56 protein-coding genes, 1 pseudogene and 1 other annotated feature (2 of these 58 cut by a window edge) are annotated in these 57671 nt (G+C 51.5%); of the genes and pseudogenes, 31 read left to right on the forward strand and 26 right to left on the reverse strand.

The genetic code is table 11. The features are described from left to right. From HV237_RS11205 to HV237_RS26185, 3 genes and pseudogenes are all read right to left on the reverse strand, one after another. Nucleotides 1–497, reverse strand: partial view of a septation protein A gene (locus HV237_RS11205; protein ID WP_016153265.1) — the 5' portion only. Its footprint begins 43 nt before the window's first position; the window shows 497 of its 540 coding nt (coding positions 1–497); its start codon is at nt 495–497; the stop codon falls past the left edge of the window. A gap of 54 nt (nt 498–551) precedes the next feature. After that, the gene (locus HV237_RS11210; RefSeq protein WP_016153264.1) at nt 552–1295 is read right to left on the reverse strand and encodes a YciC family protein; all 744 of its coding nucleotides are present in this window, start codon (nt 1293–1295) and stop codon (nt 552–554) included. A 28-nt stretch (nt 1296–1323) separates the two neighbouring features. Further along, nucleotides 1324–1410 (reverse strand): annotated as a pseudogene (locus tag HV237_RS26185) (YkgJ family cysteine cluster protein); the annotation flags it as partial. 283 nt (nt 1411–1693) lie between these two features. Between HV237_RS26185 and ompW the strand changes: the two are divergent. The 3 genes from ompW (at nt 1694) to HV237_RS11225 (ending at nt 4398) form a co-directional block, all read left to right on the forward strand. Beyond that, complete coding sequence (gene ompW, locus HV237_RS11215; protein WP_016153263.1) at nt 1694–2332, forward strand: outer membrane protein OmpW; 639 nt, start codon at nt 1694–1696, stop codon at nt 2330–2332. A gap of 132 nt (nt 2333–2464) precedes the next feature. Further along, nucleotides 2465–2740 (forward strand): hypothetical protein, encoded by a 276-nt coding sequence (locus tag HV237_RS11220; protein ID WP_047358084.1) that lies wholly within the window; start codon nt 2465–2467, stop codon nt 2738–2740. A 185-nt stretch (nt 2741–2925) separates the two neighbouring features. Beyond that, nucleotides 2926–4398 carry a GGDEF domain-containing protein gene (locus HV237_RS11225; RefSeq protein WP_047358085.1) on the forward strand — a complete coding sequence of 491 codons (1473 nt, stop codon included), beginning with the start codon at nt 2926–2928 and terminating at the stop codon, nt 4396–4398. Between the two features lie 32 nt (nt 4399–4430). Here the strand turns inward: HV237_RS11225 and trpA are convergent, their stop codons facing one another. From trpA to trpL, 6 genes are all read right to left on the reverse strand, one after another. Further along, nucleotides 4431–5237, reverse strand: a complete 807-nt coding sequence (trpA, locus tag HV237_RS11230) for a tryptophan synthase subunit alpha (protein WP_016156657.1) — start codon at nt 5235–5237, stop codon at nt 4431–4433. After that, a complete protein-coding gene (trpB, locus tag HV237_RS11235) occupies nt 5237–6430 on the reverse strand; it encodes a tryptophan synthase subunit beta (RefSeq protein ID WP_003020645.1) in 1194 nt (397 codons plus the stop codon). Before trpB ends, trpA begins: the two co-directional genes overlap by 1 nt. Nucleotides 6431–6440: 10 nt before the next feature. Beyond that, nucleotides 6441–7799 (reverse strand): bifunctional indole-3-glycerol-phosphate synthase TrpC/phosphoribosylanthranilate isomerase TrpF, encoded by a 1359-nt coding sequence (gene trpCF / locus HV237_RS11240; protein ID WP_047358150.1) that lies wholly within the window; start codon nt 7797–7799, stop codon nt 6441–6443. A gap of 3 nt (nt 7800–7802) precedes the next feature. After that, nucleotides 7803–9398, reverse strand: a complete 1596-nt coding sequence (gene trpD / locus HV237_RS11245; RefSeq protein ID WP_003020639.1) for a bifunctional anthranilate synthase glutamate amidotransferase component TrpG/anthranilate phosphoribosyltransferase TrpD — start codon at nt 9396–9398, stop codon at nt 7803–7805. Further along, the gene (locus HV237_RS11250; protein ID WP_047358086.1) at nt 9398–10960 is read right to left on the reverse strand and encodes an anthranilate synthase component 1; all 1563 of its coding nucleotides are present in this window, start codon (nt 10958–10960) and stop codon (nt 9398–9400) included. The genes trpD and HV237_RS11250 overlap by 1 nt, the downstream gene beginning before the upstream one ends. A 23-nt stretch (nt 10961–10983) precedes the next feature. Next, nucleotides 10984–11078, reverse strand: a sequence feature (Trp leader region). Next, nucleotides 11055–11099 carry a trp operon leader peptide gene (gene trpL / locus HV237_RS11255; protein ID WP_012905981.1) on the reverse strand — a complete coding sequence of 15 codons (45 nt, stop codon included), beginning with the start codon at nt 11097–11099 and terminating at the stop codon, nt 11055–11057. Its footprint overlaps the feature before it by 24 nt. A 135-nt stretch (nt 11100–11234) precedes the next feature. On the opposite strand from trpL, the gene rnm reads away from it, so the two are divergent. The 3 genes from rnm to rluB all read left to right on the forward strand — a co-directional run bounded on the left by rnm (nt 11235) and on the right by rluB (nt 13706). Next, nucleotides 11235–12113 carry an RNase AM gene (gene rnm, locus HV237_RS11260; protein ID WP_029139558.1) on the forward strand — a complete coding sequence of 293 codons (879 nt, stop codon included), beginning with the start codon at nt 11235–11237 and terminating at the stop codon, nt 12111–12113. Beyond that, entirely contained in the window at nt 12110–12730 is a 621-nt protein-coding gene (locus HV237_RS11265) for an L-threonylcarbamoyladenylate synthase (RefSeq protein WP_016153256.1), read from the forward strand. The genes rnm and HV237_RS11265 overlap by 4 nt, the downstream gene beginning before the upstream one ends. Before the next feature lie 100 nt (nt 12731–12830). Then, nucleotides 12831–13706: a 23S rRNA pseudouridine(2605) synthase RluB gene (gene rluB / locus HV237_RS11270; RefSeq protein WP_047358087.1), complete on the forward strand. Its 876-nt coding sequence runs from the start codon at nt 12831–12833 to the stop codon at nt 13704–13706. 83 nt (nt 13707–13789) lie between these two features. Here rluB and cobO read toward each other — a convergent pair whose 3' ends face one another. Both cobO and HV237_RS11280 read right to left on the reverse strand, forming a co-directional pair. After that, nucleotides 13790–14380: a cob(I)yrinic acid a,c-diamide adenosyltransferase gene (cobO, locus tag HV237_RS11275; protein ID WP_016156652.1), complete on the reverse strand. Its 591-nt coding sequence runs from the start codon at nt 14378–14380 to the stop codon at nt 13790–13792. Continuing rightward, nucleotides 14377–15138 (reverse strand): YciK family oxidoreductase, encoded by a 762-nt coding sequence (locus HV237_RS11280; RefSeq protein ID WP_016156651.1) that lies wholly within the window; start codon nt 15136–15138, stop codon nt 14377–14379. The genes cobO and HV237_RS11280 overlap by 4 nt, the downstream gene beginning before the upstream one ends. A 210-nt stretch (nt 15139–15348) precedes the next feature. On the opposite strand from HV237_RS11280, the gene sohB reads away from it, so the two are divergent. Continuing rightward, complete coding sequence (gene sohB, locus HV237_RS11285) at nt 15349–16395, forward strand: protease SohB (RefSeq protein ID WP_016153253.1); 1047 nt, start codon at nt 15349–15351, stop codon at nt 16393–16395. A 53-nt stretch (nt 16396–16448) separates the two neighbouring features. Here the strand turns inward: sohB and HV237_RS11290 are convergent, their stop codons facing one another. Further along, nucleotides 16449–16700, reverse strand: a complete 252-nt coding sequence (locus tag HV237_RS11290) for a YciN family protein (RefSeq protein WP_003020616.1) — start codon at nt 16698–16700, stop codon at nt 16449–16451. A 397-nt stretch (nt 16701–17097) separates the two neighbouring features. Between HV237_RS11290 and topA the strand changes: the two genes are divergently transcribed. From topA to acnA, 5 genes are all read left to right on the forward strand, one after another. Continuing rightward, nucleotides 17098–19695: a type I DNA topoisomerase gene (gene topA / locus HV237_RS11295; protein ID WP_016153252.1), complete on the forward strand. Its 2598-nt coding sequence runs from the start codon at nt 17098–17100 to the stop codon at nt 19693–19695. A gap of 208 nt (nt 19696–19903) precedes the next feature. Next, on the forward strand, nt 19904–20878 hold the full coding sequence (gene cysB / locus HV237_RS11300; RefSeq protein WP_016153251.1) for an HTH-type transcriptional regulator CysB: 975 nt from the start codon (nt 19904–19906) through the stop codon (nt 20876–20878). A 314-nt stretch (nt 20879–21192) separates the two neighbouring features. After that, complete coding sequence (locus HV237_RS11305; RefSeq protein ID WP_213238933.1) at nt 21193–21333, forward strand: YmiA family putative membrane protein; 141 nt, start codon at nt 21193–21195, stop codon at nt 21331–21333. Nucleotides 21334–21336: 3 nt separating this feature from the next. Continuing rightward, nucleotides 21337–21507, forward strand: a complete 171-nt coding sequence (locus HV237_RS11310; RefSeq protein WP_167593140.1) for a hypothetical protein — start codon at nt 21337–21339, stop codon at nt 21505–21507. A gap of 267 nt (nt 21508–21774) precedes the next feature. Beyond that, entirely contained in the window at nt 21775–24450 is a 2676-nt protein-coding gene (gene acnA, locus HV237_RS11315; RefSeq protein ID WP_047358088.1) for an aconitate hydratase AcnA, read from the forward strand. 50 nt (nt 24451–24500) lie between these two features. Here acnA and ribA read toward each other — a convergent pair whose 3' ends face one another. Then, nucleotides 24501–25091, reverse strand: coding sequence for a GTP cyclohydrolase II (ribA, locus tag HV237_RS11320; RefSeq protein WP_016153247.1), 591 nt, complete (start codon nt 25089–25091; stop codon nt 24501–24503). 202 nt (nt 25092–25293) lie between these two features. Here ribA and pgpB point away from each other — a divergent pair, with 202 nt between their 5' ends. The 5 genes from pgpB (at nt 25294) to yciH (ending at nt 28947) form a co-directional block, all read left to right on the forward strand. Then, nucleotides 25294–26058, forward strand: a complete 765-nt coding sequence (pgpB, locus tag HV237_RS11325; protein WP_047358089.1) for a phosphatidylglycerophosphatase B — start codon at nt 25294–25296, stop codon at nt 26056–26058. 149 nt (nt 26059–26207) lie between these two features. Continuing rightward, nucleotides 26208–26516: a LapA family protein gene (locus HV237_RS11330; protein WP_006684318.1), complete on the forward strand. Its 309-nt coding sequence runs from the start codon at nt 26208–26210 to the stop codon at nt 26514–26516. 6 nt (nt 26517–26522) lie between these two features. Continuing rightward, a complete protein-coding gene (gene lapB / locus HV237_RS11335; RefSeq protein WP_016153245.1) occupies nt 26523–27692 on the forward strand; it encodes a lipopolysaccharide assembly protein LapB in 1170 nt (389 codons plus the stop codon). 190 nt (nt 27693–27882) lie between these two features. Further along, a complete protein-coding gene (pyrF, locus tag HV237_RS11340) occupies nt 27883–28620 on the forward strand; it encodes an orotidine-5'-phosphate decarboxylase (protein WP_131405208.1) in 738 nt (245 codons plus the stop codon). Further along, nucleotides 28621–28947 carry a stress response translation initiation inhibitor YciH gene (yciH, locus tag HV237_RS11345; RefSeq protein ID WP_016153243.1) on the forward strand — a complete coding sequence of 109 codons (327 nt, stop codon included), beginning with the start codon at nt 28621–28623 and terminating at the stop codon, nt 28945–28947. It abuts the gene before it with no gap. A 90-nt stretch (nt 28948–29037) separates the two neighbouring features. Here yciH and osmB read toward each other — a convergent pair whose 3' ends face one another. The 7 genes from osmB to fabI form a co-directional block, all read right to left on the reverse strand. Continuing rightward, nucleotides 29038–29256, reverse strand: a complete 219-nt coding sequence (gene osmB, locus HV237_RS11350) for an osmotically-inducible lipoprotein OsmB (protein WP_003020583.1) — start codon at nt 29254–29256, stop codon at nt 29038–29040. 268 nt (nt 29257–29524) lie between these two features. Further along, complete coding sequence (locus tag HV237_RS11355) at nt 29525–30277, reverse strand: DNA-binding transcriptional regulator YciT (RefSeq protein WP_016153242.1); 753 nt, start codon at nt 30275–30277, stop codon at nt 29525–29527. 94 nt (nt 30278–30371) lie between these two features. Next, nucleotides 30372–30563: a hypothetical protein gene (locus HV237_RS11360; RefSeq protein WP_161623181.1), complete on the reverse strand. Its 192-nt coding sequence runs from the start codon at nt 30561–30563 to the stop codon at nt 30372–30374. A gap of 173 nt (nt 30564–30736) precedes the next feature. Continuing rightward, nucleotides 30737–32728: a cyclic di-GMP phosphodiesterase gene (gene pdeR / locus HV237_RS11365; protein WP_047358151.1), complete on the reverse strand. Its 1992-nt coding sequence runs from the start codon at nt 32726–32728 to the stop codon at nt 30737–30739. Nucleotides 32729–32993: 265 nt separating this feature from the next. After that, on the reverse strand, nt 32994–34928 hold the full coding sequence (locus HV237_RS11370) for an exoribonuclease II (RefSeq protein ID WP_047358091.1): 1935 nt from the start codon (nt 34926–34928) through the stop codon (nt 32994–32996). Nucleotides 34929–35017: 89 nt separating this feature from the next. Further along, nucleotides 35018–36163, reverse strand: coding sequence for a carboxymuconolactone decarboxylase family protein (locus tag HV237_RS11375; protein ID WP_047358092.1), 1146 nt, complete (start codon nt 36161–36163; stop codon nt 35018–35020). A 199-nt stretch (nt 36164–36362) separates the two neighbouring features. Continuing rightward, nucleotides 36363–37151 carry an enoyl-ACP reductase FabI gene (gene fabI, locus HV237_RS11380; protein ID WP_016156642.1) on the reverse strand — a complete coding sequence of 263 codons (789 nt, stop codon included), beginning with the start codon at nt 37149–37151 and terminating at the stop codon, nt 36363–36365. A gap of 441 nt (nt 37152–37592) precedes the next feature. On the opposite strand from fabI, the gene HV237_RS11385 reads away from it, so the two are divergent. Then, nucleotides 37593–38282: an EAL domain-containing protein gene (locus HV237_RS11385; RefSeq protein WP_047358093.1), complete on the forward strand. Its 690-nt coding sequence runs from the start codon at nt 37593–37595 to the stop codon at nt 38280–38282. A 38-nt stretch (nt 38283–38320) separates the two neighbouring features. Here the strand turns inward: HV237_RS11385 and sapF are convergent, their stop codons facing one another. From sapF to sapA, 5 genes are read right to left on the reverse strand one after another with little or no spacing between them, the layout of a single operon-like run. Then, nucleotides 38321–39127, reverse strand: coding sequence for a peptide ABC transporter ATP-binding protein SapF (sapF, locus tag HV237_RS11390; protein ID WP_016153235.1), 807 nt, complete (start codon nt 39125–39127; stop codon nt 38321–38323). A 1-nt stretch (nt 39128) separates the two neighbouring features. Beyond that, nucleotides 39129–40121: a peptide ABC transporter ATP-binding protein SapD gene (gene sapD, locus HV237_RS11395; RefSeq protein ID WP_016153234.1), complete on the reverse strand. Its 993-nt coding sequence runs from the start codon at nt 40119–40121 to the stop codon at nt 39129–39131. Then, complete coding sequence (gene sapC / locus HV237_RS11400; RefSeq protein WP_016156640.1) at nt 40121–41011, reverse strand: peptide ABC transporter permease SapC; 891 nt, start codon at nt 41009–41011, stop codon at nt 40121–40123. The genes sapD and sapC overlap by 1 nt, the downstream gene beginning before the upstream one ends. Then, nucleotides 40998–41963, reverse strand: a complete 966-nt coding sequence (gene sapB / locus HV237_RS11405; protein ID WP_003020545.1) for a peptide ABC transporter permease SapB — start codon at nt 41961–41963, stop codon at nt 40998–41000. Before sapB ends, sapC begins: the two co-directional genes overlap by 14 nt. Continuing rightward, nucleotides 41960–43603, reverse strand: coding sequence for an ABC transporter substrate-binding protein SapA (gene sapA, locus HV237_RS11410; RefSeq protein WP_047358094.1), 1644 nt, complete (start codon nt 43601–43603; stop codon nt 41960–41962). The genes sapB and sapA overlap by 4 nt, the downstream gene beginning before the upstream one ends. A 785-nt stretch (nt 43604–44388) precedes the next feature. Between sapA and HV237_RS11415 the strand changes: the two genes are divergently transcribed. Next, on the forward strand, nt 44389–45297 hold the full coding sequence (locus tag HV237_RS11415; protein WP_016156638.1) for an SDR family oxidoreductase: 909 nt from the start codon (nt 44389–44391) through the stop codon (nt 45295–45297). 105 nt (nt 45298–45402) lie between these two features. Here HV237_RS11415 and pspF read toward each other — a convergent pair whose 3' ends face one another. Then, complete coding sequence (gene pspF / locus HV237_RS11420) at nt 45403–46392, reverse strand: phage shock protein operon transcriptional activator (protein ID WP_029139556.1); 990 nt, start codon at nt 46390–46392, stop codon at nt 45403–45405. A 155-nt stretch (nt 46393–46547) separates the two neighbouring features. Here pspF and pspA point away from each other — a divergent pair, with 155 nt between their 5' ends. The 12 genes from pspA to HV237_RS11480 all read left to right on the forward strand — a co-directional run. Then, nucleotides 46548–47216, forward strand: a complete 669-nt coding sequence (pspA, locus tag HV237_RS11425) for a phage shock protein PspA (RefSeq protein ID WP_047358095.1) — start codon at nt 46548–46550, stop codon at nt 47214–47216. A gap of 54 nt (nt 47217–47270) precedes the next feature. Beyond that, entirely contained in the window at nt 47271–47495 is a 225-nt protein-coding gene (gene pspB, locus HV237_RS11430; RefSeq protein WP_047358096.1) for an envelope stress response membrane protein PspB, read from the forward strand. Next, nucleotides 47495–47854 carry an envelope stress response membrane protein PspC gene (gene pspC / locus HV237_RS11435; protein ID WP_003020497.1) on the forward strand — a complete coding sequence of 120 codons (360 nt, stop codon included), beginning with the start codon at nt 47495–47497 and terminating at the stop codon, nt 47852–47854. The genes pspB and pspC overlap by 1 nt, the downstream gene beginning before the upstream one ends. Before the next feature lie 8 nt (nt 47855–47862). Then, nucleotides 47863–48093, forward strand: a complete 231-nt coding sequence (gene pspD, locus HV237_RS11440; protein ID WP_003833267.1) for a phage shock protein PspD — start codon at nt 47863–47865, stop codon at nt 48091–48093. A 164-nt stretch (nt 48094–48257) separates the two neighbouring features. Next, nucleotides 48258–49964, forward strand: a complete 1707-nt coding sequence (locus HV237_RS11445) for a sugar phosphorylase (RefSeq protein ID WP_047358097.1) — start codon at nt 48258–48260, stop codon at nt 49962–49964. A gap of 16 nt (nt 49965–49980) precedes the next feature. Next, nucleotides 49981–51273 carry an ABC transporter substrate-binding protein gene (locus HV237_RS11450; RefSeq protein WP_047358098.1) on the forward strand — a complete coding sequence of 431 codons (1293 nt, stop codon included), beginning with the start codon at nt 49981–49983 and terminating at the stop codon, nt 51271–51273. 20 nt (nt 51274–51293) lie between these two features. Next, entirely contained in the window at nt 51294–52175 is an 882-nt protein-coding gene (locus tag HV237_RS11455; protein ID WP_003840754.1) for a sugar ABC transporter permease, read from the forward strand. Then, nucleotides 52162–53004 carry a carbohydrate ABC transporter permease gene (locus HV237_RS11460; RefSeq protein ID WP_047358099.1) on the forward strand — a complete coding sequence of 281 codons (843 nt, stop codon included), beginning with the start codon at nt 52162–52164 and terminating at the stop codon, nt 53002–53004. Before HV237_RS11455 ends, HV237_RS11460 begins: the two co-directional genes overlap by 14 nt. 27 nt (nt 53005–53031) lie before the next feature. Then, nucleotides 53032–54084 carry a zinc-binding alcohol dehydrogenase gene (locus HV237_RS11465; protein ID WP_016153224.1) on the forward strand — a complete coding sequence of 351 codons (1053 nt, stop codon included), beginning with the start codon at nt 53032–53034 and terminating at the stop codon, nt 54082–54084. 16 nt (nt 54085–54100) lie between these two features. After that, nucleotides 54101–54889 carry a sugar phosphate isomerase/epimerase gene (locus HV237_RS11470; RefSeq protein ID WP_047358100.1) on the forward strand — a complete coding sequence of 263 codons (789 nt, stop codon included), beginning with the start codon at nt 54101–54103 and terminating at the stop codon, nt 54887–54889. Nucleotides 54890–54899: 10 nt separating this feature from the next. Further along, nucleotides 54900–55955: a Gfo/Idh/MocA family oxidoreductase gene (locus HV237_RS11475; RefSeq protein WP_016153222.1), complete on the forward strand. Its 1056-nt coding sequence runs from the start codon at nt 54900–54902 to the stop codon at nt 55953–55955. Beyond that, nucleotides 55952–57671 carry the 5' portion of a glycoside hydrolase family 65 protein gene (locus HV237_RS11480; RefSeq protein ID WP_135107959.1) on the forward strand. Its footprint extends 557 nt past the window's final position, so only the first 1720 of its 2277 coding nucleotides appear in the window; its start codon is at nt 55952–55954; its stop codon lies beyond the right edge, outside the window. The genes HV237_RS11475 and HV237_RS11480 overlap by 4 nt, the downstream gene beginning before the upstream one ends.

Below are 57671 nucleotides of genomic sequence, written 5' to 3' on the forward strand. Positions count from 1 at the left end.
CCGCTCAGTAACGTAAATAGTAAAGTCAGGGCGGTCAGGCCGAACACTTTAAAGTTGACCCAAATATTCTGCGGTAGCCAAAACGCGATATAGATATTCGCCAGACCGCACAGGATAAAGAAGACGGCCCAGGCGAAGTTAAGTTTTGTCCAAACCGGCTGTGGCAAGCTCAGCTCTTTACCTAACATGCGCTGAATCAGCGGCTTTTTCATTACCCATTGGCTAACCAGCAGCGCACCGGCAAACAGCCCGTAAATCACCGTTACTTTCCACTTAATGAATTCATCATTGTGGAAGAAAATGGTCAGGCCACCGAACACGGCTACCAGAACAAAAGTGATCAATGCCATCTTCTCGACCTTGCGATAGCGGACCCAGCTGTAAATCAAAACCACAGCCGTCGCAACAATCAGCGCCGAGGTCGCCGCGTAGATGTCATAGAGCTTATAAAAAGCAAAAAAGACAACCAGCGGTAAAAAATCAAGAAACTGCTTCATTCTTCGATTCCGTCATCAAAAGCACCGGGTACAAGCCCGGAATGCGTTCAGGGTTTATTGGCGAATTAGCATGTACAGGCGGAACAAATAGATCAGCAACACGGCGGAGATCATATTGCTCAGCGTGTTCGCCAATACCGCGCCTACATTTGGCGTAAGTACCGCAAAACTTGGCGCAAAAAGCAACAACAACGTTTTTGCCAACAGCCAACCGATCACTGCTGGTGCAACCAGGCGCATATTCGACCACGCCAGACGCATACTGTTGCGCATCGCGGCAAAGACACCCATTTTGTCCTGTACTAACATCACCGGTGCAAGTGCCAGCAGGATAGCCAGCAGAATACCGGGTACCACCACCAGCATAATACCGATTTGCACCAGCAGAGTAGTCAGAAAAATCAGAATAAACAGCTTCGGCAAAACCGGCGCGCTGGCACCGATGGCGCGTAACGCGCTGACCCGATGACCGGCTGAAATCAGCTGAATCATCAGGATAATACCTCCGGCGAGGATGGCATTACCAATCAGACCGGAAAACGTCGACGCCGCTGAAGCGCGTAGCAAAATTTGCTGTTGCTCCGGGGTCATGTTTTGCACCAGATCGAACAATCCCACGCTGCTGGTTAACTGATCGCCTTCACTAAGTTGTGCAATTTGTGCGTCGGTGGGAGAAAAGGCATGCCCTAACACCACTGTGATAAACGCGCACAACAACGATACCAGCAAGATGGTAATGAATTGATTACGGAAAAAGTTTCCCGTGTCACGGTAAACGGATTTCGCCGTGATAGACATGCACTCTCCTTGAGTTTTGCAGGTGTTCATTTGTGGGCAATTGTACCCTGGATAACTCTACAGTGGCAGCATCGCGCGGTGTATGGAAAAGCATATCTTTGTAAAGCCCCGGTAATTTTTGACTATGACTTCAGCGTCATGCAAGAACGTTGGTTGTTCTCTGCGCATCACGAACAAATAACCATCGCTATTCTGCAACGGAGGTCAGGTACTTGCGTGGCGAAAATATATCAAAATTGATCTGAATTAAGTTAACCAGGATTTTGAATGCAAGTTCTAACTTAATCTGGATCAATAAATGTTAAATTATCAAAGTCAATGTGATCCAGGTTAGATCACTTATTACTCCAATGTGGGTATATTCGTTCCGCTTTTATAACCATAACGATGGAGCGGACATGAAAAAATTAACAGTTGCAGCAGTGGCTTTAACAACTCTTCTCTCTGGTAACGTATTTGCGCATGAGGCCGGAGAATTCTTTATTCGTGCAGGTTCTGCCACCGTCAGACCGACGGAAGGCGCGGGTGGTACGCTGGGGAGCCTGGGTGGCTTTGATGTCAGCAATAACACGCAGTTGGGTCTGACATTTACCTACATGGCAACCGACAATATCGGTGTTGAATTACTGGCAGCCACGCCGTTCCGCCATAAAATTGGCACTGCCACAACAGGTGATATTGCGACCGTTCACCATTTACCACCAACCTTAATGGCACAGTGGTATTTCGGCGATTCCAGCAGCAAACTGCGTCCGTACGTTGGTGTCGGTGTGAACTACACCACCTTCTTTGACGAAGGCTTTAACAATAACGGCAAAGAAACCGGTTTATCTGACCTGAGCCTGAAAGACTCCTGGGGCGCAGCAGGGCAAGTGGGTATGGACTATCTGATTAACCGCGACTGGCTGATTAACATGTCGGTCTGGTACATGGATATCGATACCACCGCGAGCTACAAACTGGCTGGCGCGCAGCAGCATGACAGCGTACGCCTCGATCCGTGGGTGTTTATGTTCTCCGCGGGTTATCGCTTCTAAGTCCGTGATTAAAATACTGAAAAGCTGATCGCTCCACGGTCAGCTTTTTTATTACCAGTTTATTTCTTCCTGCCTTTCTCCCCGTCGATGTAATGCTACTCTTTAAGCAAACTGGCTTTGAGGGCATTGACGATGATGTTGACTCGCCACCTGCTACAACAAAAAATCACACTTTTGGAACCATTCACCGGAGATGAAACGGCAGAGTTCGCCGTGAGCGCCGCGCGTGACTTATTGAATTTTATGGATAAAATTGAAGTGCTGGAGAAACGCATTGCGACTCCGGTTAAACTACCTTATTGCAGCGCCAGTCCTGTTTGTGAGATTGAAGCGGGCTATGCCGCAGGCGTGAGCGATTGTCGTGAGGCCATTCGTCGGGCAGGGTATCCGATTGATGGTGATGATTAGTTTGCATTTATGTTAACAAAAATGTGCTTTTATTGTATAAGTCTGTAACTTTAGCGCACACAATGGCGGGCTTCTAAGGCATCAGCTTAGGGACGGTTAACATTCTCAATCAACATACAGCGCAGTTATGCAACGACAGAAACGGGTAACCGGTTTGGCAATATGTTAACTATCAGGGTGAACTCGTGAAGATTGTGCAGGACAAGCTCAGAAACAGGCAGGCACTGCTGGTATCAGGGCTCATTACGTTGATATTTACGTCGTTGTTTCTGTTTATAATTTATGAGCAGCGGATGGCTGCAGTCAGTGACGGTGTTAACCGCATGCAAGCGCGCATGATGGACATTTTTAACGATAATGAGCTGATCGCCGATGCGATTGGTGAGCGCTATCACCATATTAAATCGGGTGAGCAATGTGGCGATATTTCACAATTTGTTCCCCGCAATGAGATTGAATGGGGAATTAACGCCGACCCAAAGCGTCTGCATTCGGTAACAGGGACAATTATTGCCCAGCAAGCCAGCCACAACGCGCTGTGTATGTATACGGCGGCGGAGTTTATTCGCGGTATGGTTAATGAGCTAAATCCGGGCAGCTTCGATGCACATCGTTATATTATCGCCAAAAATTCAGATTATTTTTACTGGTTTATGGCTTCCGATTCGCGCAACTTCAGTTTCTCAAATTCTGAAATGGCGCGGGATCTCACCAACTTTTTCTATCCGCCGGTCGATTTCTATACCCGACTGTTGCAAAAAAACGTCAAAAACAAAGCCCTTAGTTCAACGAACTTCTATACCGATAAAATTACCGGTGAAAAAGCTTACAGCGTGGTGAGCTATATCTACGATCTGTCTGGCAAAGAGATATCAGACCAAATCGTGGCCTATCTGGTTTATGACCATTCAAAGCCCGAATTGCAGGAAGCGTTGGCTCAAGCATTTGACTACCAGCTCCCACCAGAGCTGAATGTGGAATTGGTAAATTTGACCAACAATGAAAGTCTCTGTTTATCCGGTAAATGTACAGGTCAAACCCGTTTTTTAGTGCGCAATTTTTCGGAGAAATATGCGCTGCACTATTCGCTTTCATTAGGCCGTTTTATGACGCGCGATACCCATGCCGGGATCGTGATCCTGCTGGCGCCGTTCTTTTTCATCATGATTAGTTTTTCGCTAAAATCATGGCTAAACGAAAGCGACCTGAAGGTTTATATAGACACCCTGACCGGTTGCTTTAATCGCCGAATACTCGACATCATCAAGCGCCGTGATTTATCCCACTGTTCGGTGGTGCTACTGGACTGCAATAAGTTCAAGGCCGTCAATGATACCTGGGGTCACGCGGCAGGCGATCGTGCGTTGCAAATTATCGCCAACAGGATGTTATCAAACACCCGCACCAGTCACGATATTGTGATTCGTACCGGCGGGGATGAATTTATGATCCTGCTGTTTCGCTCGCAGGCAACTGATGCCATCGCAATCGCTCAACGTATCAGCGGGCAGGTGACCAGCCATGTGTTTGTAGTGGACGGTCATACCGTGCCATTGTCAGTATCGTGGGGGATTGCAGAGGTGAACGGTGAACTGGATGTGGCTATTCAGAATGCAGATAGCGCCATGTATAAAATGAAGCACACGAAAGAAGCGTAAAACCGCCAGAAGTCTCTGGCGGTTGATTTAGCTTACTGCCGGGTGGCGGCTTTCATCGCGCTGACAAAAGCTTTCAGCTCAGCCAGCATCTGTTCCGGTGCCGCAACATTTTTCTCAATGATTTTCACTATTGCCGAGCCGGAAATTGCGCCGGCAGCGCCAGCGTCAATCGCGCCGGTTACCTGCTCAGGCGCAGAGATACCAAACCCCTGTAAAGAAGGCGGAGCATCATATGCTTTCAACTTTTCGACCAGGTGATGCAGCGGTAACGCCGCTCGATTTTCTGCACCGGTCACGCCCGCACGCGAAAGCAAATAGGTATAGCCGCGGCCATGAGAGGCTATCTGGCGCAGCAGTTCTTCATCAGCGTTCGGTGGGCAGATAAAAATTGGCGCAATGTTGTGGCGGAGCGCTGCAGCTCTGAATGGCGCGGACTCCTCAACGGGAACATCGGCCACTAACACGGAATCCACGCCCACTTTTTCACACTGGGCGTAAAACTCGTCAATGCCCTTGCTAAACACCAGGTTGGCATACATCAGCAAGCCAATGGGAATCGTAGGGTGCTTCTGGCGAATCAACGCCAGCATTTCAAAGCATTGCGACGGCGTGACGCCGGCGGCAAATGCACGCAGGGTAGCTTCCTGAATGGTTGGACCGTCAGCCAGCGGATCGGAGAACGGAATACCGAGCTCAAGGGCATCGGCACCGGCTTCAATCAGCGTATCAATGATTTTCAGTGACTGCTCAACAGACGGATCGCCCAGGGTTACGAAGGGGACAAAAGCACCTTCTTTGCGGTCCTTCAGCTGTGCAAACAGATTTTCGTAACGTTCCATCAGATTTCCCCTCGCGCTTTCAGAATATCGTGTACGGTGAAAATGTCTTTGTCGCCGCGACCGGAGAGATTAACCACCAGTAACTGCTCTTTTTCCGGGTTTTCACGCATCATTTTCAATGCGTGTGCCAGGGCATGGGAGGACTCCAGCGCCGGAATAATCCCCTCGTGCAGACACAGCGTTTTGAAGGCCTCAAGCGCTTCGTCGTCGGTGATCGAAACATAATCGGCGCGACCAATGCTGTTCAGGTACGCATGCTGCGGCCCGACAGACGGGAAATCCAGCCCCGCGGAAATAGAGTAAGACTCTTCAATCTGTCCTTCTTCGGTCTGCATCATCGGGGACTTCATGCCGAAATAAATCCCGACACGACCATGCTTCAACGGTGCGCCATGTTCCCCTGATTCAATCCCATGGCCGCCAGGCTCGACGCCAATCAGACCGACGCTGGTTTCATTAATAAAGTCCGCGAACATACCGATGGCGTTAGAACCGCCGCCCACGCAGGCGATAACCGCGTCCGGCAGGCGACCTTCTTTTTCAAGGATCTGCGCTTTAGTTTCCTCGCCGATCATGCGCTGAAATTCACGAACAATGGTCGGGAAGGGATGTGGACCCGCCGCCGTACCGAGCATATAGTGCGCGGTATCGTAGCTGCCAGACCAGTCGCGCAGCGCTTCGTTACAGGCATCTTTCAGCGTTGCAGAACCGCTGTGAACCGGGATAACTTCAGCCCCCATCAGACGCATACGGAAAACGTTTGGCGACTGGCGTTCAACGTCTTTTGCACCCATATAAATACGGCATTTCAGCCCCAGCAGCGCGCTGGCGAGAGCTGATGCAACACCGTGCTGGCCCGCGCCGGTTTCGGCGATGATCTCCGTTTTCCCCATACGCTTCGCCAACAACGCCTGGCCCAGCACCTGGTTGGTTTTGTGCGCGCCGCCGTGCAGCAAATCTTCACGTTTGAGATACAGCGTAGTGTTGGTGCCTTGAGTAATGTTCTGGCATTTGGTCAGTGCAGTTGGACGACCAGCATAGTTTTTCAGCAGGTCTGTAAACTGCGCCTGAAATTCAGGATCTTTTTGCGCGCTGACAAAAGCTTCTTCCAGCTGGCGCAGAGCAGGCATCAGAATCTGTGGCACATACATACCGCCAAATTCACCAAAATACGGATTGAGTAATGTTGTCATGTCCTTTTCCTTAATATGCGCGCAGCGTCTGAAAGACCGAAGCCAAAAGACGTGCATCCTTGATGCCCGGCTGTGACTCTACGCCAGAATTGAAATCGAGACCGGCACAGCCGGTTTTTGCCGCGTCAACGCAGTTATCAGCGCCGAGTCCGCCAGCCAGTAAAACGTTATCCAGCGATTGTCCGCCTAAAAGTGACCAGTCGAAGCGTTGACCGCTGCCGCCCTGACCATTGTCGAATACGTATTTATCGACGTGCTGATAATCACGAGCTGGCAACGTTTCACTGACGCTTAACGCCTTCCAGATTTGCACCTGTTCGGGGAGCGCGTCGCGCAGGGCGTCAACATAGGCCTGGTCTTCGCTACCATGCAATTGCACGGCTGTTAGCCCCAGAGCCACCGCTGTTTCGCGCACGTCGGTGATCTCTGCGTTGCGAAACACCCCGACATATTGCAGCGGTGCGCCGGTCATGACCTCGCGTGCGCGTTCAACGCTGACCGCGCGTGGCGATGTGGACACAAAAATCAACCCGCCGTAAATGGCACCCGCTTCGTATGCCGCGTTTGCATCCTGAGCCCGGGTTAAACCGCAGACTTTATTTTCGCCGAGCAGAACGCGACGCACGGCAGCATGCAGATCATCATGCGACATCAACGCAGAGCCAATCAGAAAACCGTTGGCGAAGTGGCTGAGTTCTCGCACTTGACCATAGGTATTGATACCGGACTCGCTGATGACGGTTACGCCATGACCCAGTCGCGGCGCTAACTGGCGGGTGCGATTCAGATCGATCGACAGGTCGCGTAAATCACGGTTGTTGATACCGACCACTTTGGCACCCAGTGCGATAGCACGCTCCAGCTCTTCATCGTTACTGACCTCGGTCAGTACGCCCATTTTCAAACTGTGGGCGACGGCGGCGAGTTGACGATATTGCTCATCATCAAGCACCGACAGCATCAGCAGACAGGCGTCCGCCTGATAGAAACGCGCCAGGTAAATCTGGTAAGGATCGATAATAAAGTCCTTACACAGAATCGGCTGCGGTGCGATGCGGCTGACGATGGGCAGGAAATCAAAGCTCCCCTGAAAATATTTCTCATCGGTCAGTACGGAAATCGCAGAAGCATATTGTTTATATACGCCCGCAATCTGTGCCGGGTCGAAGTCATCACGGATCACGCCTTTTGACGGAGACGCTTTTTTGCACTCCAGAATAAAGGCGGTGCGTGCACCTTGCAGCGCATCGTAGAAATCACGAGAGCTGGGTTGAACATCATTCTGAAAGCTGGCCAGCGGTTGTTGCTGTTTGTGGGCTTCTACCCAAATCGCCTTGTCTGCGACAATTTTCGCTAAAACGGTTTGCATCATTTACCCTCTTGCTGCCAGTGCAGTGACACGGTCATAGGCCGCGCCGCTGCGCAGTACATTAATCACGGTTTGCGCATTGGCTTTTAAATCTTCTTCACCGTGCAGACGCATTAACATGGCGACATTCGCGGCAACAGCAGCTTCATGAGCGGCTTCACCTTTACCTTGTAACAAGCGACTAAGAATGTCACGGTTTTCTTCCGGCGTGCCGCCAGCCAGCTGTTCCTGGTGGTAAGGTGTCAGGCCAAAGTCTTCTGCCGTCAGTTGATAGCTCTTGATTTCGCCATCATGCAGCTCTGCCACAATGGTCGGTGCATGCAGGGAAACTTCATCCATGCCTCCGCTGTGCACCACGGCTGCCCGCTGATACCCCAACACGCGCAGCGTTTCGGCAATCGGCAGCACCAGTTCCGGACTGTAAACTCCGATCAGCGCCAGCGGCGGATGTGCCGGGTTAATCAACGGGCCGAGGACGTTAAACAGCGTACGGGTTTTCAACTGTTGGCGTACCGGCATAGCATGGCGAAAACCGGTGTGGTATTTCGGCGCAAACAAGAAACACACACCGAGGTCGTCAAGTGCCTGACGGGATTTATCGGCGTTCATATCCAGATTGATGCCAAAAGCCGCTAACAGATCCGAAGAGCCCGACTTGCTGGAGACGCTGCGGTTGCCGTGTTTGGCGACTTTCAGTCCGCAAGCGGCCGCCACAAAGGCGCTGGCGGTGGAAATATTGATACTGTTGCTGCCATCACCGCCGGTACCGACAATATCGGCAAACAGATAATCAGGTCGCGGGAACGGGGCGGCGTTTTCCAGCAGCGCGGTTGCCGCACCGGCAATTTCATTCGGGTGCTCGCCACGAATTTTCATGCTCACCAGCGCCGCAGCCAGTTGTTCCGGCTTCAGTTCACCGCGTACCACGGCGGAGAACAGCTGGTGGCTTTCCTGCTGAGACAGCGTCTGGGCCTGATACAGTTTCTCCAGAATAGGTTGCAGCGTATTAGTCTGTTCGAGTTTCTGTTGCGCCCAGGCCAGCGTTTGCTCCAGCAGACGTGCGCCCTGGGTGGTCAGAATGGATTCTGGATGGAACTGGAAGCCACATACGCGATCGGTATCGTGACGTACCGCCATCACCATGCCGTTAAAGTGGGCGTTGATGGTCAATCCGGCCGGAACGTTGCTGCCAACCAGCGAGTGATAGCGCGCCACCGGCAGCGGATTTGCCAGACCGGCGAACATTGCCTGACCGTCGTGTTCAATGCTGGACGCTTTGCCGTGCAGGATTTCCCCCGCCTGTCCCACGTATCCACCATAGGCCTCAACAATGGCCTGATGCCCCAGACAAATGCCGATGATCGGCAGCTTGCCGCGCAGGCGGGTTAACAGCTCCGGCATGCAGCCCGCTTCGCTTGGCGCACCCGGACCTGGAGAGAGCATCAGCACCGGATTTTTCATGGTCGCTAAGCGGTCTATTAATGTCTGGGCCGGAATATGGTTGCGGTAAATCACCACGTTATGACCGTTAGTACGCAGCTGATCTGCCAGGTTATAGGTAAAAGAGTCGATATTATCGAGCAGCAGAATATCAGCCATTAGAAGGTCTCCTGTGCGTGGTGTGCGGTGGCGATAGCACGCAGAACCGCACGCGCTTTATTACGGGTTTCATCGGCTTCTGACTGCCCAACGGAATCCAGAACAATTCCGGCGCCAGCCTGTACGGTGGCAATACCGTCTTCCACGAGGGCGGAACGAATCACAATACAGGTATCCAGATCGCCATGGGCCGTGAAGTAACCTACTGCACCGCCATAGCTGCCGCGACGACGGCCTTCGGCCTCGGCGATAAGCTGCATGGCGCGAACTTTCGGTGCTCCGCTTAGCGTACCCATGTTCATACAGGCGCGGTAAGCATGCAGCACATCCAGATCGCTACGCAGCTCGCCGACTACGCGGGAAACCAGGTGCATAACGAAGGAATAACGATCCACTTTGGTGAGGTCAGCAACGTAGCGGCTGCCAGGCGTGCAGATGCGCGCCAGGTCGTTACGCGCCAGGTCTACCAGCATCAGGTGCTCGGAAAGCTCTTTATGATCGGTACGCATCTCCAGCTCAATACGGCTGTCGAGATCGCGGTCCAGCGAACCGTCCGCACGACGACCGCGTGGGCGGGTCCCGGCAATCGGGTAGATTTCAATCTGCCGGCTGGTGGCATCGTATTTCAGCGAGCTTTCCGGAGAAGCGCCGAACAGGGTGAAATCGTTGTCCTGCATAAAAAACATGTACGGGCTGGGGTTACTTTTCTTCAGCACATAGTAGGCCGCCAGCGGTGACGGGCAGGGCAGCGAGAAACGACGGGATGGAACAACCTGGAAAATTTCGCCAGCGCGAATGGCCTTTTGCATACCACGAACCACGGCGGCAAACTCTTCATCGCTCTGATTGCATTCGCAGCGCATGTGCGGAACTTCAGTGACGGGCAGCGGCGGCGCAGATTCGGTAAGCTGCTGGCTCAGTTGCGCCAGACGGGCATTAAGACGCTGTTTTTCTGCATCGCTGGGGGTAAATATGCTGGCCTGAATGCGGGTGCTTTTCTTCTGATGGTCGATGACCATGAGCGTTTCTGCCAGATAGAAGCAGTAGTCAGGGCAACGGTTGCCCGCTTCAAGCTGAGGTAAATCTTCAAAACCGGCAACCAGGTCGTAGGAAAACAGACCGCCGAAGAACATCGCTTCACGTTCTTGCGCAGGAACATTAACCAGCTCCTGCAATAAACGGAAGGCATCAAATACGGAAAGGGAACATAAGCGGGCGTCTTCATCCAGCAGCGGGCTAACGGCAGGGAATCGCAGATGGCGACCATTCGGCTGTTGTTTGTTCTCAACGCCCGCTGGCAGGGCAGCATCCAGCAGCGGCAGCAGCGATGCGCCGTTAGCGGATAATGCCTGAATGGTGACAGTGTCACCGATGGCGGTAATGCGTAATGCGCTGTCGACCAGCAGCAAGCTCTTCAGATCGTCTTTGCTGTCGATATCGGCAGATTCCAGCAGCAGCGTTGCCGGACGTGCGCCACACACCTGATGAAACAGCGCCGTCGGATTTTCACGGTAGGCGGCATCGCAGGCAAGCAGCTCGAGTGTCGGTTTTTGTGTTTGCATCGTTATTCTCATTAATTTTGTTCAAAAAAAAGCCCGCTCATTTGGCGGGCCGGGTATCTGGTTGCATATTGCAGACGTAAGACACTGCCCGAAATCAGGAAGTGCGCCACCAACCGTGCAGAACAAATGTTGCTTTCATCTCAGATACCTTCTTCATGTGAACTTGCGTACTAGTTAACTAGTTCGATGGAATAAAGTCAACACCTGATTTCAGTATATTTGTCTAAACCGCTATGATGGGCGGGTTAAGACATTTAGTGAAACGGGAGCCGCATTGAGCGACACGAATTACGCAGTGATTTATGACCTGCACAGTCATACTACAGCCTCCGATGGGCGATTAACGCCAGAAGCCTTAGTACACCGTGCGGTAGAGATGCGAGTCGGTACACTGGCGATCACCGATCATGACACCACGGCGGGTATTGCGGCAGCAAGAGAAGAAATTTCACGTGCGGGTTTAGCGTTAAATTTGATCCCTGGCGTCGAGATATCAACTGTCTGGGAAAACCATGAGATCCATATCGTGGGTCTGAACATTGATATCGCCCATCCAATGATGTGCGAATTTCTGGCGCAGCAAACGGAACGTCGTCAGCAGCGCGCGCGCCTGATTGCTGAACGACTCGACAAAGCGCATATTCCCGGCGCGTGGGAAGGGGCATTACGCCTGGCTGATGGCGGGGCGATCACTCGGGGGCATTTCGCGCGTTTCCTGGTGGAGTGCGGAAAAGCCACAACCATGGCGGATGTCTTTAAAAAATATCTTGCTCGTGGGAAAACCGGTTACGTTCCGCCACAGTGGTGTACAATAGAACAAGCTATTGATGTCATTCATCATTCTGGCGGTAAGGCAGTTCTGGCTCATCCTGGGCGGTACGATCTTAGCGCTAAGTGGCTGAAAAGACTGGTTGCGCATTTTGCTGAACATCACGGCGACGCGATGGAAGTGGCACAGTGCCAGCAGTCTCCCAATGAACGCACCCATCTGGCGACGCTTGCGCGTCAGCATCAACTGTGGGCATCGCAAGGGTCTGATTTTCATCTACCCTGCCCATGGATTGAGCTGGGTCGTAAACTCTGGTTGCCCGCAGGCGTAGAAGGCGTCTGGCAACTTTGGGAACAGCCCGAGACCACAGAGAGGAAAGTATGAGCCAGTTTTTTTATATTCATCCCGAAAACCCACAGCAGCGACTGATCAATCAGGCCGTTGAAATCGTGCGTAAAGGAGGGGTGATCGTCTATCCAACTGATTCCGGCTATGCGTTGGGTTGCAAAATTGAAGATAAAGGCGCAATGGAGCGCATTTGTCGCATCCGTCACCTGCCGGACGGGCACAACTTTACGCTGATGTGTCGTGACCTGTCCGAACTGTCGACCTATTCGTTTGTCGACAACGTGGCCTTCCGTTTAATTAAAAACAACACGCCGGGCAACTACACGTTCATCCTGAAGGGGACGAAAGAAGTACCACGTCGACTGTTGCAGGAAAAACGTAAGACCATCGGTTTGCGTGTACCCTCGAATCCGATTGCGCTGGCGCTGCTGGAAGCGCTGGGCGAGCCTATGCTCTCTACATCACTGATGCTGCCGGGCAGCGAATTTACCGAGTCAGATCCGGAAGAAATCAAAGATCGTCTGGAGAAAGTGGTGGATTTGATTATCCACGGTGGATATCTCGGTCAGCAGCCAACCACGGTCATTGATTTAACCGATGATTCCCCGGTGGTATTGCGCGAAGGCGTCGGCGACGTTAAACCTTTCTTATAAGGGCGCGAACCGCTATACTACGCGGCCTTAAAATGGCGCTGACTGGCGCCGTTGATTCTCCTGTTCGACGCCTGTGAAGGCGACATCTAAAGGAAGCTCTATGAGCGAAAAGTTACAAAAAGTGCTGGCGCGCGCTGGCCACGGTTCTCGCCGTGAAATTGAATCCATAATTGCCGCGGGTCGCGTGAGCGTTGATGGCAAAATTGCCACGCTCGGCGATCGCGTTGAAGTTACGCCGGGTCTGAAAATCCGTATCGACGGTCATCTGATTTCGGTGAAAGAATCTGCGGAGCAAATCTGCCGTGTTCTGGCTTATTACAAGCCAGAAGGTGAACTGTGTACCCGTAACGACCCGGAAGGTCGTCCGACCGTGTTTGATCGTCTGCCAAAACTGCGCGATGCGCGCTGGATTGCCGTGGGACGTCTGGACGTGAATACCTGTGGTTTACTGCTGTTTACCACCGATGGCGAACTGGCGAACCGTCTGATGCACCCAAGCCGCGAAGTTGAACGTGAATATGCGGTGCGTGTGTTTGGTCAGGTTGATGACGCAAAACTGCGCGATCTGAGTCGTGGCGTGCAGCTGGAAGATGGTCCGGCCGCATTTAAAACGATCAAGTTCAGCGGCGGTGAAGGGATCAACCAGTGGTATAACGTCACGTTGACCGAAGGGCGTAACCGTGAAGTCCGTCGCCTGTGGGAAGCCGTGGGCGTGCAGGTAAGTCGTCTTATCCGTGTACGTTACGGTGATATCCCACTGCCGAAGGGCCTGCCGCGTGGCGGCTGGACGGAACTTGACCTCGCGCAGACCAACTATTTGCGTGAACTGGTGGAACTGAAGCCGGAAACCACCTCTAAAGTTGCCGTCGAGAAAGATCGTCGCCGTATGAAGGCAAACCAGATCCGCCGTGCGGTGAAGCGCCACTCTCAGGTTGGCGGCAGCCGTCGTCTGGGCGGTCGCAGCAACAACGGTTAATCATGAGTAGGCCTGATAAGCAACGCGCCATCAGGCGTTAGCGTGGAGCCGGATGCGGCGTAAGCGCCTTATCCGGCCTACTATCAGTAATCGATCCCCATCTGGGCTTTCACGCCCGCTTCAAAGGCGTGCTTAACCGGCCGCAGTTCGCTGACCGTATCCGCTAACTCCAGAATATCGCGATGACATCCACGACCGGTGATAATAACCGTTTGATGGGCAGGGCGCGCGTTTAGGGCATTGATGACCTCGTCGAGCGGCAGATAGTCGTATGCAACCATGTAGGTCAGCTCGTCCAGTATCACCATATCCAGCTCAGCGTCGGCCAGCATCCGCTTGCCGTGTTCCCACACTGCCATGCAGGCTGCGGTGTCCGACTCGCGGTTCTGCGTTTCCCAGGTAAATCCTGTCGCCATGACCTGAAACTCAACGCCGTGGGGTTCGAGTAAGTTACGTTCACCGTTTGGCCACGTCCCCTTAATAAATTGCACTACGCCGACTTTTTTACCGTGGCCTACTGCGCGCGTGGCGGTACCGAACGCGGCGGTGGTTTTACCCTTACCATTTCCGGTGAACACAATAATAATCCCGCGCTCGTCTATGGCGGCGGCAACACGGGCGTCAACCCGGTCTTTTACGCGCTGCTGGCGCTGCTGATAGCGTTCTTCACTCATTGGGCGATTCCTGGTTTACGGCCCGGCTGGGCATCGAAAGTCATACCGGTTTTACGGCGGCTGTCATCGCCCATCAGCCACAGGTAGAGCGGCATAATATCGGCGGGGGTTTTCAATTTTTGCGGATCTTCTGTCGGGAACGCGCTGGCTCGCATGCCGGTACGCGTTCCACCAGGATTGATACAGTTTACGCGCAGGTGGCGGTTCTGATATTCATCAGCCAGAACCTGCATCATTCCTTCGGTAGCAAATTTGGAGGTGGCGTATGCCCCCCAGTTGGCGCGCCCCTGGCGACCGACGCTGGAGGAGGTAAAGACCAGCGATCCGGCATCTGATTTGAGCAACAACGGTAACAATGCCTGAGTCAGCATAAAGGTGGCGTTCACGTTTACCTGCATCACGTCCTGCCATACCTGCGGGTTTTGCTCGCTCATCGGGCAAATGTCACCGAGCAATCCGGCATTATGCAGTACGCCATCCAGACGCGGGAAATGCGCGGCAATGCGCTGTGCGAGCTGGTGGCATTCGTCAGACGTACAGGTGAGCAGATCCAGCGTGAACCAGTGTGGTTGCGTACCTTTTTCTTCGGCGATGGAGCGGGCAACCTGACGCAGTTTTTCTTCGTTACGCCCTAACAGAATAACGGTCGCGCCGTAACGCGCGTAGGTCTGTGCGGCTTCACGCCCGATACCATCGCTGGCACCGGTGACCAGAATAATGCGGTCCTGTAGAAGATCTTGTTTCGGTTGATAATGCACGGCTACTCCTCGGCGACGTCCTGGCCATCTCGTTCGCGATAACTTTTGGGCTTTATGCCTTAAACCCTGTTCTTTTTCAATCAGCCAAAGGCAATAACACCGCAAAATGAACGCGTTGTCATGCTTTTTACTGAATGGATGAAGCAAGACGGGTTAACAAGGCTGTTGTACACTGAGCGAAAGTAGCGTTGTTTAACCAAGGTGGGTCACGTGGAATTGTTGTCTGAATATGGGTTGTTTTTGGCAAAAATTGTCACTGTCGTGGTGGCTATTGCGGTGGTAGTTATGCTGATCGTAAACGCGACACAACGCAAACGTCAGCGTGGGGAATTGCGGGTTATTAATCTCAGCGATCAATATAAAGAGATGAAAGAAGACCTGTCGCTGGCCTTATTGGATGGGCATCAGCAAAAATTCTGGCATAAGGCGCAGAAAAAGAAACACAAGCTTGAGGCGAAGGCCGCTAAGGCAAAAGCGAAACTGGGAGACAGTACGTCATCTGATAAACCACGGGTATGGGTACTTGATTTTAAAGGCAGTATGGATGCCCATGAGGTCAGCGCATTACGCGAAGAGGTGACGGCAGTGCTGGCGGTCGTTAAACCCCAGGATCAGGTCGTAGTTCGTCTGGAAAGTCCGGGCGGCGTAGTACACGGCTATGGCCTGGCCGCGTCCCAGTTACAACGTCTGCGCGATAAGCAGATCCCGCTGACCGTTACGGTAGATAAAGTCGCTGCGAGCGGCGGATATATGATGGCTTGCGTGGCGGATAAAATTGTCTCGGCGCCGTTTGCTATTGTCGGCTCTATTGGCGTTGTGGCACAGATCCCGAACTTTCACCGCTTCCTGAAAGGGAAAGATATTGATATCGAACTGCACACCGCCGGACAGTACAAGCGTACGCTGACCTTACTTGGTGAAAACACGGAAGAAGGGCGGCAGAAATTCCGCGAAGACCTGAACGAAACCCATCATCTGTTTAAAGATTTTGTACAGCGCATGCGTCCGGCTCTGGACATTGAGCAGGTTGCCACGGGTGAACACTGGTTTGGTCAACAGGCGCTGGCCAACGGGCTGGTGGATGAGATCAATACCAGTGATGAGGTGATCCTCGGACTGATGGACGGTCGTGACGTATTAAACGTACGTTATCTGCAGCGTAAAAAACTGATGGACCGTTTTACCGGCAGTGCCGCCGAGAGCGCCGATCGTTTACTGATGCGCTGGTGGCAGCGGGGGCAAAAACCGCTGATGTAAAATTGTAATTGCCGGATGAGGCGCAGCCGTCATCCGGCAAATCATTTCTCGTGTTAATCGATCAAGTGATACTTTTCAGAAAGTACGTGCGCCAGATGTTTAAACATATTAAACACCGCCGTACTTTTGGGCGTCGGTAGCCCTTGCTCGTCTAAAAAGTAATCTCCGCTGAAAACCAGCACGCCATTTCGCTGCGTTACGCCGGTGGCGACAATCCCCGCCAGCGTGTCCTCATGCTCACGAATGATTTTGTTGGCTTCAATCAGCAGTGTTTCGCGATCGATGGGTTGAGTGTCTTTATGCATTATTTACTCCTTAAACAAGGACATTAGTCTACGCCGAGCCCGGCTTATGGGCAAATATTCCCTGACTTAAATGAAGGTCTTACGACAGTGTTGCAAGTGGCGAGATTTGTTTTTGCATGCTAATAAAGTTGCGTAACGCATTTTATCAGGTACAGTGTGACGCTTTCGTCAATCTGGCAACAGATTTGCTTGACATTCGACCAATACTCCGTCGTGCTATAGCGTTTGTGAGCGAAAAAGCCTGTTAACTCAGTTACATGAGAGTTACATTACAAGCGTGAATCAGTTTAAGGGTTGATATCCGCCGACGCAGAGACCATATCGATGTCTCGTCGCAAGTGGAAGGTGAATCAACGTGCGACGCATTCTGGAAGAATCAAATTAGGTAAAGGTGAATATGGGTAAAGCTCTTGTCATCGTTGAGTCCCCGGCAAAAGCCAAAACGATCAACAAGTATCTGGGTAATGACTACGTGGTGAAATCCAGCGTCGGTCATATCCGTGATTTGCCGACCAGTGGCTCAGCAACTAAAAAGAGCGCCGACTCAACCTCCACCAAAACGGCTAAAAAGCCCAAAAAGGATGAACGTGGCGCTCTCGTCAATCGTATGGGTGTTGACCCGTGGCACAACTGGGATGCGCGCTATGAAGTGCTGCCCGGGAAAGAAAAAGTTGTTTCTGAACTGAAGCAACTGGCTGAAAAAGCCGACCACATCTATCTCGCAACCGACCTTGACCGCGAAGGGGAAGCCATTGCGTGGCACCTGCGGGAAGTGATCGGCGGCGACGACACCCGCTACAGTCGCGTGGTGTTTAACGAAATTACCAAAAACGCTATTCGTCAGGCGTTTGAAAAACCGGGCGAACTGAACATCGACCGCGTCAATGCGCAACAGGCGCGCCGCTTTATGGACCGTGTTGTGGGCTATATGGTGTCGCCGCTGCTGTGGAAAAAAATTGCGCGAGGCCTGTCAGCAGGCCGCGTACAGTCGGTTGCCGTGCGTCTGGTGGTTGAGCGTGAACGCGAAATCAAAGCATTCGTTCCTGAAGAGTTCTGGGAAATTGATGCTAACACGACGACGCCAGGCGGCGACGCGTTACCGCTTGAGGTGACGCATCAGAATGATAAACCGTTCCGTCCGGTCAACCGGGAACAAACGCTTGCCGCCGTTAGCCTGTTGGAAAAAGCGCGCTACAGCGTTCTGGAACGTGAAGATAAGCCGACCAGCAGCAAGCCGGGTGCGCCGTTCATCACCTCCACGCTACAGCAGGCCGCCAGCACGCGTCTGGGCTTCGGCGTGAAGAAAACCATGATGATGGCGCAGCGCTTGTATGAAGCGGGCTACATCACTTATATGCGTACTGACTCAACCAACCTGAGCCAGGATGCGGTGAACATGGTTCGCGATTACATCAGCGATAATTTCGGCAAAAAGTATCTGCCGGAGAGCGCGAACCAGTACGCCAGCAAAGAGAACTCGCAGGAAGCGCACGAAGCTATCCGTCCTTCCGATGTCGCCGTTCAGGCGGAATCGCTGAAAGATATGGAAGCCGATGCGCAAAAACTGTATCAGCTGATCTGGCGCCAGTTTGTTGCCTGTCAGATGACGCCTGCTAAATATGATTCCACCACGCTAACGGTGGGCGCGGGTGATTTCCGTCTGAAGGCGCGTGGTCGTATTCTGCGCTTCGATGGCTGGACGAAAGTGATGCCTGCGCTGCGTAAGGGCGATGAAGACCGCATTTTACCAGCGGTGGATAAAGGCGATACGTTGACGCTCATCGAACTGACACCAGCGCAACACTTTACCAAACCGCCTGCGCGCTTCAGTGAAGCTTCGCTGGTAAAAGAGCTTGAAAAACGTGGTATTGGTCGCCCATCCACGTATGCGTCGATCATTTCTACGATTCAGGATCGCGGTTATGTTCGCGTTGAGAACCGTCGCTTCTACGCTGAAAAAATGGGTGAAATCGTCACCGATCGTCTGGAAGAAAACTTCCGCGAACTGATGAACTACGATTTTACCGCGCAGATGGAAGACAGTCTCGACCAGGTGGCAAATCACGAAGCCGAATGGAAGGGCGTACTCGACAACTTCTTCACTGATTTTACTCAGCAACTGGATAAAGCCGAGAAAGATCCTGAAGAGGGCGGTATGCGTCCGAACCAGATGGTGCTGACCAGCATTGATTGCCCAACCTGCGGTCGCAAGATGGGTATTCGTACCGCCAGCACCGGCGTTTTCCTGGGTTGTTCTGGCTATGCGCTTTCCCCGAAAGAGCGTTGCAAAACCACCATTAACCTGGTGCCGGAAAACGAAGTGCTGAACGTGCTGGAAGGCGACGATGCGGAAACCAACGCTTTGCGCGCCAAACGTCGCTGCCAGAAGTGCGGCACGGCGATGGACAGCTACCTTATCGATCCTAAGCGCAAGCTGCATGTATGTGGTAATAACCCTACCTGCGACGGCTATGAGATCGAAGAAGGCGAATTCCGCATCAAGGGTTATGACGGTCCTATTGTTGAGTGCGAGAAATGTGGCTCTGAAATGCACCTGAAAATGGGACGTTTCGGCAAGTACATGGCGTGTACCAACGACGAGTGCAAAAATACCCGTAAGATCCTGCGTAACGGTGAAGTTGCTCCACCGAAAGAGGATCCGGTTCCGTTGCCGGAACTGCCGTGTGAAAAATCTGATGCGTATTTCGTGTTACGTGATGGTGCTGCAGGTATCTTCCTGGCGGCAAATACGTTCCCGAAATCACGTGAGACACGTGCGCCGCTGGTTGAAGAGTTGTACCGCTTCCGCGATCGTCTGCCGGAAAAACTGCGCTATCTGGCAGATGCGCCGCAGACTGACCCGGACGGCAACAAGTCGATGGTTCGTTTCAGCCGTAAAACCAAGCAGCAATACGTTGCTGCGGAGAAAGACGGTAAGGCGACCGGCTGGTCCGCGTTCTTCGTTGACGGTAAATGGGTAGAAGGGAAGAAATAACAGCATTCCGGCTGAATTTCTCCTCAAAGGGTCGCGTAAGCGGCCCTTTTTGTTTCTGGCGTATTATTTTTTGTCATCCCTATACAGCTCACATAGAAATGATATAGTGGTTATAGTTAACACACTTTTTATTATTAAATCGTATTAGCAGCGCCAACGAGCCTGCTCTGAAACGATGATTTGATGGCGCAAATCGGGATGGCTTAACATGAAATTACAGCAGCTTCGCTACATTGTTGAGGTGGTGAACCACAACCTTAATGTCTCCTCAACGGCGGAAGGGCTTTATACCTCGCAGCCAGGTATCAGTAAGCAAGTTCGTATGCTGGAAGATGAACTTGGCATCCAGATTTTTGCCCGTAGCGGTAAGCACCTGACCCAGGTTACGCCAGCGGGGCAGGAAGTCATTCGAATCGCGCGAGAAGTTTTGTCGAAGGTGGACGCCATTAAGTCCGTTGCTGGCGAACATACCTGGCCGGACAAAGGCTCACTGTATATCGCCACCACGCACACTCAGGCGCGTTACGCTTTGCCGAACGTCATTAAAGGCTTTATTGAGCGTTATCCTCGCGTTTCATTGCATATGCACCAGGGATCGCCGACGCAAATCGCCGAAGCCGTCTCGAAAGGGAATGCAGATTTTGCTATCGCGACGGAAGCCCTGCACCTGTATGACGATCTGGTGATGCTGCCTTGCTACCACTGGAACCGTTCGATTGTCGTTACGCCGGACCATCCGTTGGCGGGCAAATCTGCCGTATCCATTGAAGAACTGGCGCAGTATCCACTGGTGACCTACACGTTCGGATTTACCGGACGTTCGGAACTGGACACCGCGTTCAACCGTGCGGGTCTGGAGCCGCGTATAGTTTTTACCGCGACCGATGCCGATGTCATTAAGACCTATGTACGCCTGGGCCTCGGCGTGGGGGTAATTGCCAGTATGGCGGTTGATCCTGTCTCCGACCCTGACCTGGTGCGCGTTGATGCCCATGATATCTTCAGCCATAGCACCACCAAGATTGGTTTTCGTCGCAGCACTTTTTTACGCAGTTACATGTATGATTTTATTCAACGTTTCGCGCCGCATCTGACGCGTGATGTGGTGGATACAGCGGTGGCGCTACGTTCCAACGACGATATTGAAGCCATGTTTAAAGATATTAAATTGCCTGAGAAATAATAACGGCTGTTACCTCGTCGGTATCCTCAAACATAAAGCGATACCGACGGCAGAGTATGAATCTATTCAATATTTTTCCTCTATATATTAACCATATATTGTTTATGGTAAACACTTGCTAAAGTAGTTTCAAATTAGTAAGGTCGCCAAAAATCCCTCTCAAATATTTATAACCGATCAAATAATTAATTTATTTATCAGGTCGAGTATGAAAATTATCTGGCTTTTTTTGACCTTTTTTATTAGGATTCCTCCTATCTGATGATTAATTGTACCGATTGTTTGGTGCTTAAATGATAAGTGATTTCGATAGTATGAGGTTAGCGATGCCTTCAGGAAACCAGCCAGCACGCCGGGATCCCGTCATGAAACGTAAAGCCTGGTTCGCTGTGTTTCTTGGCTCTGCCGTGTTCTGGATTATTGTCGCGCTCGTGGCCTGGAATGTGTGGGGGTAGGTCATGTCCACACTGGAACAACGCTCCACCGTGATGCCATCTCGGGATGACCATGAACAAGAGAGTCAACGCAGCGCAGAGAATAAGCCGAATATTCCAGCGACCTGGAAACTCTCTCCTGAACAACGGGCGTTTATCGATCTGTTTGCGGATGATGATGAACAGAAACAATAATTGATACGAATTTTATAATTATTATTAGTCTGTTGTCTTGTACTGCAAATATTTTATTCCGGGCAATCGTGATGAGCCATGCTTATCACCGTATTAACCTTGACCGCTTAAACCTTTCTCCTCGCCAGATACTTCAGTTCCCCCTTTTGTAGCCCTCCACTTTTATCAATTTGAGTTGTTATCAAAGCGTTACATTTTGTTTGTGTTATCTTTAATACTAACCCTGAGGAAAATCAGGGGATCCAACCCTGTCATTAAGGAGGAGCTATGTCGTCGACCCTACGAGAAGCCAGTAAGGACACATTGCAGGTTAAAGATAAAACCTACCGTTACTACAGTCTGCCGCTGGCCGCTAAATCACTGGGTGATATCACCCGTTTACCGAAATCGCTAAAAGTTTTGCTGGAAAACCTGCTTCGCTGGCAGGACGGTAATTCCGTTACCGAAGATGATATTCATGCGCTTGCGCATTGGCTGAAGACCGCTCATGCCGATCGAGAAATTGCCTATCGACCTGCTCGTGTTCTGATGCAGGATTTTACCGGCGTGCCGGCGGTGGTCGATCTCGCCGCCATGCGCGAAGCGGTGAAACGTCTGGGTGGGGATACGGCAAAAGTGAATCCGCTTTCGCCAGTGGATCTTGTCATTGACCACTCGGTAACGGTGGATCGTTTCGGTGATGATGATGCTTTCGAAGAAAACGTGCGCCTGGAAATGGAACGTAACCATGAACGTTATGTGTTCCTGAAATGGGGACAGCAGGCATTTAGTCGCTTCAGCGTTGTACCGCCGGGTACGGGGATTTGCCACCAGGTTAACCTTGAATATCTTGGCAAAGCTGTCTGGAGCGAGTTACAGGACGGTGAGTGGGTGGCTTATCCCGATACACTGGTCGGTACCGATTCCCATACCACGATGATTAATGGTCTCGGTGTGCTGGGCTGGGGCGTTGGAGGCATTGAAGCTGAAGCGGCAATGCTGGGTCAACCGGTCTCAATGCTGATCCCGGATGTTGTGGGCTTTAAACTGGTGGGTAAACTGCGGGAAGGCATCACTGCCACCGACCTGGTTCTGACCGTCACCCAGATGCTGCGTAAGCACGGTGTAGTCGGTAAATTCGTTGAATTCTACGGTGATGGGCTGGACACCTTACCTCTGGCCGATCGAGCAACCATTGCGAACATGGCTCCGGAATACGGCGCAACCTGCGGTTTCTTCCCGATCGATGACATTACCCTTGAGTATATGCGTCTGAGCGGGCGCAGTGAGGAACAGGTTGAGTTGGTCAATGCCTATGCTAAAGCGCAGGGAATGTGGCGTAACCCAGGGGATGAACCTGTGTTTACCAGTTCGTTGGAGCTGGATATGGGCAGCGTAGAGGCAAGCCTTGCTGGACCGAAGCGTCCGCAGGATCGGGTGGCGCTGGCTGATGTGCCGAAAGCCTTTTCGGCGAGTAATGAACTCGAGGTGAATAGCTCGCTGAAAGACCGTCAGCCAGTGGACTATACCATGAGCGGTCAGCAGTATAAGTTGCCGGACGGCGCGGTGGTGATAGCCGCTATCACCTCTTGTACCAACACCTCAAACCCAAGTGTATTGATGGCGGCGGGGCTGCTGGCGAAAAAAGCCGTAACGCTTGGTTTGAAACGTCAGCCATGGGTGAAAGCCTCGTTGGCGCCAGGATCGAAGGTGGTTTCCGATTATCTGGCAAAGGCAGGGTTCACTCCGTACCTTGATGAGCTGGGATTTAATCTTGTGGGTTATGGCTGTACCACCTGTATTGGCAACTCTGGACCCTTACCCGATCCTATCGAAACAGCCATCAAAAAAGGCGATCTTACGGTTGGGGCAGTGCTTTCTGGAAACCGTAACTTTGAAGGTCGTATCCATCCGCTCGTGAAGACCAACTGGCTGGCGTCTCCGCCGCTGGTGGTAGCCTACGCGCTGGCGGGGAATATGAATATCAACCTGACGAAAGATCCGTTAGGCCATGACAGAAAAGGCGATCCTGTTTATCTGAAAGATATTTGGCCGACAGCCAAGGAAATTGCCCGCGCCGTTGAGCAGGTCTCTACCGCCATGTTCCACAAAGAGTATGCTGAAGTCTTTGAAGGCACGCCAGAATGGAAAGCAATCCAGGTTGATCGCGCTGATACCTATGGCTGGCAGGCTGACTCGACCTATATCCGTTTGTCACCGTTCTTCGATGGTATGCAGGCTACGCCGGATCCGGTTCAGGACATTCACGGTGCGCGTATTCTGGCGATGCTCGGAGATTCTGTTACCACCGACCATATTTCTCCTGCCGGCAGTATTAAACCAGACAGTCCGGCGGGGCGTTATCTGCAAAGCCATGGCGTTGAGCGTAAAGATTTTAACTCCTACGGTTCGCGACGCGGGAATCATGAAGTGATGATGCGTGGTACCTTTGCCAATATTCGTATTCGCAATGAGATGGTACCCGGCGTGGAAGGTGGCATGACGCGTCATTTGCCGGGAACCGAAGTGGTGGCTATTTATGATGCGGCCATGCAATACCAGCAGGAGAACGTGCCTCTGGCGGTGATTGCTGGGAAAGAGTATGGATCCGGCTCCAGCCGTGACTGGGCGGCGAAAGGCCCACGTTTGCTGGGAGTTCGCGTGGTTATCGCAGAGTCTTTTGAGCGAATTCACCGTTCTAACCTGATTGGCATGGGCATTTTACCGCTGGAATTCCCGCAGGGCGTCACGCGTAAAACGCTGGGATTAACCGGTGAGGAGGCGATCGATATTACGGACCTACAAAACATTAAACCGGGGGCGACAGTTCCGGTGAGTATGGTATGCGCAGATGGGCGTAAAGAGGTGATTCTATGCCGCTGTCGCATTGATACCGCGACGGAGCTAACGTATTACCAAAACGACGGCATTCTGCACTACGTGATTCGTAATATGTTGAATTAAAATGCAAAAAAGCCTGCGAGAGCAGGCTTTTTGATAGGCGGTGACAACGATTATTTGCCCAGCAAATGTCCCATCTTGGCGGCTTTGGTGTCCAGATAATGTTCATTTTTTGGATTACGGCCCACGATCAGCGGCACGCGTTCAACAATATTGATTCCCGCTTCGGTCAGGATTTCTACTTTCTTCGGGTTATTGGTCAGCAAACGTACCGCATCCACGCCCAGCAGCTTGAACATATCGGCACACAGCGTGAAATCGCGCTCGTCTGCCGCAAATCCCAACTGATGATTCGCTTCAACGGTATCATAACCCTGGTCCTGCAACGCGTAAGCGCGGATTTTGTTGAGCAGGCCAATGTTGCGTCCTTCCTGACGGTGATAAAGCAGAATGCCACGCCCTTCTTCAGCAATGTGGGTGAGGGCCGCTTCAAGCTGGAAACCGCAATCGCAACGCAGGCTAAACAGCGCATCGCCAGTCAGACATTCGGAGTGGACGCGCGCCAGGACAGGTGTTTGGCCTGTGATATCGCCAAAAACCAGTGCGACATGATCGTGTCCGGTTGCCAGTTCTTCAAATCCCACCATCAGGAAATCACCCCAGGGGGTTGGCAGTTTGGCTTCTGCCACACGTTTAAGCTGCATGTAATTCTCCAGATTATGCTGGCACTCGTCGTGCCTTCGCCTCTCGGCTTCTGTTCTGTATTACACTATTTTGCCATAAGGCAACGACGTTCACCTAATCGCTACCACGGATTCGCTTTTGGAATGGCACAAAATTGTCAATTTTCCCGACGTGTGAATTTTTCAGTTATGATTGTGATACTTATCGACGAAAGGAGAGGCAATGCTGTCTATTGCAAAGCGCACCGCAGTGGGGACCGGACTGCTACTTATCATGCCGGTTGCCGTATGGGTATCAGGCTGGAGCTGGCAGCCGGGGCACAATGTCTGGTGGTTAAAGTCCTTGTACTGGGTAACGGAAACAGTGACGCAGCCGTGGGGAATTATCACTCACGTTGCGCTTTGTGCATGGTTTCTGTGGTGCCTGCGTTTTCGTCTTAAAGCCGCGATAATGTTGTTTGCTATTCTGGCAGCGGCGATTTTAGTGGGACAGGGCGTGAAGTCCTGGGTAAAAGACAGGGTGCAAGAACCGCGACCTTTTGTCGTGTGGCTGGAAAAAACGCACCATATTCCGGTTGATGAGTTCTACACTTTAAAACGTAAAGATCGTGGGCATTTAGTCAAAGAACAATTGGCTGAACAGCAGGATATTCCAACGTTTTTACGCAAGCACTGGCAAAAAGAAACGGGGTTTGCCTTTCCGTCCGGACATACGATGTTTGCCGCCAGTTGGGCTTTACTGGGCGTAGGGCTGTTATGGCCGCGCAGACGTACGCTGACGATTGTGTTTTTGCTGACCTGGGCGACCGGCGTGATGGGCAGCCGCTTGCTGTTAGGCATGCACTGGCCCCGTGATTTGGTGGTGGCAACGCTGATTTCGTGGCTGCTGGTGACGCTGGCAACCTGGCTTGTACAGCGGGTATGCGGACCATTAACCCCACCAGTGCAGGAGAAAAAAGAAATCGCGCAGCGAGAACAAGAAAGCTAGCGATGATTGATTTTTCAAATTTTGCCCTTAAATCAGAAAGTGGAAAGCGCTTTTCCGTTTCGCACTCGTTGTGAAAATGGTAATTTAAAGGGCTCAACGCGGTAAGTTGGACACGATTTATTCGCTCAAACCACATAACGGGAAGTAATGTGAAATATTTACTCATTTTCTTACTGGTGTTGGCGATTTTTGTTATTTCGGTGACATTGGGTGCGCAAAACGATCAACAGGTTACGTTTAATTACCTGCTGGCTCAGGGTGAGTATCGTATCTCTACGCTGCTTGCTGTATTGTTTGCCGCAGGGTTTGCGATTGGTTGGCTAATTTGCGGCCTTTTCTGGCTGAAGGTTCGTGTGTCTCTTGCGCGCGCCGAACGTAAAATCAAACGACTGGAAAACCAGCTTGCGCCTGCGACCGACGTTGCGGTATCTGCCGATTCGTCGGTTGTGAAGGAATAATTATTTATGTTGGAGTTGTTGTTTCTGCTTTTACCTGTAGCCGCTGCCTATGGGTGGTATATGGGTCGCAGAAGTGCGCAACAAACCAAGCAGGATGAAGCTAACCGTCTTTCTCGTGACTATGTCGCCGGGGTTAACTTCCTCCTGAGCAATCAACAAGATAAAGCGGTGGATCTGTTCCTTGATATGCTAAAAGAGGACACAGGCACCGTTGAGGCTCATCTCACCCTCGGAAACCTGTTCCGCTCTCGCGGTGAAGTCGATCGCGCAATCCGCATCCATCAAACGTTAATGGAAAGTGCCTCGCTGACCTACGAGCAGCGTTTGCTGGCCGTGCAACAGCTGGGGCGCGACTACATGGCCGCGGGACTGTACGACCGCGCGGAAGACATGTTCAATCAGCTTACCGATGAAACTGATTTTCGGGTTGGCGCATTACAGCAACTGTTGCAAATTTATCAGGCCACCAGCGAATGGCAAAAAGCCATTGATGTAGCAGAGCGTCTGGTAAAACTCGGCAAAGACAAACAGCGTAATGAGATAGCCCACTTCTACTGCGAACTGGCCTTACAGCAAATGGGCAGCGACGATATGGATCGCGCCATGACGCTGTTGAAAAAAGGCGCGGCGGCAGACAAAAACAGTGCACGGGTATCCATCATGATGGGTCGCGTGTACATGGAAAAAGGTGATTACGCGAAGGCGGTTGAAAGCCTGCAACGGGTCATTTCCCAGGATAAAGAGCTGGTCAGCGAAACGCTGGAAATGCTGCAAAGCTGCTACCAGCATCTGGGGAAAAACGATGAGTGGGCGGAGTTTTTACGTCGGGCCGTTGAGGAAAATACTGGTGCCGCCGCCGAACTGATGCTGGCTGATATTCTTGAGGCGCGTGAGGGGGCTGATACCGCTCAGGTCTATATCACTCGTCAGCTGCAACGTCATCCTACGATGCGCGTGTTCCACAAGCTGATGGATTATCATCTCCACGAAGCCGAAGAAGGGCGTGCCAAAGAGAGCCTGATGGTTCTGCGCGATATGGTCGGAGAGCAGGTACGTAGTAAACCGCGTTACCGCTGCCAGAAGTGCGGTTTTACGGCGTATACGCTGTACTGGCACTGTCCATCCTGCCGTTCATGGTCAACCATTAAGCCCATTCGCGGACTTGATGGGCTGTAATTTTTAAAAAAAACCTCATTTTAGTTACAACATACTATTGGTGTGTAATCGATCCATTCTCAACCTCCGCTGCCGGTTCGCCTGGCAGAAATGTAATCGCGCCTGTTAATTTTCTATTACCGCAGGTAGAATGCACGCCGTTTACCCATTTCGCGCCGCCGTGGGCGCCCATCCTCAAGAAGGTCTGGTCATGACGTTTACTGCTTCATCTTCTTCTCGTGCTGTTACCGATTCTCCTGTCGTTGTCGCTCTCGATTATTCTAATCGTGATAAAGCATTAGCTTTTGTCGACAGAATTGATCCTCGTGATTGCCGTTTGAAAGTGGGCAAAGAGATGTTCACGCTTTTTGGACCTCAGTTGGTTCGCGATCTACAACAGCGTGGTTTTGACATCTTTCTTGATTTGAAATTTCATGATATTCCCAATACCACCGCACATGCAGTTGCCGCTGCTGCCGACCTTGGCGTCTGGATGGTTAACGTTCACGCTTCTGGCGGGGCGCGTATGATGACTGCAGCCCGTGAAGCCTTAGTGCCTTTTGGCCAGGATGCGCCGCTACTGATTGCCGTGACGGTTCTGACCAGTATGGAAGCCAGCGACCTCGCCGATCTCGGCGTGACGTTGTCACCTGCTGATTATGCTGAAAGACTGGCGCGCTTAACCCAGAATTGTGGTCTGGACGGTGTCGTATGCTCAGCTCAGGAAGCGGTGCGATTCAAGCAGGCGTTGGGCCAGGCATTTAAGCTGGTGACGCCGGGGATTCGTCCAGAAGGCAGCGAGGCGGGCGATCAGCGTCGTATTATGACACCGGAACAGGCGCAGTTAGCAGGTGTGGATTACATGGTGATTGGTCGTCCGGTCACCCAGTCGGCCGATCCCGCGCAGACGCTGAAGATGATCAATGCTTCCCTGAAACGAGGTGCGTAAATGAACGACTCAAACTCTCGTCTGGTCTACTCTACCGACTCCGGGCGTATTGATGAACCGAAAACAGCGCCTGAACGTCCAAAAGGCGATGGCATTGTTCGTATCCAGCGCCAGACCAGTGGTCGCAAAGGGAAGGGCGTGTGCCTGATTACCGGTATTGATCAAGACGATGCCGAACTGACCAAATTAGCCGCAGAACTGAAGAAAAAGTGTGGTTGCGGTGGAGCAGTGAAAGATGGCGTGATTGAAATTCAGGGGGATAAACGCGACCTGATTAAATCGCTGCTGGAAGCTAAAGGAATGAAAGTTAAACTGGCTGGCGGTTAATAAAAAAACCACGGAAAATTTCCGTGGCTTTTTAATAATACAGACCTGAAAAAGTAAACGTATTATTATATCGAGCCGTTTAACCGTAGATTATTTACCCACCTGGTGGCCAATAATACCACCTACTGCAGCACCACCCAGCGTACCCAGCGTGCTACCGTCAGTCAGGACTGCACCACCTATTGCACCTGCACCAGCACCGATTGCGGTGTTACGATCTCGTTTGGACCAGTTAGAGCAGGCACTCAGCGACATTGCCAGAGTAATCGCCAGAATGGCAGCGGTCATTTTTTTGCTCGTTACTAACATAATACTTTCTCCTGAATTATTGATTCACGGAATCCAGTGTTCTTTAAGGATAGCGTCAAATTAAGACTATCGAAGATATTTCCGTGAAACCGTTTAGCGAAGTCATTACAAACACTATCCTGAAGTTGGAGGTTCGTTCCTGTTATATCGCTAACATTAATTTTACGACTTTATCCTGTTAACGACAGGTAAAAAGTCTTAATTGGACTGTCAGATAACTCTCAGAGAGCAGATGATTTGTCTGGTGACAAACCATCTACTGAAGATTTTATGCGTGGGCATCAATGATATTGACGATTAATCCTGAATGTTCGAGCTGCATTTGTACGCTGGCGCTGAGTCTGGAGTCCGTTACTACGCGGCTGAATCGCTCTAATGGACCCAGCGTGTAAGGGTGAATGGCGTCGAATTTTGAGCTGTCGGTCAACACAATAACTTCTGCGCCTTTTTCCAGCACCGCGTTAACCACGTCAGAACGCATCATATCGCGTCCGGTAAAACCGGTATCAGCCTGCCAGCCGTCAATGCCGATAAAGGCTTTACTGAAGTGTACCTGCTGGATAAACTGGCGAGTTAAGGGGCCGACCATGCTCTCACTTTTTTTCTGGTAAATTCCACCGAGAAGTATCACTTCACAGGGCGTTTCTTTGAGCAGATGAGCAATGTAGCTGCTCACGGTGATGATGGTGACATCTTTTTGCTCTGCCAGCGTTCTGGCCAGAAGTGCATTGCTGCTGCCATTCTCAATGAATACGGATTCGCCTGGACTGACCAGAGATGCAGCGAATTCAGCCAGTTCACGTTTCAGAGTGAAATTGGTCATCATGCGCGTTTCAACATCATCGCTGTTCAATGAAACAGCAAAACCGTGGGCTCGGCGTAAGTAACTCTGTTTTTCCAGCGTGTTCAGATCCTGTCGAATCGTCACTTCGGAGACACCGGTGACTTTTGCCAGATCGGCGACGCTCATCTGACCTTTATCGGTCACCATCTGCAAAATAGATTGTTGTCGGGAATTCATAGTATTAATTTTATTGCGATATCGTATCGGAAATTAAACGGAAACTGCATTATCTGCAGTTGCTGATAGCAGCGACATCAAAAGATCACTGTCATCAGATCTCCCATGGCGCCTTCTGCTTTTTCGCCAAAGATTCGGCATCTTCTTTGACCGTGTTTAAGAGTTCAGCTTTCAAAATTTCAAGATTGTGGATGGCTGAGTGGTAATCACCTGCAACGAGGATATCCAGCACAGTATCAATACGTTCGGCCAGACGCTGAGCGTCGATATCAGACATGGTCGTCATCCTAATGGCAATAGAGTTTGAATTTCATGATGCAGAATTTCATGGCAAAAGAGAAGGGAAAAATAGTATTAACCTGAACGATTGAAGAATATTATATATTCTGTGATTACATGCGGATAGCGTCGTCATGTAATGTCCATTTATGGCTATTTATCACCTTCATTCTCTCTGCATTAGCGCATTTTTTTACTCAGATGGCGGCGATACCAACGTTCAAATGCGGCGGCTGGCATTGGTTTGGCGAATAAAAACCCCTGACGCTCATTGACGCCATTTTTGGTCAGAAACGCATCCTCTTTCGCGCTTTCCACGCCTTCGGCGATGACCTGCAGGTTGAGCGCCTGTGCTACCGCAACTATGGCCCGTACCAGCGATTGTGAAATGGATTGTTTGTGGATCTCTCTGACAAAGGTCTGATCCAGTTTAATGGCATCTAGCGGGAAGCGGGCCAGTTGAGACAGCGACGAATAACCGGTACCAAAATCATCCAAATGGATTTGCGCTCCTAACTGGCTAAACTGCTGAATGACTGACAACGCCAGTTGCTCATTTTCTATCAAACTGCTTTCCGTTAATTCAACATCGATGGGGCAATACTCAAAGTTGAGCTCGTGAAGTACCTGCTTAAGTGCGGTAAACAGCGTCTGGTCGGCGAGCTGGCGGGCAGAAACGTTTACCGCCACGCGCAGGTTTATTCCCTTGTCGCGCCATTTCGCGACCTGGCGCACAACGTCGAGAATAACCCAACGCCCCAGCGGGACGATGAGCCCCGATTCTTCGGCGTAGGAGATAAACTCCAGCGGTGGAATGAGGCCGCGTTCCGGAGATTGCCAGCGAACCAGCGCCTCCAGGCTGCGCACTTCACCGCGCCAGGTTATCTTTGGCTGATAATGGATAACCAGTTGATCGTTATCCAGCGCCTTACGCAGATTAGTATCCAGCCACAGATATTCAAATACCCGCTGATTCATTTCCGGAGAAAAAACACAAAACTGCCCACGGCCGCCTTCTTTCGCGGTGTACATGGCTGTATCCGCGTTACGAATGACGCTCTCGCAGTCCTGACCATGCTGAGGTGCGAGGGATATACCAATAGAGCATCCGGTATAGACTTCAATCAGACCGATGCGGAAGGGCTGGCGCAGGCGCGTCAGAATGCGTGATGCGGTGGCTTCCAGTGTGCCCTGGGATGTTTCGGTGGCAAGAACAATGAATTCATCGCCGCCAAACCGCGCCAGGATCTGGTTGTCTTCGAGGCAACTGAGGATTGCCAGCGACACGCTTTGTAGTAGCTGATCGCCAAACATATGCCCGTAGGCATCGTTTACCTTTTTGAAGTTATCCAGATCGAGGTACGCAATACCGACCTGCGTATCGCCCGCGTTCTCAATCGCATTGCTGATCAGTTCATGAATTGCGTTGCGGTTTGGTAATCCTGTGATGGAGTCGGTATTCGCCAACACCCGCAATCGTTCCTGCGCGCGGCGTTCTTCAGTGATATCGGTCCCGGAACAGATCAGAAAAATTTCGTTCTTGCCGCTACCGTTATGCACAAATTTATTGCGAAACAGAAACAGACGCTGGCCTTTGCAGGTCTTGACCCAGCGTTCAACCTCATACGAGTTACCTTCGCGAAAAAAGACCTCAATATTGCGCCGTGAAGCCGCCGCTTCACGACGGCTCATAAATAATGTGAATACACTTTGACCAATGACTTCACGTTCTTTGAGGCCGGTGTACTCTTCGCACAGGCGATTAAACCGCTGAATGTTGCCCATGCGGTCAAGAATGACAATAACGGAATTGGCTTCGGAAACGACTTGTTCGGCAAAAGAGAGGCCGTGGGCCAGATCGCGGGCGACGGAGGGGGTGTCATCCCAGGCGGATGCGCTACCAGCCCATTCGCGCTTATTGATTTTTCGACCGACCAGATGCACGGGAATGTCGTCATCTTCAATGGGCAACGTCATTAACAGACTTGACGTGATCACCGTCATCTCGCGAATGCGATCGGCTTGTTCAGGTAATAATTCGATGGTCTGATCAGCTTCTGACGCTTCGTCGATAGAGAAATGCAGGATGTTGCAATCCTCTGACAAACGCCAGTAGGGGTTATGAGTGCCCACATAGCTATACAACGTAACCAGCTCCCGGACGTCTTTCATCATGTGTACTATCCCGTTTAAAGCGCATAGAGCCTCAAAAGTATGGGTAGCCATGATTCATTCGGGGTGATTATGGCTGAACGTATTGTTTTTTTTATATATTTATGTTTAATCCAGAATCCGTAAAAAGCAAAGCCAGCGGAACTGAAAAAAGTAAAAAAATAAAATTGACCGAATGAAAGAAGTGTAGTGCGGTGGTGGGAATTTGGGCGGAAAAAAGAAACGACCTTTCACAAAATGAGAAAGGTCGCTGGATTGATACGAGTTACGCGGCTGGACGCGCGATAACGCTGCGGGTTTCCATGCGAACTTCGGCGATGGTTACGTCAATCACATCCGTGACTTTGTAAACCACTTCACCTTTAATTTGCACCGTGCCGCTTTCCTGGCTGCATACCAGCTCGTCCCGAACGGCGTGCAGGAATGGGGCAGGAATAAATGCTACTGCACCATTATCAACTAAACGTACGCGCATACCGCCGCGGCTGACGTCAATTATCTCGGCCGCAAAGCGGGTATCGGTCCCGGCTTTGTCACTCAGGAAACGGGCATATAACCAGTCGCCCACATCGCGTTCAGCCATCCGGTTCAGGCGACGACGTTCCGCCATTTGCACCGTGGTATCATCCCCAGGGCGGGCGATGGTTTCACCTTTGATGACGGCCTTAAGCAGGCGGTGGTTAATCATATCGCCATATTTACGAATAGGAGAGGTCCAGGTGGCATAAGCCTCCAGACCCAGCCCAAAGTGCGGCCCTGGCTCGATACTGATTTCAGCGTAAGACTGGAAGCGGCGAATTCGGCTGTCGAGGAAACCAGAAGGCTGCGCATCCAGCTCGCGGCGCAGTTTGCAGAAACCTTCCAGCGTCAGGACTTCCTCGGCATCAACGTGCATACCATGGGTTTTTAGCAGCGCGGCCAGAGCGTCGGCGTTGGCCGGGTCGAATCCCATATGGACGTTATAAATACCGAAGCCGAGCTTGTCGCGAAGCACGCGGGCGGCGCAAATGTTTGCCGCAATCATGGATTCTTCCACGATACGGTTTGCGATGCGGCGTGGCTCAGCGACGATGTCCAGGACTTCACCTTTTTCACCAAGAACAAAACGGTAATCCGGGCGATCTTTAAATACCAGAGCATGATTATGACGCCATTCACCGCGGCTCAGGCAAATACGGTGTAGCAGACGGATTTGTTCAGCAATCGCGTCGTTTGCAGGCTGCCAGTCACCGGCATCTTCCAGCCAGTCGGAGACGTTGTCGTAGACCAGCTTCGCTTTCGACTCAATCGTCGCTGCGAAGAAGGTGATGTTGTCTTCAATCGCGCCATCCGCGGTGATGGTCATACGACAAGCCAGAACCGGACGCACTTCGTTCGCGCGTAAAGAGCACAGATCGTCAGACAGTTCGCGTGGTAGCATCGGGATATTGAACCCCGGCAGATAGTTAGTAAACGCGCGAATTTTTGCCGTTTTATCCAGCTTGCTGCCTTCTGCAATCCAGGCCGTAGGGTCAGCAATGGCGACAGTTAATTGCAGTTTGCCGTCAGCCAGCTCTTCAGCATACAGCGCATCGTCCATATCTTCGGTGCTGGCGCTGTCGATGGTGACAAAGTTGAGGGCGGTTAAGTCCTGACGAACCAGACCTTCATCCAGCATCTCAGTTGCCACACCGTCCGGCGCTTCTTTTTCGAGATTATGACGTGCCAGCGTGACCCACCACGGGACAAAGTGGTCATCAGCAAAAGTGATAAATTGGGTTAACTCGGCATAGAAGGTGCGATCGCCTTTCAGCGGGTGGCGGCGCATTTCAGCGACGGCCCAGTCACCTTCTTTAAAGTCGTGCTCAACGCCGCGGGCGGCACGGCAAGGGATCGCTTCTTTCAGTAACGGATGATCCGGCACAATGGACAGACGATCATTTTTGCCCTGAACTTTACCCACGAAGCGCGTCAGAAAGGGTTCGATCAGTTCTTCCGGCTCGGCAGATTCACGATCTTTTTCTGTATGGATAACCGCAACAATGCGGTCGCCATGCATCACTTTTTTCATCTGCGGCGGTGGAATGAAATAGCTTTTTTGTGCATCGACTTCCAGGAAGCCAAAGCCTTTTTCCGTGGCTTTTACCACCCCTTCAGCACGTGGCGTCTGGGAATGCAGTTGCTGTTTAAGCTGCGCAAGCAGCGGGTTGTCCTGAAGCATAATTGTCTATTTTCGTGGCTAAAAGAGCGGCTGACAGTTTTACGCGATTCTCTCAGTTGCGGCAAGCGCTCTTTCAGTAAGTGGATCGGTTAATAAGTCTCGCCCAGCGCGATTTTCAAGCGATTCAACCATCCGCACAATCCGCTCCAGGCCAGCAGGTTAATCGCTTGTTCAGAAGAGATGCCCTGATCGAACAAAGGGGTTAACAGCGCGGCGCTAAAACGGTCGGGCGCTCGGGTTAGCCATTGTACCGCCTGCAGGGTGACGCGCTCAACCGGATGTCGCTGTTCCCAGCGCTGTAATTCACGTTCCTCCTGGCGAAGCAGGGCGATAACATTGGCTAATTCATTGGCTGTATGTGCCTGTTCATTAAAGCAGGCCACGCTGCCGTTAATCCGTGAGGTCATTAGCGCCGCCAGTGAAAATGCCTGCACCGGTACTGCGCTGCGCCGGGTACTGGAAATCAGTGTCGTGAATAAATCTAAAATGACCGGTGAATGAAGCAGTAATGGCACCAACGCTTGCAGTTCAGCGGGAAAATGTCTGGCCTTCGTCTCGTCCTGAGCAGGATATTTTTCGATTGGGAATGGCGCAGCGTGCCAGGCAGCGTTTGTTGCACTAAATGGCGAAGCGTGAGCGAATTGCTGTATATCCAGCCCCGGTATTCGGCGTACCGGATGTCCAAACCAGGCCTGAAACAGGGCCACGGTCCGGGCCTGAAAACCGACGAAGCCGATGATTTGATTCATCAAAATACTATCGCTGGTGGTCAGCCCGACCGCATCCAGATGCTGGCGATCGCGTGCGCCTATCACGTCAGGAGAGCTGGCAAGTTGGCGAGCATATTGGGTGATTTGCGCCAGTCTATGGTTACTTTCCCGTGACGAGTCAGGGCCAGGAAGCGGTGTTAACCGCGCGGCATAGTGATTGCACAATCGCTGGACGCCATACACCTGAGCGACGGTAAGCGCCGTACTCATCCGTTCATAGGCGCTGAATGTGTGCATCTGATTCAGGTTTACGTGAACCGGGAAGAGAACCTGGGCAAGTTTACGGGCAGGGGTTAACCAGGATTGAAAAGGCAAAAGGGCGTCATCAGGTATCGCCAGATCCAGTAAAAAGCTGTCGTCGACATGAGCGGCTTCCGGCACCAGCGGCAGAATATCTTGCGGATGCTTGCTGGATTGCGTCTCATGATACCAGTGGCTTTTGCCTTCAATTCGGCGTTGTTCCATGGGCGGTCCTTGGTCTAAAAAGTGGCGACCCGGACACGTCGTCTACTACTACGCCGGATCGTTTGCGCTGCAATATCCTGACGTAAGCAGAAGAGGGGATGAAAGATTGTTCCGTGATAATAAATATCAGAAAAGCATATATGGCGACGGGCAGAGGAGAGTCATGGGCGGGGCAAGACCGCCCATAGAAGACTTACGATTATTTCAGTTCCAGCTCGTTCATTGCCGCGATACTGAAGCCACCATCGACGTGAACGACTTCACCCGAGATGCCGGCAGCGAGATCGGAGCACAAAAATGCTGCGGAGTTACCCACATCTTCAATGGTTACAGTGCGGCGAATCGGCGTAACCGCTTCACAATGCGCCAGCATTTTACGGAAATCTTTAATGCCGGAAGCGGCGAGTGTACGGATAGGACCGGCGGAAATAGCGTTCACACGCACGCCTTCAGGACCCATCGCATTAGCCATATAGCGGACGTTCGCTTCCAGTGAGGCTTTTGCCAGGCCCATCACGTTGTAGTTAGGGATGGCGCGCTCTGCGCCCAGATAGGATAGCGTCAGCAGCGCCGAGCCTGGGTTCAGCATGGAACGGCAGGCTTTTGCCATCGCCACAAAGCTGTAAGCACTGATGTCATGAGCAATTTTAAAGCCTTCGCGGGTGACTGCATTCACATAGTCGCCATCCAGTTGGTCTGCGGGCGCAAAACCAATCGAGTGCACGAAACCGTCGAATTTCGGCCAGGCTTTGCCCAGTTCGGTAAACAGTGCATCAATGCTGGCATCTTCCGCCACATCACACTGCAATACGATGCTGGAACCCAGTTGAGCTGCAAATTCTTCGACGCGGCCTTTTAGTTTGTCATTCTGGTAGGTGAACGCCAGTTCAGCCCCTTCGCGATGCATTGCCTGAGCGATACCCCAGGCGATGGATAGTTTGCTGGCAAGACCCGTTACCAGAATGCGCTTACCGGAAAGAAAACCCATAGCTTTAATCCTTATGGTCATTGCTTATTTTTAGCAATCAATGAGTTATGATCACAATTTGAAGGTGTTTCGAAATGGGGCAGCAATTATATCCCACTCTTTGTGCCTTGTAGAATAGTTATCATCCCTTACTGATAATCACTTTTCATTACACATGAGGGTTATAACACTTTCCCTCGTTAAGTCTCATTCATTCTGCGAAGCGCGGGGGGACGGAGAAAATACAAGGCTTTAAAGGCATCTCAATGGTATTATTAACTGCTAGCTTATGTTTTAAAACATAGCAATGTAGGAACTTTCTTAAAACAAAAAATATGACCGTATTCAGTTCGTTATGATATATTGTTTTTATCGATCAATATTGACACATTGATCGTTATTATTGATTGATTGTGATTAAAAGTGCATTATCAGGAAGTTATGATCAATTGGAGTGGTCTTATGCACTATCATTTCATCGCGGAACCGATGAGAGACACAACTGATACGTTACTGGGTGTTGAGATGAGCGTCCGGTTTGCTTCAGATACGGTTTCGCCGATACATCCAGAGTTCATCATTTCAGCGTGGAATAGCGAACAAAAACGTAATTTCATGCTCGAGCAAATTCGATTAATTGCCGAAAAGCGTAATTGGTTTGAGAGCCACAACCTTTTCTGTACTCTGAACCTCATTGATGAAATGGCGCTGCTGGCAATTGGCGACCCGAGCGTTAAATCGGCGCTACATGCCATGCCTTTTGTCGCACTAGAACTTTCAGAGCGTTTTCTGACGAATACCGTATGTCTGAATAATCTGCTGATTAATTCACTTTGCGACGGTCCAAACGCATTATGGCTGGGCGATCTGGGCTCCGGCAGCATTGGGGCCAGTCCGCTGGTTTGCGGTCGTTTTGATGTTGTGAAGTTGGATCGTGGTTTTTTCCTGGATCAGGCTGAAAAACCGATGTTCCCGGTGCTAATTAAAAACATCCGCGAATATTGCAACCGCATTGCGGTGGAGGGTGTGGAAACCAAACAGCTTATCGACGAAGTAGGCGCGGCTGGTGTTTGGGTGATGCAGGGATCCCTTTTCCCTTCGGTCGCGTTTAGCGAGGTTGATACACTGCTCTTACCAAATGTTTGTCACTGATTGCAAAATTGCCCTCCGGTTGAGGAGGGCTGCATCTGCTAGCGATCTTTACGCCACGCGTCAGCGGTAAGCGCTTCGCCGAAATGACCGGCGATCAGGCGACGGGTCAGCTCATGCAACGGCGAGGCCAGAACATCTGCTGTACTGCCGCGTTCAACCACTTCACCCTGGTGCATGACTAATACCTGATCGCTGATGTGCTTCATCATGCCGATGTGCTGAGTCACATAGATATATGAAATTCCCTGTTTTTCCTGTAATTCCAGCATCAGATTGATGAGCTGCGAACGCATCGACATGTCCAGAGAGGCCAGGGCTTCGTCGGCGATAATGACTTTGGGTCGCAAAATGAGCGCTCGGGCAAGGCCCAGACGCTGTTTTTGTCCCGGAGCCAGCATATGCGGGTAATAACTCACATGGTCAGGCAACAGACCGACCATGCGCATGGTCTCGATGATCTGTTTGCGGCGCTGTTCAGGCTCGAGGTCGGTGTTCAGACGTAGCGGAAAATCGAGGATCTGCGAAATACGTTGCCGTGGGTTAAGCGACGTTGACGGATCCTGGAAAATCATACGGATACGCTGACTACGGAATGAATAATCACCATATTTTAACGGGTGATCGTCAATCAGCAGCTCACCGCTGGTGGGCTCAATCATACCGGCCAGCATCTTCGCCAGCGTAGATTTACCGGAACCATTTTCACCTATGACGGCGAGCGTCTGACGCTCGCGCAGGGTAAAGCTCAGCGGCTTAACGGCCTCAACGGTCTGACGGCGGAATAATCCCGTCCGGTAGCGAAAGGTTTTGCTCAGATTACGAACTTCGAGCAGGGTTTCTACCATCTCACTCTCTCTCCATGTTCAACGGGAAATGACAGGCGTAGAGATGATTCTTTGCTCCGGTCAGTCTTGGGGTTTCGATACATTCGCGCTGAGCATAAGGGCAGCGCGGCCCCAGACGACAGCCGATAGGTAATTGTTCCAGCAATGGAATGGCTCCTGGCATGGTATTCAGGCGGCTTTTGTGCGGCATTGCGCTACCAAAATCAGGAATGGCGCGAATCAACGCTTGGGTATAAGGATGATGCGGAATAGTCACCAGCTCTTTACTGGGCGCAGTTTCCACCGTTTGCCCACAGTACATCACGTTAATTTTGTCAGCCCACTGGCTGAGCATTTGCAGGTCATGGCTGATCAACAAAATGGTGGTATTGCTGTTTTGGTTCAGCCGGGTCAGCAGGCGGAAAATTTGCGCCTGAGTGGTTGGCTCCATCGCGTTCGTTGGTTCGTCGGCAATCAGTAAACGCGGCTGATTAGCCAGGGCGATTGCGATCATCACCTTCTGGCATTCGCCGTCGGTCAGTTCATACGGGAAGCTGCGCATCGCATCTTTATGATCTTTTATCCCGACGCGGTGCAGGAGTTCAATCGCGCGGCGTTTACGCCAGCCGATGCGCTGCCACCAGCGGCCTTTATAAGTCCATGCCGGAATATTTTGCATCAGTTGTCGTCCAATGCGCTCAGACGGATCGAGACACGATTGCGGTTCCTGAAAGATCATGGAAACGTTATGGCCGACCAGCTTGCGTCGTTCACGCGCGGAAAGGCGCAACAGATCGATATCATCAAAGCGCATGCGGTCTGCGGTTACGCGCCAGTTATCTTTAGCGACGCCGCAAATGGCCTTGGCGATCAGGCTCTTGCCCGATCCAGACTCGCCAACCAGTCCGCGGATTTCACCTTCATTGAGGGTCATACTGACGCGGTCAACCGCCTTCACCCAGTCGTCGCCGGTTCTGAATTCAATGGTCAGGTTGCGGATATCCAGTAATGGCATTATTCCACCCCCGCAATAATTGCCCGGCGCACGCCATCACCCAGCAGGTTAACCAGCAGCACGCTTATCATAATCGCCGCACCTGGCAGCATAACCGTCCACGGTGCGACATAAATCAGCTCCAGCGCGTCGCCAAGCATGGCTCCCCATTCTGGTGACGGCAACTGTGCGCCAAGGTCGAGAAAACCCAGCGCGGCGATGTCCAGAATCGCCATCGACAGCGCACGGGTGATTTCAGTGATAAGTCCGGCGGTAATATTGGGCAGAACGGCAAACCACAGGATATTGAGCGTGGTTGCGCCGTCCAGGCGAGCGGCGATAACGTACTCTTTTTCCAGCTCGTCATGCACCATGCTGTAGACGGAGCGTACCATGCGCGGCAGCAGCGCCAGCCAGACGGCAAACATCGCGTGTGTCAGATGCGGTCCGGCAAAGGCCACCACAATAATCGCCAACAGCAGCGAAGGGATCGAGAGTAGGGTGTCCAGAATGTGGTTCAGCACCGCGGAGCGCAAACCGTGCGTTGCGCCGGCAACCACGCCCAGTAACAGGCCACATAGTGTGGCGGCGAGGGTGACGACAAACGCGCCGCCAACGGTCGGGGCCGCGCCGCTGAGCAGGCGACTTAGCACGTCACGCCCGAGATCGTCAGTTCCGAGGAAAAATGAGACTTCGCCATAGCGCGACCATGACGGCGGTAAAAGCTGATAGCCGAGGAATTGCTGGTCGATGCCATAAGGGGCAAACCAACCACCAAAAATACACAGAATCGCCAATCCTGCGCAGCCATACAGACCGATCATCGCAGTCGCATCGCCGTAAAAATTGCGCCATGCGGTGCGCAGCGTACCCGGCGGGCGCTTTTCGCTGTATACGCTATCGTAAGGCATACCATTCCTTATGTTTCAGAGGGTTAGCCATAGCACCCAAAATATCAGAGATGACGTTAACGATGATAACCAGTGAGCCAATCACCATGACGCCCGCCGAAATTGCCGCGTAATCCTGCTGGCGAATTGCGTTAATCAGCCAACGGCCAAGACCTGGCCAGCTAAAGACCATCTCGGTGATCATCGCCAGCGTCAGCATGGTGGAAAACTGTAAGCCCAGACGCGGGATCACCGGCGGAAGAGCGTTGTGCAGAACGTGACGGCGCAGAATGGTTAAGCGTGACAGACCGCGCGTGGCGGCCGCTTTAACATAGTTTTGATCAAAGACCTCGATGGTGCTGATTCGCATCAGGCGAATAACTTCCGTGGTAGGGGCGACGGAAAGCGTCAACACCGGAAGCACCATGTGACGGATTGCGCTGACCAGCATTTCATCGCGCCAGGGCGAGTCGGAGATCCACGCATCAATAATGGCAAATCCGGTAACGGGCTTCACTTCATAGAGAAGATCAAAGCGTCCCGAAACGGGAAGCCAGCCGAGAGTCAGTGAGAAGAGCAACGTCAGCAACAGCGCCAGCCAAAAAACCGGAATGGAAAAGCCCATCAACGCTAAGGCGCTGATGCAGCGGTCCTGCCACTTGTTCCGCGTGATGCCTGCCAGCATACCAACGGGGATCCCAACCATCAGCGCAAAACCAAAGGCCAGAATGCACAGTTCCATCGTCGCCGGGAACACCTCCTTCAACTGTTCTGAAATCAACTGACCGTTAATACTGGATACACCAAAATCCCAGTGAATGAGGCCATTGAACCAGAATACCCAGGCGTTCCACAGCGATGCGCCCTGTAACGGCGCATGAGGTGTGAAGTAGCTCAGGCTGAATCCAATAAAGGTCAGGAAGAAGAGGGTGACCAGCAGCAATAAAAAACGACGCAGGGTGAAGATAATCATGGCTTTTTCACCTCATCTTTCTTTTCCCTGGAAACCCCGGCAAAAGATGCATTGCCGAACGGACTCAGCACCAGTCCTTTGATATCGTAACGATAAGCCTGTAGACGCAGTGAAGAGGCCAGCGGCAGGATCGGTAACTCTTTCGCGAGAATATTTTGCGCTTCGTCATAGGCATCAATTCGCGATGAGAGTTGCTGCGAAGAGAGGGCCTTGCGCAGAACGCTGTCAAATTCCGGATTACACCAGTGGGCGAAGTTAGTCTGCGAGTTGATGGCGGCGCAGCTTAGCAACGGTCGGAAAAAACTGTCAGGATCGTTACTGTCCGTCGCCCAACCGGATAACGTTAGATCATGGTTCATATCCATTAATCGCGCCTCCTGAAAACGACCTTCTACCGGAATGATTTTAACTTTTACACCCACCTGAGCCATGTCAGCCTGAATCAGCTCGGCGGTTTTCAGTGGACTGGGGTTCCAGGCCTGAGAACTGGTGGGTACCCAAAGCTGTAATGTCAGGTTCTCCAGCCCCAATGCTTTTAATTGCTCGCGCGATTTTGCCGGATTGTACTCTGTAATTTTAGCTTCGTTGTCATAAGCCCACGAGGCGCGAGGCAAAATAGATGCTGCGGTTTCCGCCGTCCCGTAGTAGATGGACTGCATCAGCCGTTGGTTATTAATGGCCAGCGCCAGCGCATGCCGCACGGCGGGATTATTCATCGGTGGTTTATTGGTATTGAATGCCAGATAGGCGATGTTCATCCCCGGGCGCAGGGTTAGACGCAGGCGCGGGTCATCACGCAAAATGCTGAGCTGACTGGCGGCAGGCCAGGCCAGAACATCACACTCACCGGTCAGGAGTTTCGATAGACGTCCGGTGCCGCCAGAGCCGAGGTCCACAACCACCTGCGGCATCAGAGGAGTACCACGCCAGAATTTTTCATGGCGCTGCAGTCGAACATATTGCCCTGCGCGATTCTCCGAAAGCTGGTACGGTCCGGTGCCGACGGGTTGTCTGTCGAGCAGCTCCTGACGATCCTGTTTTGCCAATTTAGCCGCATATTCTGCTGACATCACGGAGGCATAGTGCGTGGCAAGGTGCCACATGAAGGAGGCATCGGGCTGAGTTAAGCGGAACTCAACGGTGTTGTTGTCCAGCTTGCGTACGCTTTGGACGTTATCGGCGAACTGTAGGCTGTCGAAGTAGGGGAAACTGCTACCGTTTACATTGTGCCACGGATGCTGGCGATCAAAGATGCGCTCGAAGGTAAACACCACGTCGTCTGCATTCAGTTTGCGGGTGGGGGTGAACCAGGCCGTCTTCTGAAACTGGACGTCACGACGCAGATGGAAGCGGTAGGTTGCGCCGTTATCCAGCACCTCCCAGCTTTCAGCCAGCTCAGGCACCAGTCGATAGGTGTACGGATCGACATCGAGTAGTCGGTCATACAGCTGGGCTGCCAGGGTGTCGACGATAAGACCGCTGCTCGCTTTTTGCGGGTTGAACGTATTGACCTGCCCGCTAACGCAATAGACAAAGCCGCTGTCACGAATATCAGCATGCGAAGCCTGTTCAGGCGCGGCAGCAGCCTGACCACTCAGAAATCCAGCCATCACGATCAGAGATGATAAAACCAGGCGCATAATTTTAAAGGATTATAAATAAAGAGGCTATCTTACTAATATTTAATGACATTTGCCATTACCGTTTGTGTTTGGGAGTAACAGGCTCGATAAGCGCGAGTTCAACACCGCGACATGGTCAAAATTCATACCTGCTATCCACTTTGAATTTACTCTGTTAACTATCTTAGCATTTTCATGACCCATCTGACTCGTTAAAACGCGGGATTCGCTGGCTGACAGAAAAATGTGAGGGGGACGTGGGGGAAAGTGACCATGACCGCCGGGAGAGAGCATCAGCAATATCGCGGGGAAAGTGAAATATAAAAATAATCTCATAATGGTTCTATGGATAATTTCATTCGTTCTCCATTTCGATAGGGTTGAGATGTTAAGTTTGGTTGCTATTTATTCATGCTGAGCGTTAGATAATTCTTAAATGATAAAGAGTAATGAATCATAACGTTGGTAAAATATAAGCGAGGCGACGTAGGTAGATGAACACAGGAAAAACAGTTGCATAGGGATTTATTAACGTCTCGCTTCTGAGTGGTATCTCGTTACTCAATAAAATTGTCTGGCCTGTTAAGGTTTTTTTATGTATCTCATTGATATATATTGATATAAAAGTCATGAGTTAAGCAGGGATTAATCTCATAAAATACTCGAAAGCGCGATGCGGTGATTAGTGTATCGGTAGAGGTGATATTACGCGAAATATTAAATTGCGGTGAATTACAAAGGTCATGCCACTCATTTTGGTCTACGCTTAATAATCTTTGTGATAAAAAATGAGAGGTATTTAAATGGCTGACTTAAACAATGAAAAAAAGACCATCAATAAAACTCATTCTGCGCGTTTTCCGGCACCGCCTTTTCCACAGCAGAAGCAACCCTTCCCAGGGCTGGCCGGAAAAATGCAACCGCGTCCCGATCATGGGGAGGAGAGCTATCAGGGAAGCGGTCGATTGAATGGGCGCAAGGTATTAATTACCGGGGGGGATTCAGGGATTGGCCGTGCTGTTGCCATTGCTTATGCCCGTGAAGGCGCTGATGTTGCGATCAACTATTTACCTGATGAAGAAGACGATGCGCGTGAAGTGGTCGACTTGATAAAAAAAGCAGGCAGAAATGTCGTGGCTATCCCCGGAGATATTCGAGATGAAACTTTTTGCGGCCAACTGGTTAAACAGGCGGTAAAAGGGCTGGGTGGGTTGGATATCCTCGTCAATAATGCGGGTCGTCAGCAATTTTGCGAGTCTATTGAGGCGCTCACCACAGAAGATTTCGATGCCACATTCAAGACTAATGTCTACGCTATGTTTTGGATCACCAAAGCGGCTATCCCCCATCTTTCACGAGACAGCGTGATAATTAATACCTCCTCGGTACAGGCTTATGAGCCTAGTGAAATCCTGCTTGACTATGCTCAGACCAAAGCGGCGATCGTGGCATTTACTAAATCGCTGGCGAAACAGCTGGCACCGAAAGGGATACGGGTTAATGCCGTAGCGCCAGGCCCATACTGGACTGTACTGCAATGCTGTGGCGGTCAGCCACAGGAAAAAGTGGAGAAGTTTGGGGCAAATGCACCGCTGGGTCGTCCGGGTCAACCAGTGGAAATTGCGCCGCTTTATGTCACTTTGGCCGCTGAAGAGAACAGTTATACATCCGGCCAGGTTTGGTGCTCTGATGGGGGGACAGGGACCCTCTGACGTTTATGCTCCGTGAGTCGAAAAGTCAGAGGGGAAAGTGACTTTAATGGACGAGTGCTGACAATAAAGCGTCAAACCCTCCAATATAACGTTGGCAGAGGCGCGCTAAATCTGGTGTTTCTTAAGCAACGCGCGTAGCTGATGGTAAGTCAGACCCAGTAATTCAGCGGCTTTTTTCTGATTAAATTTTGCCTGCTGCAAACTGGTTTGTAGAAAGTCTTTCTCTTGTTGCTGCTGGAATTCACGCAGATCCAGCGGTAATGCTACAGATGTCTGCTTTGGTGGTGCTGCCTGTGGCTGCGCAACATGGCGGCGGAAGGGGTCAATGATGATCTCATCCAGCGGGTAATCGCTGGTACCGTGCCGGTAAACGGAGCGCTCCACGACGTTTTTCAGTTCACGAATATTACCCGGCCAACGGTAATGGAGGAGGGTTTCTCTGGCCTCGGCGCTAAATCCCGGAAAAAGCGGTAACCCGATCTCGCGGCACATCTGAATGGCAAAGTGTTCGGCCATTAACATGATGTCGCTTTGACGCTCGCGTAGTGGGGGAAGTTGCACCACGTCAAAGGCCAGACGATCCAGCAGGTCTGCGCGGAAAGTGCCTTCGCTGACCATACGTGGCAGGTCGGCATTGGTCGCGCAGACCAGTCGCACGTTAACCTGCAAGGGCTGGCTGCCGCCGACGCGTTCCAGCTCGCCATACTCAATTACGCGCAGCAGTTTTTCCTGTACCAGCATTGGCGCTGTCGCCAGTTCATCAAGAAACAGCGTGCCACCGTCGGCGCGTTCGAAACGTCCTGGATGGCGTTTTTGCGCACCAGTAAACGCACCAGCTTCGTGACCAAACAGTTCGGAATCAAGTAAGTTCTCGTTGAGAGCTGCGCAGTTAAGCGAAATAAATGGGCCCTGCCAACGGCTGGAGAGGTAGTGCAGGCGGTTGGCAATAAGCTCTTTCCCCGTACCTCGCTCACCGATAACCAGTACAGGTTTATCCAGCGGCGCCAGATGAGAAACCTGTTCCAGCACTTCAATAAAGCTGTTCGCTTCGCCCAGAATATTGTCTTTGTATCCTGCCATGATGAAATTCACCACTTGTTAGTGTTATTCACCAATTTACCCTAATTCTCCCGTCAGGTAAAATTGGATATTTACATTAAAATCAATTAGTTAAAAAGTTGGCACGCCAAGTGCATTACGAAAACAGCAGGGCATAGCCCGATATCAGAACAGTAAGTGAGGATTACATTATGGGTATTTTTTCTCGTTTTGCCGACATCGTGAACGCCAACATTAATGCGTTGCTGGAAAAGGCTGAAGATCCGCAGAAGCTGGTGCGGTTAATGATCCAGGAAATGGAAGATACGCTGGTTGAGGTGCGCTCAAACTCCGCACGCGCTCTGGCAGAAAAGAAACAATTATCTCGCCGTATCGAACTGGCCAGCGCACAACAGGCAAAGTGGCAAGAAAAAGCCGAGCTGGCGCTGCGTAAAGAGAAAGAAGATTTGGCGCGTTCTGCTTTAATCGAAAAACAGAAACTGACTGATCTGATTGCTTCTCTGGAGCATGAGGTGACGCTGGTTGACGATACGCTGGCGCGAATGAAAAAAGAGATCGGTGAGCTGGAAAATAAACTCAGTGAAACCCGTGCTCGTCAGCAGGCATTGATGCTGCGCCATCAGGCTGCGAGCTCTTCGCGTGATGTTCGTCGTCAACTGGACAGCGGTAAGCTGGATGAAGCGATGGCACGCTTTGAATCTTTCGAGCGTCGTATCGATCAGATGGAAGCTGAGGCCGAAAGCCATAACTTCGGTAAACAGCAGTCTCTGGATCAGCAATTTGCTGACCTGAAAGCAGATGATGAAATCAGCGAGCAACTGGCGCAACTTAAAGCCAAAATGCAGCAAGATAAGCAATAATAACATCTGGCGGCGCCCGAACGCGCCGCCGCTCATCACCTGTAAGGAGTACTCATGAGCGCGCTATTTCTGGCTATCCCATTAACCATCTTTGTGCTGTTCGTTTTACCGATTTGGCTCTGGCTGCATTACAGCAACCGTTCCAGTCGTGGCGAACTGGCTGAAAGTGAACAGCAACGTCTGGTAGAACTCAACGATGACGCACAGCGGATGCGCGAGCGCATTCAGGCGCTGGAAGACATCCTTGATGCTGAACATCCAAACTGGAGGGACCGCTAATGGGAGGCGTTAATCTGAACAAAAAACTGTGGCGTATTCCGCAACAGGGCATGGTGAAGGGGGTTTGCGCAGGTATTGCGCATTACCTCGATGTGCCTGTGAAGCTGGTACGGATCCTGGTGGTGTTGTCCGTCTTTTTTGGTCTGGCCTTTTTCACCTTCGTCGCTTACATCGTGCTGACGTTTGTGTTGGACCCGATGCCGGACAATGTGGTTTCCGGTGAGCAGCAGCCATCAAGCGGCGAGCTGTTGGATGCCGTCGATCGCGAGCTGGCGGCAAGTGAAAAGCGTTTGCGTGAAATGGAGCGTTATGTCACGTCTGATACCTTTTCATTGCGCAGCCGTTTCCGCCAATTGTGAGGATAGAAATGAACAATCGCTGGCAACGTGCCGGGCAAAGGGTTAAGCCGGGCTTTAAAATAGCAGGTAAGCTGGTGCTTTTAACTGCGCTTCGTTACGGCCCGGCGGGGGTAGCAGGGTGGGCGGTGAAGTCCGTCGCTCGACGCCCGCTTAAAATGCTGCTGGCGTTGGTCCTGGAGCCGGTTTTGAGTCGGGCAGCGGCAAAATTATCGAAACGCTATTCAGGTAATCAACCCTGATATCCGAATCAGCAAAAGCAAGCAACAATTAATCAACATTCCCTCTGTTAATTTGCGGCAGCTCACAAATACGATTTTTTGGCTGCCGAAATTCTTTTATTATCCCCCTCCTGGCCACCTCAGCCGATTGACAGCTTATTTCCCGCAGAGTAGTCTCTTGACTCATGGGACCGCTACCACGAGAATTGAAGGTGAACCAAAAAATCCAAAAATGCCTGGCAGAAGTTTATGGTGATACGTTTACTTCATGCCACTATGAAGCGCTGATTGCACGTTTAGAGAAATCACAGGGATTAATTAAAAAAATCCGTAAAGTGCATTGGGACGAGGGCGATGTGGTTCTTATTACCTACGCCGATCAATTCCACGGGGCAGGCAAAAAACCATTGCCGATGTTTAATCAGTTTTATAATGAATGGCTTAAGTCGACATTTTCTCATGTGCATCTGTTGCCGTTTTATCCGTGGTCATCGGATGATGGTTTTTCCGTAATTAATTACCATCAGGTTGCTGAAGAAACCGGTGACTGGAATGATATTAAGCAATTGGGTAAATCCAGTCGACTGATGTTTGATTTTGTTTGTAACCATATGTCAGCGAAAAGCGAATGGTTTAATAACTATTTGCAACAGCTTGACGGTTATGAAGATTTCTTTATTGCGATGGATCCTGATACGGACCTGAGCAACGTAACGCGTCCACGCGCATTACCGTTACTGACGCCTTTTACGCTGAAAGATAACACTGTACGCTATTTATGGACGACGTTCAGCGACGACCAGATCGATCTCAACTATGCCAACCCGATAGTGTTACTGGCGATGGTCGATGTGCTATTGAGTTATCTTGAGCAGGGCGCCGATTATGTCCGCCTGGATGCGGTTGGCTTTATGTGGAAAGAGCCTGGAACGACCTGTATTCACCTGGAAAAAACGCATCAGCTTATCAAACTATTTCGCGCTATTGCTGACTGCGCGGCGCCTGGTACGGCGATTATTACCGAAACAAACGTTCCGCATAAGGATAATGTGTCCTACTACGGAAATGGCCGTGATGAAGCGCATATGGTGTACCAGTTCTCGTTACCGCCGCTGGTGCTGCATGCGGTACAACGCCAGGATACCTCAACCTTGTGCCAGTGGGCGCAATCACTGGAACTGCCGTCCAGTGAGACCACCTGGTTTAATTTCCTCGCATCGCATGACGGCATTGGTCTCAACCCATTACGTGGTTTGTTACCTGAAGACGAGATCGTGCGCCTGGTGACGGAATTACAACAGGAAGGCGCGCTGGTTAACTGGAAAAATAACCCTGATGGTAGTCGCAGTCCGTATGAAATTAACGTGACATATATGGACGCACTAACGCCAGGCAATTGTAGTGATGCCGAACGTTTTTCCCGCTTTATTCTCGCACATGCCATTTTGCTGAGTTTTCCGGGTGTACCTGCGGTTTACATTCAAAGCATTCTTGGGTCACGCAATGATTATAAAGGTGTCGAGGCGCTAGGTTATAACCGCGCGATCAACCGCAAAAAATATCAAATAAGCCAAATCGAAACGGAGCTGGCAGATGAAACCAGTTTGCGCCACGCTATTTATCATGAATTATCCCGATTAATTGTAATACGTCGTAGTAATAAAGCATTTCACCCTGATAGTGATTTTCAGATTAGCTGTGTTACACCGGCTGTAATGCAAATTAAACGTACGGCGGAAACAGGCGAAAAAATTACCGGATTATTTAATGTCAGCGGTCATACGCAAACCATTAGTATTGATGTTGAAAATGGATTTGATTTGATTAGCGGTAAAACTATTTCAGGTAAAGAATTAACGTTGAACGCCTGGCAGGTCATGTGGGTTAAGTAATAAAAAGGAACATTTCATGCTTAAAACTAAAATTGTGCTGATTTCAGCACTGGTTTCCTGCGCCCTGGTTTCCGGGTGTAAGGATGATAAAAAGTCCTCTGTTGCGATTGAATTTATGCACTCTTCTGTTGAACAGGAGCGGCAGGCGGTTATTGCAAAACTGATTGAGCGTTTTGAAAAAGAGAACCCGGGGATCAGTGTCAAACAGGTTCCTGTAGAAGAAGATGCCTACAACACCAAGGTCATTACCCTGGCGCGGAGCGGTTCACTGCCTGAAGTCATTGAAACCAGCCATGACTACGCGAAAGTTATGGATAAAGAATCACTTATCGATCGTAAAGCCGTAGCGCAGGTCATCAACGCCGTAGGTGAAGGTACTTTTTATGATGGCGTGCTGCGTATTGTGCGTACTGAAGACGGTACTGCCTGGACCGGGGTTCCGGTTAGCGCCTGGATTGGCGGGATCTGGTATCGCAAAGATGTGCTGGCAAAAGCTGGGCTGGAAGAGCCAAAAGACTGGCAACAACTGCTGAGCGTGGCGCAGAAGCTAAACAATCCTGGTAGTAAGAAATATGGTATTGCGCTGCCCACGGCGGAAAGCGTTTTGACCGAACAGTCATTTTCCCAGTTCGCGCTCTCAAACCAGGCCAACGTTTTTGATGCGCAAGGAAAGATAACGCTCAACACACCTGAAATGGCGCAGGCGCTGCAGTATTACCGCCAATTGGCAATGAACACCATGCCGGGCTCAAACGACATCATGGAAGTCAAAGACGCGTTCATGAACGGCACGGCGCCGATGGCGATTTATTCCACCTATATCCTCCCGGCGGTGATTAAAGAGGGTGACCCTAAAAATGTGGGCTTTATGGTGCCGACGGAAAAAAACTCCGCTGTTTACGGCATGCTGACGTCGTTAACCATTACCGCGGGTCAAAAGTCTGAAGAGACAGAAGCGGCAGAGAAATTTGTCACCTTTATGGAGCAGGCCGACAACATCGCGGACTGGGTCATGATGTCGCCAGGGGCGGCGCTGCCGGTCAACAAAGCAGTGGTGAATACCCCGACGTGGAAAGATAACACTGTCATCAAAGCGCTGGGTGAATTACCCGATCAGCTGATTGCCGAACTGCCGAATATCCAGGTGTTTGGTGCCGTCGGCGATAAGAACTTCACCCGCATGGGCGACGTCACAGGCTCCGGTGTTGTGAGCTCAATGGTGCACAACGTGACGGTAGGCAAAGCCGACCTCGTCACCACGATTGAAGCGAGCCAGAAAAAACTGGATGACCTCGTTGAACAGCGCTAATGGGGAAATGGAAAGCCGTGATGAATAAGTTCTTTTCAGGTCGATCTGATATGCCATTCGCCATGCTGCTGCTGGCGCCCAGCTTGCTGTTGCTGGGCGGTTTAGTGGCGTGGCCGATGATATCTAACATCGAAATCAGCTTTATGCGACTGCCGCTGAATCCGCAAATTGAGTCTACGTTTGTCGGGTTGAGCAACTATATCCGTATCTTATCCGATCCCGGATTCTGGCATTCGCTGTGGATGACGGTCTGGTATACCGCGCTGGTTGTGGCAGGAAGCACGGTACTGGGGCTGGGCGTAGCGATGTTTTTTAACCGTGAGTTTCGTCTGCGGAAAACGGCGCGCTCACTGGTCATCCTCTCTTACGTGACGCCATCAATTTCGCTGGTGTTTGCCTGGAAATACATGTTCAACAACGGCTACGGCATTGTGAACTACCTCGGCGTGGATCTGTTGCATCTCTACGATCAGGCACCGCTGTGGTTCGACAATCCCGGCAGCAGCTTCGCGCTGGTCGTGCTGTTCGCCATCTGGCGCTACTTCCCGTATGCCTTTATCTCGTTTCTGGCGATTTTACAGACGATTGATAAATCGTTGTATGAGGCGGCAGAAATGGACGGCGCGAATGCCTGGCAACGGTTTCGTATCGTCACGCTGCCAGCGATTATGCCGGTGCTGGCAACCGTGGTCACACTGCGCACGATCTGGATGTTTTACATGTTCGCCGATGTTTATCTGCTGACCACTAAAGTCGATATTCTCGGGGTCTATCTCTATAAAACAGCGTTTGCATTTAACGACTTAGGCAAAGCGGCCGCTATTTCTGTCGTCCTCTTCGTCATTATTTTCGCTGTTATCCTGCTGACCAGAAAACGGGTGAACCTCAATGGCAACAAATAAGCGCACACTTGGCCGCATCGGCTTTTACTGTGGATTAATTGTCTTCCTGGGCATCACGCTATTCCCATTTTTTGTGATGCTGATGACCTCATTTAAAAGCGCCAAAGAGGCGATCTCGCTGCATCCGACGTTGTTACCGCAGCAATGGACGCTGGAACATTACATCGACATCTTCAACCCGATGATTTTCCCGTTTGTTGACTACTTCCGTAATAGCCTGGTGGTATCGGTCACTTCTTCGATGGTGGCGGTGTTTCTCGGCGTGCTCGGGGCGTATGCGCTTTCCCGCCTGCGTTTTAAAGGGCGAATGACCATCAATGCCAGCTTTTACACGGTGTACATGTTTTCGGGGATCCTGCTGGTGGTGCCGCTATTCAAAATCATTACGGCACTTGGCATCTATGACACCGAAATGGCGTTGATTATCACCATGGTCACCCAGACGCTGCCGACCGCGGTGTTCATGCTGAAAAGCTACTTCGACACCATTCCGGATGAAATAGAAGAAGCCGCGATGATGGATGGATTGAACCGTCTGCAGATCATCTTTCGCATTACCGTGCCGTTGGCGATGTCCGGTCTGGTTTCGGTCTTTGTGTACTGCTTTATGGTGGCGTGGAATGACTATCTGTTTGCCTCGATTTTCCTCTCCAGCGCCAGCAATTTTACCTTACCGGTCGGTCTGAACGCGCTGTTCAGTACGCCTGACTATATCTGGGGACGCATGATGGCGGCATCGTTAGTCACCGCATTGCCGGTCGTCATTATGTATGCGCTTTCCGAACGTTTTATTAAAAGTGGTTTGACCGCAGGCGGCGTGAAAGGCTAAGCGGCCAGTTTAATTAAGGAGTTGTAAATGAAGAAGTTAGTTGCCACAGAACCGCGTGTTGCGGCGCTGGTGGAATATGAAGACAGAGCTGTATCCGCCAATGAAGTGAAAGTTCGCGTTCGCTTTGGTGCGCCAAAACATGGCACGGAAGTGGTCGATTTTCGCGCTGCCAGTCCGTTTATTGACGAAGATTTTAACGGCGAATGGCAAATGTTCATGCCGCGTCCGGAAGGGGCGCCGCGCGGGATTGAATTCGGCAAGTTCCAGCTTGGCAACATGGTGGTGGGCGATGTTATTGAGTGTGGCAGCGATGTGACCGAATACGCCGTTGGCGATTCAGTCTGCGGCTACGGCCCACTGGCAGAAACGGTTTTCTTTAATGCGGTAAACAACTACAAACTGCGCAAAATGCCGGAAGGTAGTTCGTGGAAAAATGCCGTGTGCTATGACCCGGCACAGTTCGCCATGAGTGGCGTGCGCGACGCCAATGTGCGTGTCGGCGACTTTGTTGTCATCGTCGGCTTAGGGGCGATTGGCCAGATTGCCGTCCAACTGGCTAAGAAAGCGGGAGCCTCGGTGGTCATTGGCGTGGATCCGATTGCCCATCGTTGCGATATCGCGCGTCGTCATGGCGCGGATTTCTGTCTGAATCCTATTGGCACCGATGTCGGCATGGAAATTAAGAAGCTGACCGGCAAGCAGGGCGCGGATGTGATTATCGAAACCAGCGGCTATGCGGATGCGTTGCAATCGGCGTTACGCGGCCTGGCCTATGGTGGAACCATCTCCTATGTTGCTTTCGCGAAACCTTTTGCAGAAGGCTTCAACCTGGGGCGTGAAGCGCACTTCAACAACGCCAAAATTGTCTTCTCCCGTGCCTGCAGTGAGCCAAATCCGGATTATCCGCGCTGGAGCCGCAAGCGTATTGAGGAGACCTGTTGGGAACTGTTGATGAACGGTTACCTGAACTGTGAAGAACTTATTGACCCGGTAGTGACATTTGCCAGCAGCCCGGAAAGCTATATGCAGTATGTCGATCGCCATCCGGAAAAGAGCATCAAAATGGGCGTGACGTTTTAATTAAGGAATGCAGAAGATGAAAATTGGAACACAGAACCAGGTTTTTTTTCCGGAAAATATTCTCGAGAAATTCCGTTACATCAAAGAGATGGGGTTTGACGGTTTTGAAATTGACGGCAAGCTGCTGGTTAACAACCTGGCAGAAGTGAAAGCAGCAATCAAAGAAACAGGCCTGCCCGTCACCACCGCCTGTGGAGGATATGACGGTTGGATCGGTGATTTTATCGAAGAGCGTCGTTTGAATGGCTTACAGCAGATTACCCACATTCTCGAAGCGCTGGCCGAAGTCGGTGGGCAGGGCATTATTGTACCCGCTGCATGGGGCATGTTTACCTTCCGCTTACCGCCGATGACCTCTCCGCGCAGCCTGGCAGGCGATCGTAAAGCAGTAAGTGATTCATTGATTTATCTCGATAAAGTTGCCGAGCGTACGGGGACGGTGGTGTATCTGGAGCCGCTTAATCGCTATCAGGATCATATGATCAACACCCTGGCGGATGCCCGTCGCTATATCGTGGAAAACAACCTGAAGCATGTGCAAATCATTGGTGATTTTTACCATATGAATATCGAAGAAGACGATATGGCTCAGGCGCTGCATGACAATCGCGATCTGCTGGGACACGTCCATATTGCGGATAACCATCGTTATCAGCCGGGGAGCGGTACGCTGGATTTCACTGCGCTGTTTGATCAGTTGCGTGAAGATAATTATCAGGGTTACGTCGTGTACGAAGGGCGTGTACGGGCAGAGAACCTGCCGGAAGCGTACCGTCAGTCACTGGCCTGGCTGCGTACCTGCTAAGAGGATTTCTGTGAAAAGTGCACTGACAAGCTCTCCGCTACGCATCGCCATTATCGGCGCCGGGCAGGTGGCGGATAAAGTTCACGCTTCGTACTACTGCACCCGCAACGATCTGGAACTGGTGGCTGTCTGTGACAGCCGCCTGTCACAGGCGCAGGCGTTGGCAGAGAAATACGGCAATCCGCAGGTTTGGGACGATCCTCAGACGATGCTACGCGAGGCTAAGCCAGATATCGTCAGCATCTGTTCACCCAATCGTTTTCATTATGAACACACTATGTTGGCGCTGAACGCCGGATGCCATGTGATGTGTGAGAAACCTCCGGCGATGACGCCAGCCGAGGCGCTGGAAATGTGTAACACGGCGCGTCGAAGGGGGAAAGTTCTGGCTTATGATTTTCATCATCGTTTCGCACTGGATACGCAGCTGCTTCGTGAGCAGGTGATGGCCGGCGTGCTGGGTGAAATCTATGTCACCAATGTCCGCGCTTTGCGCCGCTGCGGCGTGCCCGGCTGGGGGGTATTTACCAACAAAGAACTGCAGGGCGGCGGGCCGCTGATTGATCTCGGCATCCATATGCTTGATGCCGCCATGTATGTGCTGGGGTTTCCGGCAGTAAAGCGTGTTAACGCACACAGTTATCAACGCATTGGCACGCGTAAAAACAGCGGCCAGTTTGGGAAATGGGATCCCGAGACGTATACCGTGGAGGATTCTCTGTTCGGGACGATTGAATTTCATAACGGCGGTATCCTGCGACTGGAAACCTCTTTCGCGCTGAATATCCCGGAACAATCGATTATGAACGTTAATTTCTGCGGCGATCTGGCTGGGGCGACGTTATTCCCGGCCCAGGTTTATACCGATCGTGAGGGGACGCTTGACGTACTGCTTCAGCGCGAAATGGCCGATGACAATCGTCATTATCGCAGCATGGAAGCTTTTGTGAATCATGTCCAGGGCGAGCCTGTCACTATTGCTGACGCAGAGCAAGGCGTCGTTATTCAACAACTGGTTGCCGCACTGTATCAATCGGCTGAAACAGGGACCTACGTAGACTTATGACGAGGCCAGTAATGCTAACTGAACCGGCTTTTTGCCCACACAACCTGAATAAATATGCGTCACTCATGACGACCGGTAACGGTTATATGGGGATTCGCGCCAGCCACGAGGAAGCCTACACCTTACAAACTCGCGGCATGTACCTTGCTGGACTGTATCACCGGGCAGGGAAAGGCGAGATTAATGAACTGGTTAATCTGCCTGATGTGGTGGGGGTGGAGATTTCACTCAATGGTGAGATTTTCTCGCTCACCAGCGGCGTTATCGAAAGCTGGCAACGTGAACTGGATTTTGCCAGTGGGGAATTACGCCGTACGCTTACCTGGCGTGCGTCTGGCGGGGCGCGTTTTGCCATTGAGAGCCGGCGATTTGTCTCGGCACAAAAACTGCCGCTGTTTGCTATGGAAGTTGTCGTCACGCCACTGGATGGCGATGCCAGCATTGGTATCTCGACCGGAATTGACGCCACGATGACCAATCATGGTCGTCAGCATTTGGATGAAACGCAGGTCCGGGTCTTTGGCCAGCATCTTATGCAAGGGATTTACACCACCCAGGACAACCGCAATGATATCGCTATCACCACGTATTGCGATGTAGACGGTGCAGCGCAGCGCTGCTTCACCGCGAAAGAACGTCGGCTGTTACAACACAACAGCGTGCAGGCGAAAGCCGGACAGCGCGTCACGCTGACAAAAATTAGCTGGGTAGACTGGGCGAGCGAACGCAGCCTGTCGCTTGAGACCTGGGGACGCCAGTCGCTGCGCAACCTGGAAGTATGCGCGCAGCAAGGCTATGACGTTCTGCTTGCTGAGTCGGCTGCTAACTGGCATGCCTGGTGGCAAAATCGTCGCGTTCAGGTCACCAGCACTGATGCCAGCGATCAGCGAGCGCTGGACTATGCGCTCTATCATCTGCGTGTGATGACTCCTGACCACGATGAGCGCAGCAGTATTGCGGCCAAAGGTTTGACGGGGGAAGGGTATAAAGGTCACATATTCTGGGATACCGAGGTCTTTCTGTTACCGTTTCATCTCTTTACCGAGCCGAAAACCGCGAGAAGTTTGTTGCGTTACCGCTGGCATAATCTGTCGGGGGCGCGTGAGAAAGCCCGCCGTAACGGTTGGCAGGGAGCGCTTTTCCCTTGGGAAAGCGCTCGCAGCGGTGATGAGGAAACGCCTGAATTTGCGGCGATCAACATCCGTACCGGACTGCGTCAGAAAGTGGCCTCCGCGCAGGCTGAACATCACCTCGTGGCGGATATTGCCTGGGCGGTAATCAATTACTGGCATGCTTCAGGGGATCTAAACTTCATGTCCCGTGAGGGAATGACGTTGCTGCTGGAAACGGCGAAGTTCTGGATCAGCAGGGCGGTCATGGTTAATGATCGTTTAGAGATCCACGATGTGATTGGCCCGGATGAATACACTGAGCATGTGAACAACAACGCGTTCACCAACTACATGGCCTGGTACAACGTGGAACAGGCGCTGGGTTTTGCCCGTCGGTTGGGCTGCGGTGATGAGACGTTTATTCACCGCGCAGAGTATTTTTTGCAGCATCTCTGGCGACCGGAAGTTCAGCCCGATGGCGTGCTACCTCAGGACGATACCTTCCTGAGCAAACCGGCTATCGATCTGTCACAGTACAAAGCCAAAGCGGGCAAGCAGACGATTTTGCTCGATTACTCCCGTGCAGAAGTCAATGAGATGCAAA

The sequence above is a fragment of the Citrobacter sp. RHBSTW-00570 genome (genome assembly GCF_013739755.1).
Lineage (GTDB): Bacteria > Pseudomonadota > Gammaproteobacteria > Enterobacterales > Enterobacteriaceae > Citrobacter > Citrobacter braakii.

Bases quoted from the DNA above. Each gene is read 5' to 3' on its own strand.
- HV237_RS11265 (WP_016153256.1), top strand. From the start codon at position 12,110: ATGAGCCAGTTTTTTTATATTCATCCCGAAAACCCACAGCAGCGACTG.
- HV237_RS11375 (WP_047358092.1), bottom strand. From the start codon at position 36,163: ATGGAACAACGCCGAATTGAAGGCAAAAGCCACTGGTATCATGAGACG.
- sapA (WP_047358094.1), bottom strand. From the start codon at position 43,603: ATGCGCCTGGTTTTATCATCTCTGATCGTGATGGCTGGATTTCTGAGT.
- osmB (WP_003020583.1), bottom strand. From the start codon at position 29,256: ATGTTAGTAACGAGCAAAAAAATGACCGCTGCCATTCTGGCGATTACT.
- HV237_RS11210 (WP_016153264.1), bottom strand. From the start codon at position 1,295: ATGTCTATCACGGCGAAATCCGTTTACCGTGACACGGGAAACTTTTTC.
- HV237_RS11360 (WP_161623181.1), bottom strand. From the start codon at position 30,563: ATGACGACCATGTCTGATATCGACGCTCAGCGTCTGGCCGAACGTATT.
- sapF (WP_016153235.1), bottom strand. From the start codon at position 39,127: ATGGTAGAAACCCTGCTCGAAGTTCGTAATCTGAGCAAAACCTTTCGC.
- ompW (WP_016153263.1), top strand. From the start codon at position 1,694: ATGAAAAAATTAACAGTTGCAGCAGTGGCTTTAACAACTCTTCTCTCT.
- HV237_RS11290 (WP_003020616.1), bottom strand. From the start codon at position 16,700: ATGCATAAAGACACTCAACCCATCGATCGCGAAACACTGCTGATTGAA.
- acnA (WP_047358088.1), top strand. From the start codon at position 21,775: ATGTCGTCGACCCTACGAGAAGCCAGTAAGGACACATTGCAGGTTAAA.
- HV237_RS11250 (WP_047358086.1), bottom strand. From the start codon at position 10,960: ATGCAAACACAAAAACCGACACTCGAGCTGCTTGCCTGCGATGCCGCC.
- HV237_RS11305 (WP_213238933.1), top strand. From the start codon at position 21,193: ATGAGGTTAGCGATGCCTTCAGGAAACCAGCCAGCACGCCGGGATCCC.
- pspC (WP_003020497.1), top strand. From the start codon at position 47,495: ATGGGAGGCGTTAATCTGAACAAAAAACTGTGGCGTATTCCGCAACAG.
- cysB (WP_016153251.1), top strand. From the start codon at position 19,904: ATGAAATTACAGCAGCTTCGCTACATTGTTGAGGTGGTGAACCACAAC.
- sapC (WP_016156640.1), bottom strand. From the start codon at position 41,011: ATGCCTTACGATAGCGTATACAGCGAAAAGCGCCCGCCGGGTACGCTG.
- trpD (WP_003020639.1), bottom strand. From the start codon at position 9,398: ATGGCTGATATTCTGCTGCTCGATAATATCGACTCTTTTACCTATAAC.
- cobO (WP_016156652.1), bottom strand. From the start codon at position 14,380: ATGAGTGAAGAACGCTATCAGCAGCGCCAGCAGCGCGTAAAAGACCGG.
- HV237_RS11445 (WP_047358097.1), top strand. From the start codon at position 48,258: ATGGGACCGCTACCACGAGAATTGAAGGTGAACCAAAAAATCCAAAAA.
- pspD (WP_003833267.1), top strand. From the start codon at position 47,863: ATGAACAATCGCTGGCAACGTGCCGGGCAAAGGGTTAAGCCGGGCTTT.
- topA (WP_016153252.1), top strand. From the start codon at position 17,098: ATGGGTAAAGCTCTTGTCATCGTTGAGTCCCCGGCAAAAGCCAAAACG.
- fabI (WP_016156642.1), bottom strand. From the start codon at position 37,151: ATGGGTTTTCTTTCCGGTAAGCGCATTCTGGTAACGGGTCTTGCCAGC.
- lapB (WP_016153245.1), top strand. From the start codon at position 26,523: ATGTTGGAGTTGTTGTTTCTGCTTTTACCTGTAGCCGCTGCCTATGGG.
- sapD (WP_016153234.1), bottom strand. From the start codon at position 40,121: ATGCCATTACTGGATATCCGCAACCTGACCATTGAATTCAGAACCGGC.
- HV237_RS11470 (WP_047358100.1), top strand. From the start codon at position 54,101: ATGAAAATTGGAACACAGAACCAGGTTTTTTTTCCGGAAAATATTCTC.
- pgpB (WP_047358089.1), top strand. From the start codon at position 25,294: ATGCTGTCTATTGCAAAGCGCACCGCAGTGGGGACCGGACTGCTACTT.
- HV237_RS11415 (WP_016156638.1), top strand. From the start codon at position 44,389: ATGGCTGACTTAAACAATGAAAAAAAGACCATCAATAAAACTCATTCT.
- HV237_RS11455 (WP_003840754.1), top strand. From the start codon at position 51,294: ATGAATAAGTTCTTTTCAGGTCGATCTGATATGCCATTCGCCATGCTG.
- pdeR (WP_047358151.1), bottom strand. From the start codon at position 32,728: ATGAAAGACGTCCGGGAGCTGGTTACGTTGTATAGCTATGTGGGCACT.
- HV237_RS11370 (WP_047358091.1), bottom strand. From the start codon at position 34,928: ATGCTTCAGGACAACCCGCTGCTTGCGCAGCTTAAACAGCAACTGCAT.
- rluB (WP_047358087.1), top strand. From the start codon at position 12,831: ATGAGCGAAAAGTTACAAAAAGTGCTGGCGCGCGCTGGCCACGGTTCT.
- pspB (WP_047358096.1), top strand. From the start codon at position 47,271: ATGAGCGCGCTATTTCTGGCTATCCCATTAACCATCTTTGTGCTGTTC.
- trpCF (WP_047358150.1), bottom strand. From the start codon at position 7,799: ATGCAAACCGTTTTAGCGAAAATTGTCGCAGACAAGGCGATTTGGGTA.
- HV237_RS11460 (WP_047358099.1), top strand. From the start codon at position 52,162: ATGGCAACAAATAAGCGCACACTTGGCCGCATCGGCTTTTACTGTGGA.
- HV237_RS11355 (WP_016153242.1), bottom strand. From the start codon at position 30,277: ATGAATTCCCGACAACAATCTATTTTGCAGATGGTGACCGATAAAGGT.
- ribA (WP_016153247.1), bottom strand. From the start codon at position 25,091: ATGCAGCTTAAACGTGTGGCAGAAGCCAAACTGCCAACCCCCTGGGGT.
- trpB (WP_003020645.1), bottom strand. From the start codon at position 6,430: ATGACAACATTACTCAATCCGTATTTTGGTGAATTTGGCGGTATGTAT.
- trpA (WP_016156657.1), bottom strand. From the start codon at position 5,237: ATGGAACGTTACGAAAATCTGTTTGCACAGCTGAAGGACCGCAAAGAA.
- HV237_RS11450 (WP_047358098.1), top strand. From the start codon at position 49,981: ATGCTTAAAACTAAAATTGTGCTGATTTCAGCACTGGTTTCCTGCGCC.
- yciH (WP_016153243.1), top strand. From the start codon at position 28,621: ATGAACGACTCAAACTCTCGTCTGGTCTACTCTACCGACTCCGGGCGT.
- HV237_RS11310 (WP_167593140.1), top strand. From the start codon at position 21,337: ATGTCCACACTGGAACAACGCTCCACCGTGATGCCATCTCGGGATGAC.
- sapB (WP_003020545.1), bottom strand. From the start codon at position 41,963: ATGATTATCTTCACCCTGCGTCGTTTTTTATTGCTGCTGGTCACCCTC.
- pspA (WP_047358095.1), top strand. From the start codon at position 46,548: ATGGGTATTTTTTCTCGTTTTGCCGACATCGTGAACGCCAACATTAAT.
- pyrF (WP_131405208.1), top strand. From the start codon at position 27,883: ATGACGTTTACTGCTTCATCTTCTTCTCGTGCTGTTACCGATTCTCCT.
- HV237_RS11465 (WP_016153224.1), top strand. From the start codon at position 53,032: ATGAAGAAGTTAGTTGCCACAGAACCGCGTGTTGCGGCGCTGGTGGAA.
- HV237_RS11385 (WP_047358093.1), top strand. From the start codon at position 37,593: ATGCACTATCATTTCATCGCGGAACCGATGAGAGACACAACTGATACG.
- HV237_RS11220 (WP_047358084.1), top strand. From the start codon at position 2,465: ATGATGTTGACTCGCCACCTGCTACAACAAAAAATCACACTTTTGGAA.